Genomic DNA, 56,524 nt, shown 5'->3' with positions numbered 1-56,524 from the left:
GGGCAGAAGATCCGCGCCGGCGACAAGCTGGCGCTCTGGTATATCTCGGGCAACCGCGACGAGAGCGTGTTTCCCGATCCCGACCGGCTGATCGTCGACCGCGAAAATGCGCGGCGGCATCTGGCCTTTGGCTATGGCATCCATCGCTGCGTCGGCGCGCGCCTGGCCGAGCTGCAGATTTCGATCCTGCTGGAAGAAATGGCCAAAAGGCGGATGCGCGTCCATGTCGAGGGCGAGCCGTCGCGGGTGAAGGCCTGCTTCGTCCATGGCTATCGCCAGATGCCGGTGCAGATCGAAACCTATTGAGGCGACAGCCTGCAATCCGGGCGGTGCAACCGCTCCGCCCGGGCCTGCGTAACTTGCTCCGGGCCGGGCGCGAACCGGCGGAAGGAGAAAGTCGATGCCGGATCGCCGCACCCTGATCGGCCTTGGCGCGGGCGCGCTTGGCGCATGGCTGCTTGTGGGCGGCACCGGGCGGTCCGGCCCGGCACGGGCGGCGCGCGCCGGCGATCCGCGCTTTGCCCTGTCTCCCGCCCAGTGGCGCCAGCGCCTGTCTCCGGCCGCCTACCGCGTGCTGCGCGAAGAAGCGACCGAACGCCCCTTCACCAGCGCGCTGCTCGGCGAAAAACGGCGCGGCACCTTTGCCTGTGCCGGGTGCGGCCTGCCGCTGTTCGCCTCGACCGCCAAATATGACAGCGGCACCGGCTGGCCGAGCTTCACCGCCGCGCTGCCCGGCGCGATCGGCACGGCGACCGATTTCAAGCTCGGCTATCCGCGCACCGAAGAGCATTGCCGGCGCTGCGGCGGCCATCTCGGCCATATTTTCGACGACGGGCCGCCGCCGACCGGCCAGCGCCACTGCATCAACGGCGTGGCGCTGCGCTTCATCCCGGCCTGAATCCAGCCGGGCCGAAAGCGCGGGCGCGGGCGCGGGCGCGGGCGCGGATCAGTGCCGCCGTTCGCGCCTCAGCACATAGCGCCCGTCACGCAGACCGTCGAACAGACCGGAAATCGCCGGATGGCCGACCGGACCGGCCGCCGCATCGTCGAGCAGGTTCTGCTGGCTGACATAGGCGACATAGCTGCTCTCCGCATTCTCGGCGAGCAGATGGTAGAAGGGCTGGTCCTTGGCGGGCCGCACCTGCGCGGGAATCGCCTGATACCATTCCTCGCTATTGGCAAAGACCGGATCGACATCGAACACCACGCCGCGAAAATCGAACAGGCGGTGGCGGACAATGTCGCCGATGGCGAAACGGGCATGAACGATCGGCGGCGCGACGGGGTGCGCCCCGCCCGATTCGTGCAGCGCGGCGGCCGGGGCAAGGGTGGCCGCGACATCGCCCTTCTCGGTGCTGTCATTCTGGCTCATGCCTTCCTATTTAGGGCAGGACGGTGACGCTGCAAGCCGGGCTTGTGCAGCCCCGCCCTATCGGCTAGAGGCCCCGCTCTCGACCGGCGCTTCCCGCGCCTGGCGTCTCGCGGAGAGGTGGCTGAGAGGTCGAAAGCACCGCACTCGAAATGCGGCGTGCCGGCAACGGTACCGTGGGTTCGAATCCCACCCTCTCCGCCAGAAGGCCCTTTCAAGGCCGCTCACAGCGGCTCATTTCCCCGTGAATTCGGCCAAATAGCTGATTGTATTCCGTTCAGATTGCCTCATCCCGGATCACCCCAGCGCGGCGGCATCGGGGGCACGTTTGGGGCATCGAAGCGGATTGGTGGCGACATCGGGAAATTCGGACGACACGCTACCACATAGACCCGGCGCGGGTTAGCTGATCAGCTGGTTCTGTCGGTCGCCTGCCCCGCATCGTGATCCCGGATGTCGCGCATGATGTCACGCAGCAGATTTGCAGTGACAGTGCACTTCCCCACTGTCCCGCGTGGCCCACACCGGATTGCGCCCCACTTGCGGCCGCGTCACCGTCAGATGCGGCTCGTCCATTGCTACGCACCCGAAACGGCCCCTGCCAGAAACACCCGATCCACTTCCCGCGCACATGGATCCGTCCGCCCGCCTCCTCGGTCGAACCGACATGGACCGGCTTGATCACTCCACTGCCGATCGCGTCAGGGCCTGCCCCGGCGCGCGCAAGCCGAACCCGGGATGCGCCAGAGCCATTTCCTATCCATCTGCGCTGCCGATCAGCTGGCGCTTTACCGCCTGAAGCGCGCCATCCGCGGCCGAGGGGCAGCGGTCCGGCCCCGGCTGACCCTGCGCCCCCAGGCCGGCCAGCATCTCTTTTGCGACGCGGCTGCCGGGCCAGATCACGCGCCGACCTTCGATAACGGCGCTCTGCGCGGATCCGGCGAAGCGCAGGAACGCCGGCTGCGCCTCCGCGCAGCCCCCGGCGATCGCGTGCCAGCGCGCGCCCCGCCAGGCCAGCTGCCTGCGGTCGGGTGCGCCGCCCGGTCCAGCCCTGTCGTTCAGAGTGCCGAGGGGAATGACCTTGTCGTCACGCCCCGCCTCCGGGTCCGACACGCCGCCCGTCAAAGCAACCAGCGCCCCGAGCGCGAGAACGGACCCGACCGTGGCCCTTGTCGGCCGGGGGGTGCCTGCCGCGTCCCCCGCGCGGAACGACAGGATCATGGCCATCAACCCGTCAACGGCGTCGGCATTGGGCGCAAGCAGGATCAGCGCCCCCGGCACCGCAACCGGCTCGCCGGGCCGCCCGATTTGCACCATTGGCTCCGTTGAGATGACCGCCTTTACCGAGCCGGGCACCTGACCGGCGGCAATCAGTACGCGGTCCAGCCGGTCCTGAAGCCAATCCACCGGTTCGCGGTCGGGGCGGTGGCTGCCATCAGCAGCGGAAACAGCGTGACCAGACCAATCCACCGCATGGCGCTTTTCCTCCGGACCAGAGCTTCAGAAACGTATCGGCATACCCAGCATCAAGCCGTTGCGGCTCCCGTCGAGATGTTCAAACTCAAGGCGGACACCGACCGTCTTTGAGAGGGCCAGCTCCGCACCGCCGCGCAGGATGAAGCTCCGCGTCCGGTCAACGCCGCCCACAAGGTCTTCGGCCACGGCTCCGGCCGAAGCGCCGACATGCGCCCCGGCGAACAAGGCAGCATCGACCTGCGCCAAACAGGGCGATGACGTGACGGCAATGGCGACAGCGATGGCGGCTTTCAACATCATGTGCGCCCGCCCCTTCGCCTCACGACACATGTTGTTCAGCTGCATGTGAATCAGGCACCAGGGCGATCATAGCTGGACGGGATCACTCATTGACCGTCAGCCAGATGCAGGCCACCGCTGCATTCAGGTTCGTTTTGACGATTCATCATGTCCTGCAAGCGGATTCCTCGGTATTTTCTGAACGCCTCAATCCCAATAAAATCGACGCGGCTTTGATCTATGCCGAATCCAGATTTATCACAACTGAACTGATCTCCAACACAGCAACGGTCCTGTTCGGCTCTCTTGTGGAGATCAAGCCCGGACGCTTACGTGGATCCCACTGGCCAGCGCCGCATAATCCAGTATGTGCTGTCGCCGTCCGCGCAGACGAAGCGGGACGGGAGTGCTGATGGTATCCAGTGCTGTCCGATGTAGGCGGCATGAAGGACCAAAACTTAGCCGAAATACGCCCTCGGCCAGTAACAACGCGGCACGGGCGAGTCCTCAGGCCAGATTGGCGGCAGACCCCTTTGATTCATGTCGGTTCTATGCCGAGCAGGAGAGTTGACGCTCCTCGGGGACAGTGATTTACCCTAAACGCGTAATCAGGCAGTCGCGAACCGTTGCAGGTCAACGGTTCGACGGCCAGCCCGGATCGGGTCGGACGGGTGGCTTGGCGATGGGCTTTGCGCGTTCAGCATCGGAGAGAGGGAGCGGTTTCGGGCTGCGGCGTCGGCTTGATCCGGTCCGGCTGATGCTGATCGGGGCCCTGTTCGTCGCCTGCGACGCGTCCAGCGCCCCGGGGGCGGGCGCGCCAGCCGTCGATCGAACCACCATCGATGCGCGGCCAGTCGACAGCCGAAGCGATCAGACGCGGGGGATCGAGCCCCCGCTCGAATGGAACCGGCGCGGCCCCTATGCCGCCTATTACGGCGCACCGGACACTGAATGGGACATCGCGATCGTGTGCCGGCCCGGTCGCCGCGTGATCGAGCTGATCACCCTGGGCGTCGAGGCGCCGCCGCAGGTCGCCGCCCAAACCGTCACCGTCGATGGCGTAAGCGCCCGGGTGCCGATCCGCTTCGATCCGGACGGCATGGGCAGCGAGACGGGTGTGGTGCCGCTCGCTTCGCCGCTGGTCGCAGCGCTGGCGCGGGCGCGCGGATCGATCGCCTTTTCGGGCACACACGGCATCGCGACGGAGGTGCCGACCGGCGCCGCCGTCCGCGAAGTGGCCGCCGCCTGCCTGCGCAGCCGCCCCGGCGAGCCGGACCGCGCGCCGCACGAGCCGGAGGCGGAGCGCGGGCCCGACTCAGCCGGAGCAGGGCAGAGAGGTCGAGTGCAAGAAAAGTTTTTTGGACCTGTGGCCGGTCAGCTTTGGGCCAGTGAAGAGCAGGCCATGTTGCAGGCGCCTGTAAATTTGCCGATCTGACATGATGTTGGTGAGCTCATGACTGGATTTATTGTCATTATTTGCATGATTTTCTGCATGCTCATGGTTAGACTGTTTACAAAGGCTAATTCACGGTTTCAGCATGAAAATACTTTGCCCCTACATTGGATTTTTTCTGCATCACAGCCGCTTTCTAAAACCGTAACGCAGTCCGGACCCCGTTTTTTGGTCCTGGGCTTGGTGCCGGCTCTTGCGATCTGCACCATGACAGTTATTGCAGTCGGCGCGTTGACGCTGAAGCCGCGCCCTGGACAAGAGGGCATGATATTGCCGTCCGTGATTTTCATTGGTGGCCTATTTGTCGCTGTCTATGTCCTACACCTTTGGCTGATCGAGCAGGCTCTGCGCCAGGACAGAGGCTGAGGCACCCCGCACGAAGAAGGCGTTGATCCGATGACCGCGACCGACATGGCCTTGACCGGGGCTGATCGCGAATGCTGGTTTGACGCGTTTCTGTTTCTGGGATCAGTATCGGGGTACCTCTGTTCGATGATCAGGGCATGGTTTTGGTCAACGGACCGGTCGATGGGGCGATGCCTGTCCCGCATCCAAAGGGGGTGGAAATAATGCCGGGTGGTCTGCTCACCTTTTTATTCGCTGTCGCTCTGGGAGCGCAGGCCGTCGCGTCTGGTGCGGGCGATGGCACTGCGGCGGCCAAGTCGCGGGCTGACTGTGCCGAATGCCCGCCGATGGTGCGCGTGCCGGGCTTGCCAACCGGGGGCAGGCAGCCGGTTCGTCCGCTCTATGTCGCACGCCATGAAACGACATGGCGTGAGTATATGGCAGCGGTTCGGGAGGCGAACTGCCCGGCTCCGAAAATCGACGACGACAAACCGGTCGATCCGGCCGACCCTGGCCTGAACGACAACTATCCGGTTACAAAAGTTCCTGTTCGCGATTATGAGTGTTACCTGTCCTGGTTGTCCATGAAGACAGGCATTCGACATCGGCTGCCCACGGCCGAGGAGTGGGAACATTTCGCGCGCGCCGGCACGACGACCAATTATCCCTGGGGCGATAGCCTGGGGCAAAACAACGCGATCGTCCACCGTCATTACGACGCGTCACGGTTTCCGCCTAACCGGCCGGGCGAGCGGCGCCGCTCCGTCTTGTCTGGTAGGGTGCGGCCGGTTGAAAGCATGCCGCCCAACCCCTGGGGTTTGTACGACGTGATCGGCAACGCCAGAGAAGCGACCACCGAGATCGGCGCACCATGGCCCGAATGCCTGAAACTCAAAGATGCTGACTGGTGCCGTCTCGTCGCCGGCCGTGGGGGCAATGGCTTATGGACTGACTCGGACAAGCTCATGACAGAGAGAATCTTTCACTTCGCACACTTTGGGGACGCTTCCCTCGGCTATCGCCCAGTTCACGATTGATTTTGCAGGAGGTGTTCATGTCCGAACGCCTTCAGCAGGGGCGCTATGCTTGCTCCCCTGAACGAAGAAGGCGTTGATCCGATGACCGCGACCGACATGGCCTTGACCGGGGCTGATCGCGAATGCTGGTTTGACGCGTTTCTGTTTCTGGGATCAGTATCGGGGTACCTCTGTTCGATGATCAGGGCGTGGTTTTTGTCAACGGACCGGTCGATGGGGCGATGCCTGTCCCGCATCCTAAGGGGGTGGAAATAATGCCGGGTGGTCTGCTCACCTTTTTATTCGCTGTCGCTCTGGGAGCGCAGGCCGTCGCGTCTGATGCCGGCGATGGCACTGCGGAGGCCAAGTCGCGGGCTGATTGTGCCGAATGCCCGCCGATGGTGCGCGTGCCGGGCTTGCCAACCGGGGGCAGGCAGCCGGTTCGCCCGCTCTATGTCGCACGTCATGAAACGACATGGCGTGAGTATATGGCGGCGGTTCGGGAGGCGAACTGCCCGGCTCCGAAAATCGACGACGGCAAACCGGTCGATCCGGCCGACCCTGGCCTGAACGACAACTATCCCGTCACAAAAGTTCCTGTTCGCGATTATGAGTGTTACCTGTCCTGGTTGTCCATGAAGACAGGCATTCGACATCGGCTGCCCACGGACGAGGAGTGGGAACATTTTGCGCGCGCCGGCACGACGACCAATTATCCCTGGGGCGATAGCTTGGGGCAAAACAACGCGATCATCGATCGTCATTACGACGCGTCACGGTTTCCGCCTAACCGGCCGAATGAGCGGCGCGGCCCCGTCTGGTCTGGTAGGGTGCGGCCGGTGGAAAGCATGCCGCCCAATCCCTGGGGTTTGTACGACGTGATCGGCAACGCCAGAGAAGCGACCACCGAGATCAGCGCACCATGGCCCAAATGCCTGAAACTCAAAGATGCTGACTCGTGCCGTCTCGTCGCCGGCCGCGGGGGCAGTAGTTCCTGGACTGACTCGGACGAGCTCATGACAGAGGAAATCTTCCACTTCTCACACTTTGGGGACGCTTCCCTCGGTTATCGCCCAGTTCACGATTGATTTCGCAAGCGGTGATCATGTCCGAACGCCTTCAGCGGGGGCGCTATGCTTGCTCCCCTGAACGAAGAAGGCGTTGATCCGATGACCGGGCAGCGCCAGGCACGGATCAAGGCCCGCGCCGCCAAACTCCACCGCGAGGTTGAAGGCCTCAAGGCGTTGCGCAAGCCCGCCCAGCGCGGCCAGGAGCAGATCGTCCAGCGCCTGGGGATCACGTAGCCCTCGGTGCTCAAGGTCGAACGCCAGACCGACCTTGATCTCGCCACACTGCGCCGGTTCGTGGAAGCTGCGGGCGGCACGCTCGAACTGCGGGTCGAACTGCCCGGCACCGGCGTGTTCACGCTCACCGGCGTCGGCGAGATCGACGCCGCCAAGCACGCGGCCTGACACCGCTTCTCTCTCTCAGCCGCTTGGTATTACGGTGATGGCGCACTCAGTTGGCATTGCAGTGCCGCGATACATCCCGCGCCTATGGCTTGCCTCGCTCGCTTGTGGTGCACGGCACTGGCCGTCCACTGGGCGACAGCGGGTTCTTGATGTGGTCGGAGCGATATCAGGCCGCGCCCCGAAGTCCCGCGAACGCGGGCCGAGAGCGAGGTGGGAAGTGAGTTAGGTGCCCTGTCACCGTAATAGGATCGCCTAATTTGCAATCAGCAAGACGCTGCAGCATTAATATTAACCGCATTTCTTCAGCGGCCCGCATGACCATGCGCGCAACCCACTTTGTGTCACCTTGCTTTGGCCAGATGCCAAGATTTTTTTCAAAAATCGACGCATTTTTCCAGGCCAGAGATGCGTATACTAATGATATTTTCTCAATTCTGTCTCTAACCGACGTATCGACAATTTCAAAGTCCCACATTTTTGCATCTTGATTGCTATACACTATGGGGCAGTCGGATCTTGCCTTTGGCTTGCGCAACGAGGTCAGATATAGTGATTCCGGTAAAGTGGTGGCCTCGATAACATCGTTATAAAATCTTTCCCTAAGATCATAGTAACGGATTACGAGCAGCGAAGCTGAAGTCGCAGATAAGAAAATTGCTAAAAAGCATAAGATTCTACTTCTCAGTCGGATTGACATTGCCTCGATCTCCATCATTCCGCATTGGACAGAAATGACTACACCGCCGCAGGCGGGCCATCCGATCTCGATCCAACCCCAACAGCGCGCTCAGCCGGGCCGCCTCACGGAGTCCCGATCAGATCGCGAACCCCGCATCACCGCGTCCTGACCTCAGCTTCAGTCTCAACCTTTTGGCGTCCGCACGCACAATCACCGTCGCGGAAGCGGGAAGACGTCGCCCCCGGGCGTGCCGAGCCCCGGAAGCGGCCGCGGCACCAGCGCGGGCACCGGCTCGCGCTGGATCTTCGCTTCGAGCAGCGCAATGGCCGCGCGCAGCTGCGCGTCTTCGCCCCTAAAGCTTGCCGCCGGCGGATTGTCGACCTCGTGATCTGGCGACACACCATGCCCCTCGACGATCCAGCGCCCGTCGAGGCTGTACTGCGCGTTCTCGGCGATCCGCACCCCGCCATTGTCGGCAAGACGGTTGCGATCCGACAGCCATATGCCCGCACCTGCGGTCCGCTGACCGATCAGCGGGGCCAGCCCAAGCGCCTTGACAGCCCCCGCAAAGGTTTCGCCATCCGAATAGGTGCGCTCGTCGATCAGCACGGCGACATGGCCGCGATAGGCGTTCTGCATATTGGTGGTCGCAGTCCCGGTCCCGTCGGGCCTTGCCCAGAACGCCCAGGCGCGGCGCATCAGCATGGCGACGATGATGCTGTCGATGTTCCCACCATTGTTGTTGCGAACATCGATGATCAGGCCCGGCTTGTCGAGCTGCGGAAACCAGTCGCGGGCAAAGCTGGCAATGTCGCCCGATCCCATGGAACGCAGGCTGATATAGCCAACCTTCCCGCCCGACAGCGTGCTGGTCTGGGCGCGCTTGACCTCGACATGATCGAGATAGCTTGCCGCCTCTAGCCCCTGGATCGTCATTGGCTCCACGATCGCGCTGAGTTTCCCCCCGGCGCGGGTGAGATCGAGCCGCACCTGCTGCCCCGCCTTGCCCGCGAGCGCGAGCCGCAGGTCCGCCAGCGATGCGACCGCCCGGCCATCGACCAGGCGGATGACGTCGCCCTCGCGCACATCGACGCCGGGGCGGCGCAGCGGCGGTCGCAGCGACACCAGATCATCCTCCGACCGCAAAATGCGATCGATACGGAGCCCCTGCGCGACCGGGGTGTAGCTCGCGCCGAGAAAGGCCATGGCGGGGTTCTCGCTATCGCCCGGCAGATCCCCGGCGCGCACCTGGCTGTGGAGAATGCCGAGCTGCGAGGCCATCAGGCCCAGGATCGTGTTGAGTTCGGCGCGGTGGCCGATCCGCTCGAGCATCGGCTCGTGCGCTGCCCTGACGGCATTCCAGTCGACCCCGCGCAGCGCCGGATCATAGGCGAAGTCGCGGTGCATCCGCCACGCATCGACAAACATCTGCCGCCATTCGGCCCGGGGATCGACGATCAGCCGCCAATCGTCGAGCCGCAGCTGGAACGGCGCGGGCTTGTCCGGCATCTTCGCCTCGGCGGGGACCAGCGCCAGCACGGGCTTGGCCGCCGTGCCGGTGACGACCATTGCGGTCTTGCCGTCTGCCGCAAGCGCGAAGTCGAGCGCGCCCTTGGCGAAGACCTCCTCCTTGGGATCGCTCTTGTCGATGGTGATCGCGACCACGTCATCGTCACGCCGGGTGTAGAGGAACTTCTCATTGGCTAGGAGCTGCCCGCCGACCCCGGGCTTGGCGGGAACCTTGTAAAGGCGCTGTGCAAGACCGGCGAGAACCGCGCTGGCGGGCCTGTCTGCCTTTTTCACCCCGGCCGTGTCTTTGTCCTTGCCCTTCTCGCCCGCGGCGGCGACTGCCTCGGCCTCGCGCTTCTCGCGATCCTCCTTGCTCATCGTCAGCTCATTGTCCTCGCGGAAGCGGAACTTGGCCATGGGGTCGAGCTGAAGGGCGTAAATCTCACCGCGCTTGGGAAAGGCGACGCCCATGTTGCGGTCGCCCCACGGACTGCCGGGCGTCGGATCGAAGTTGCGATCGGACAGGAAGTAAAGCCATGCCCCGTCATGCGCGAAGGCGGGGGCATAGTCGTTATACTTGCCCGACGTCGCCTTGACCCGCTCGCCCGTGGCAAGAACCTGAACATAGAGATCGGAGGTGTTGCCGCCATTCGCCGGGGAGGTCTCCGCATAGGCGATCATCTTGCCGTCAGGCGAGAAGGCGAGGTCGCGGAACGGAGCATCCTCGCCGGTGGCGTTCTGGGCCAGCAGCGTGACCCGCCCGGTCGCGACATCGACCTTCTGGAGCCGCGCCTTCTTGTCCCAGACCACCAGTGTCTTGCCGTCGGGCGCCACGGCGAAGGACCAGATATGGGCATCATACCCGCGGGTCACAGCCGTCGGCGCGCCCGTCCCGTCGGCGGGCATCGCGAAGATGTCACCGCGATCCCCTGGTCGAGGATCATGAACGCCTTGCCGCCTGCTGCCCCAGCACCGCCTGCCGGGCGCGCGCCGCCACCGGCACCGCAAACTCGACGCGCCGCAGCTGCTTGGGCGCCGCGAGCGCGACCCGCCCACGCGCCGTGATCGCAACCGTCTCCCCCGAAGGCGAGATGCGCGCAGCCTCGAGCTGGCCAAGGGGTTCGCCGAGCGCGCGGATCCGGGTCTGTTCCCGATCGGTCACGAGATCGATGGACAGCTTGCGCAGCGCGCCGCTCGCCAGGGAGACGGCGTAAAGATCGGCTCCGTTCTGAAGGAATGCGGTATCGCCATCGATGCTCGCCTGGAGCACCGGAAAGGGCAGGTCAGGCGACACCTGGCGGACATCGCTCCCATCCTCCGCGACCGACCACAGCGCGTCCTTGCCGCTCTTGTCGGACAGAAACCAGATGCGACCGCCCGCGGACATCGGATGACGGATCGGCGCGCCGAAATCTGCGAGCAGGCGCACGGCCTCGGCGTCGGACCCCATCGTCCAGCGCCACAGCTGCTCCATCCCGCCGCCACGATAGAGCACGGCATTGTCGCGGGCGCGGGCGTAAAGGCCGCGCCGGGAGAAGAACAGCGTGCGCGCGTCACTGCCAAAGGTCGCATCGGTGGCGCGCCACAGCGGGATGGGGGTCGCCTCTCCGCCTTGTGGAGAGACAGTGTAGAGCACCTCGCCCTGACCGCCGCCCGCCAATCGCGAGGTGAACATCACACGGCCATCGGGCGTCCAGCCGATCATCTGGATGAAGCCGCCTTCGAAGGTCAGGCGGCGCGGCGTGCCGCCAGCGACCGGCATGACATACAGATCGCGCTCGCTGTCATAGCCGGCGCTGAATGCGACGAGCTTGCCGTCTGGAGAGATATGGGCTTCCCTCTCTTCGGCCGGATGGTTGGTGAGCCGCACCGCCATCCCACCCGCGCGTCCGGTGCGCCAAAGGTCGCCTTCGCTGGCAAACACCAGCACCTCACCGCGCACGCTCGGATATTGATAAAAGCCCTCTTCGGCTGCCGCCGGCGTCACGGCGAAAGCACAAACGCCCGCGATCAATCTGCCGAAAAGTCTCATGACATTCCCCCCTGGTCCCTCGCCATCGCTGACAGGCTGATAACATGATGTGCCGGCTTTGGCGGCATCGGGTTTTCGGGGCGGATGTGGAGGGCGGCAAGCGCGGGACAGCCGTTTTTCGGCAAATCCTCCATCGAGTCCGATGAATGTCACCCGATTGCGTAAAGCCCCCGGAACGACAGGACAGAGCCGCGAACTTGTGCAGGAGTGAGGCATATGACCGACGGCAATCCGAGGAACTCTCCGCCTGCGGAGGCTGGCGGAGGGCGATCTGTGGGGGAGACTGGACGTTGCCGGGCAACATCTCTCGTCAGCCAGACGGCAGACCCATTCACGTCGCCGCGGGCATGCGGTTGAACGTCAGCAGCTATGACGCGTCTTGCGTTTTGGGCGGGATACTGGGCAGGCGTGACTCCCCGAGATCGGGACGTACTGTTACAAGGCGCGCATCTACCTACCGATGCCTAGCCGCTACTTACAGAAGGGTCCGATCGGCTATGACGATCGGGTCAATCTCTAGGGTCAGGACTCATTGGTCATAGCCAGAAGATGACGGTGGCTGCGAGCGCGATGGCGGAGAGGAAGACTGTTGGGCAGCGGTCGTAGCGGGTAGCGACGCGCCGCCAGTCCTTGAGGCGGCCGAACATGATCTCGATGCGGCTGCGACGGCGATAGCAGCGCCTGTCGTATCTGACGGGCTCGTTACGCGATTTGCGGCCCGGACTGCAGGGCTGAATGCCGTTGGCCTGGAGAGCGTCCCTGAACCAGTCGGCGTCGTAGCCGCGGTCGCCGAGCAGCCATTGCGCCTTGGGCAGGTCGTCCAGCAGCGCCGCCGCGCCCGTGTAGTCGCTGACTTGCCTGGCGGCCATGAAGAAGCTCAAGGGGCGTCCGTTTGCATCGGCGATGGCATGGAGCTTGGTATTCATGCCGCCTTTGGTGCGGCCGATCAGCCGGCCGAGATCCCCTTTTCAACCCGCAGGCTCGATGCCGCGCGGTGCGCCTTGAGGTAGGTCGCGTCGATCATGATGGTCTGCAGCTCGGTGCCTACGGTCGCCCCCCATCATGCGCGCGAACACGCCGGCTGCCCCAGCGCTTCCACCGATTCTATAGCGTTTTGTGCGGGCCGTACTCGCTGGGTGCGTCTCGCCAGCGCAGCCCGTTGCGATTGACGAATACGATCCCGCTCAGCACCCGCCGGTCGTCCACCCGAGGCTTGCCATGGCTCTTGGGAAAAAACGGCCGCAGCCGCTCCATCTGCTCGTTCGTCAGCCAAAAACAGGTCGCTCATTCCGGTTTCCTCGCGGAGCCTGAATCAGATCGCGGCGCTCACATCAATGGGTCCTGACCCTAAGCTACGCCGCGAATTGCGCCAAATGTTCCGACGACGGAGACCCGCACAGCATATTCGAATCCCGATAATATCTGTTACGTCAAATGCCGTGATGTGACGGCTGCACGGGTGCGTCAGGGCTGTGATCCCAGACGGTTGTGCTGGAAACGCATCAATCGCTTTCCATCCGAGCGACCAAAAAGGCCACTTCGGCTTGGCGCTTTACACCCATCTTCGCGAAGATCGACTTCAGGTGGGACCGCACGGTCTCATACGAGATCCCCATCTCACTTGCGATCTCGCGGGGATTTTTTCCCTGGCCGGAGAGAATGGCGACGCGTGACTCTTTCTCGGTGAGCCCAAAGGCTTCGCGCAGGGACTCACTGACCCGATTGCTCCAGACGCGACATTCGCGGACGAACACGATTGCCCGGGCAAGGTTGAAGAGCACTGACACCTGCTGGTCGCGGATGGGTTTGGCGTGCAGCAGCGATACCAGGCCGGGACTGGTCTCCGCCAAGATCGGCGCCGACCGCATGCCGCGCACCGCGATCTTCACCACTTTGTCGAAAACCTTTTGCTTCGCGGGGTCGGCGAGCGAGAAACCGTTGTCTGGGGAAAGAAAGTCGGCAGCCGGCCTTGTGCCATCGTGGACAAAAAGCGGCTGTCCCCGTTGGTCGACAACGACGAGGCTGGCATCGCCCTGACCGCCAAGGCCAAGCAGATAGGCCCGTCGAACGTCGCTCAGATAGCCGAGATAGGCGAGCACATGCTCGGCAATCTCGCCAACTGCGTCGCAGATCCGGACGATGTCTGCCTTGCCATATGCGCCTTCGCTGGCCGGACGGTGGATCTGGAAGGATGCTCCAAGGTTTCCGAGCCGGACCAGGCACGCGACCTTGCGGCCGACGCCAAGCCGCTCGGCCAGCCAAGCTGCGACTTCGCTCGTCGCTGCATCGTCTTGCGCGCTGATATCGGCATCCGTGTACCCTCGAGGTGGCCAATCTTGCGCAAAAAGCGCGGATGCTTGTCTCTCGGTGCCAGCTCGTCATTGTACCGCGCCCAGATGTCGCTCTCGGCACGCTCGAAGCCCTCCAGCTCGGCGTGAAGAAACGTTCCCATTGCAAGATCGACGATCGCAAACGCGCTGCCTGTGCCTCCCACCCTCTCGCGAAGGATGGACAGCACAGGTCGCCACCCATGCCGCTCCTGTGCTGCCTGCACGGCATACTTCGCCAGCGTAGCTGTCTGATCGCCCCGGTCCGCCACTTTTGATGTCACGTGTGCTGCTGAGTTCCAGCCCGCGGATAGCGGACAGTGGAGACTTTCTAACATACCCCAGACGGGTGAAACGGCTTGGTCTTGCCCAAAAAGCGCGACCTCCGTGATAAACCCCAGAGACGCTCTATATGTGAACAGCCTTGCGCAGCGCGTGCCTCAGGCCACCGAATAACGGTTCGCCGTACCTCAGACAACATCCGTTTTGGACTTGTTGGACCTATTCGCGAGTTAAATAGAAACATTGCAAGTGCACCAAAATGGGTCATCTGCAGGCAGCCCGATACGACTTCACCCAAGCGGGTGATCGACTGTCCGGTGAGGCGACTCTAGTTCGTTGTCCGAACCTACTGGGACAGCGAAACGGATAGCGACATGGCATTGCACCTGATGATTCTGCGCCGCCCTCGCCGCAACAGGCTGTGGCCCACCCGGCTGCGCAGCACACAGATCACCACCGACTATTTCGTCGACATCGCACCGGGGCCGCGGTCGAACGGGGCGGTGATCCTCCCATTCCGAAATCGCTGACTGAACGCCGACGCCGACGCCAACGATGTCAGCGACGCAGTTTGTCTTTCACGCTCAAGCCGAGCGACCGCCAGCGCCCTCGCCTGAGAGGTCGTGGCCGCCCCGTGCGGATCCGACGAGCCAATGGTTTGACCATGATCCAGCCGCACGGATCATCACGGGCGCTCGCCTCTCTGTCGTTCGCGCAAATCGAGCCGCTATGCGGCTATTCGCTTGTGCAGGTGGCGCGCAGTTGATCGAAGGCCAGCCTGTTCCGCTCGACGGGGCGAGTGCCGAGCGTATCAGCGCATTCTTACTCGAGCCGGCATGCGAGGAGCTGACCGTACCGGGGCAGATCGTGGGTAGCCAGACCCTGATCCTGATCAGGGCTCTCCGGCTTGAGGGATGGGAAGCCCCCTGGGGCGCACTGGAGCTTCGGCAACCTGCGCCGGAGCGCATGCTCGCGACCGGACCGATCATCGAGATATTCGGTCTGACAGCCGCCGAAGCACGGGTCGCCGAGGCCCTGGCCAACGGGATGACAGCAACGGATATTGCCTTGAAGCTTGGGAAGTCCCTCGACACCGTGCGGTCGCACATCAAGTCGCTCTACACGAAGATCGGGGTCAACAGCCGGGAAGCGCTTCTGAGCCGGCTTCACACTTATGGGCGGTGAGGTAACCAGACGAACAACGGGACGTGCCCAAGTGGAGACGGCAGAGCCCCGCTGTTCGCCTGGCGCGAATGGGGATGGATCCCGTCCGCACACGCCGGACTAACCGGCACTGCTTTACAACTAGTCTTCGTGGGCAACCGGTGTCCACAAGCAGATGGATGCGGTCATGGGCGCCTCGCCGGCAGCGCTCGCCTTCGACAGCCGATAGCGGCGGTACACCTGCAGCACACGGCTATCGCGGCCGCGCGTACCACCGCGCAGATCAGCCAGCGCCACGGGGCCTTGGTCGGGAAACCCGGTGACGCTTAGGGTTGCGCCTCCTGGTCCTTACCTTCGAGGCTGTCCGCCATCTTCAGGATTTCCGGATCGTCCTGGTAGGTCTTCGCCAGACGGCGGAATGCTCTTCCCAGAGCCGCACGAGCAGCCGGCGAAGAGGGCTCCCGGCGATCATCATTCTGCTGGTCCATCAAAGTTCCTCCCCGCAGCGCCCAGCACATCGCCGGGGGACCGGCGGGCTGCGTGTCACCGAACAGGCCCGGCCGCTTTCCGTCGCGGCCACCCGCTCAACCTCGTCCCCGTCGAGGTCCAGCGCGCCCGCCAGCTTACTGCCAGCACGCGGCATCGTCATCCCTTCGTTGCTCAAGTGGCGCCGCGAAAAAGAACCGAAGAGATCTTCTCCGTGGGGTTGGGACCAAAGGCGTTCACCTTCGCGATGACCTCAACCGTGCCAAGCCCAGAATGTACCGTGCTGGTACGCAAGCCCGGAGTGCCCGCAATTTTTAATTCTCCGTTATCTATCCAAGTAGCTGATTTGAAGCGCTTGTCCGGCGCGTGCCCGGCAGACCGTTACAGGCCCATACCCAATCTTGGTGATGTGAGCTGCGAGCGAATCAACTAGCCAACACGCATCGCCTTGATGGCCACAACCAAAGGCCCCGAGGTCGATCATCGGTGCGAGCGCTGGAATGGAGACCCGGCTTCGCGCGGATGCCCACTCACCTGAATATCTTTGGGGATGGAACATCATGAAGAAGCTTCTGATTGCGGCCGCTGTGGCCGCCCTCGCGACCGGCTCGGCCTCGGCGCAGACCAGCGTGAACATCCCGCTTTCGGGTACGCTGGCCAAGTCGTGCACGATTTCCGCGTTCCTGAACGGCCCGTTCGATGCCCTCGATCTGACCTCGACCAACGTCCAGGGTGCCGAATCGCTCACCACGAGCTGCAACTATGACGGTGCGAACCAGGTCACCTTCACGTCGCAGAACAACGGCGTGCTGAAGTCGGGCAACAACACCCTCGCCTATGAGTTCGGCATTCCGTCGGCGAACATCCCGCTCGCCGGCCTGACTGCGCCGCGCTCGGTGACCTATGGCTCGGGTGCTCCGGCTGGCTCGAACTTCACCCGCTCGATGGTCGTTCGTCTGCCGGCGGCCGCCACGATCGCGGGCACCTACACCGACACGATCGTCGCCACGGTCACCCCCAACTGACCGGGCAGTCGGGGTCGGCAACAGCCGGCCCCGACTTTCCAGACATATCAAGGGGGGAAGAACGAGCGATGATTGCGCGGATCCGGACCAAGCTGGTCATACTGACAGCGCTAGTGATGATGCCGGCGATGGCTCTTGCCTTCGACGTCGTGCCGACGGTCACGGTCATGGAGCTTCCGCGCGATATCCGCGGCGCGACAATTGTCGTGAGCAATCCCCGCACTGTCCCGCTTCCGATTTCGGTCGAGATTGTCGAACGCGAGGTGAATGAGGACGGAACCGAGAAGCAAACGCCAGCTGACGAGCTTTTTCGTATCTTCCCGGCCCAGGCGATCATTGAGCCGGGCAAGAGACAGACGATCAGGGTCATCTGGCAGGGACCCGCGTTGCAAAAATCCCGTTCGTTCACACTGTACGCCGGTGAAGTGCCTGTCGACGTGACGAGCGGCACCGCGTCCGGGGTCCAGCGGATCCTGCGTATCGGGGCTTCCGTGCATGTGGCACCGGGGGGCACAACCGCAGCGCCCCGTGTCGCGCAGGCCGTTCCGGAGGGCAACGGTGTCCGGGTCACCCTGGCCAATGACGGGTCGCGTTTCATCTACATGAACGACATCAGCCTGGCCTTTGCCGGCAAAACGATCCCCGGTCCCGAACTGGCTCGCATTGCAGAGCGCACTCTTCTCACGCCAGGGTCCAGGCGCAGTTTCGTGATCCCTGACGTAGCGGGCACGCCTGAACTGCGTGTCGCAGACTGACGCTGGTCGCGGTGGATGACGGTGGTGCACGATGCGACTGTCCTCCCATCCTGCGCTTGTCTGCGCGCAAAACGAGTTCTCTGCCCCTTCCAAGCGGCGGCCTGGTTCCTCCCGCGCTAGTTGCGGGCAGCTCATGATCATGCTCGGCGCGTCAGCCTCGGCATTGGGTTGGCCGCTGCTCGGTGACGCAGCCTCGGCGGCTTCTGTCCAAACCGCAGATGCTGATCGCGGCGGGCGTTTCGAGATAAGCCTGCCTGTCGATCTTGGCGGCCGCGAACTCGGACAGATCGATGCTGAACTGGACGCGGCCGACCAGATTGCGGTGGATCGTCGGCAGCTTGCTGAGCTGCTTGGGCCCCGGCTTCCGGCCGAGATTCGCATGCGTCTTGTTTCGCCGGCCAATGGACAGTCTCGAGCAACCATTGCCGAACTGGCTGAGCTTGGGGTTCCTGCCCAGTTTGACGCAACGGCACTCCGGATCTCGATTGACATTCCAATCGACCGACAGGGCGCCGTTGCGTTGCGTGCGATTGACGATTCCGCCTCGGCGGTTGGCGGCGACTATCTTGAGGCGAGACCTTTCTCTGCCTCGCTCACCCTCTTTGGGTCCCAGAACCTGGAGTGGCAGGGCGAAGGCGCGACAGCGCGCCCGATTGGTCTGCTTGGACAGTTCGCATCCAACATGGGCGGGTTATCGGGGGTGTCCCTGTTTGGGGAGTTCGCCCGGGACGGCGAGGCAGGTGGACGGATCCGGCGCGGCAATGTGGTTCTGGTCCACGACGACGTAGATCGCGCGGTCCGGTTCAGTCTGGGCGATACGCCGGTCGCGGTAGCCGGGTTTCAAGCTGCCCCGGTGATTGGCGGGCTGTCGGTCGCGCGGTCTTATTCAGAGCTCCAACCGTTCCGCAACATCCGTCCCGGGGGGCAATTTCGGTTTCAGATCGATCGCCCTACCCTGGTCGATATCCGCGTGAATGGAGCGAGCATCCGGCAGATGCGGCTCGATCCCGGCCAATATGATGTGGGCGACTTCCCGTTTCTGACTGGTCAGAATGAGGTCGAGATTTATGCGTTTGACGACTTCAATCAGCGCCTGATCACGCGCTTTTCGCAATTCTTCAGCGCGAACCTGCTGCGCCCGGGACTAAGTGAATTCGCCTTTTCGATAGGCGTGCCACAGCAGCGGGATCGATCAGGAGGGATCAGCTACAGCAACGACGAGCCACTGGCGACAGGGTTCTTCAGGCGGGGCTTATCGGAGGCGCTGACGCTCGGGCTCAACGCACAAGCGAACCGCTTTGGATGGTTGACAGGCCTGGAGGGGAGCTGGGCAAGCCCGATCGGAAGCTTCCTCGCCAATCTCGCCATCTCGTCCAATCGTGAGAGCGGACGCGGCACCCAGGCGCTTCTTGCCTATGACCTGAATGTCCTTGATCTCGGGGCGGTCCGCAATCTGCGCGCAAATGCCGAAGTGCGGCTTATCAGCAGCGACTTCCGCCTCGTGGGGCCTCGCAATCTTGGGCGGCTGGAGAACACATATAAGCGTGAGGTGCGCGGGGCTCTCTCTGCATTGCTCCCGGGTGGCGTCTTCGTTGGCCTTAATGGGGCCTATCTCCAGCGTCGGGACAGCGGGGGAGCAGAGTACCGGGTGGGGGCAACAGCGAGCGCGGTGCTTGGTCGCTTCAATATGACAGCTGCGCTTGAGACGGCACGTATTGCGGGCCTCGGACGGGACACCCGGTTTGTCATCACCCTCCTCCGGACGCTCGGTGAGCGCTCGACGATGCGTGCGACATTCGACAGCCAACAGAACTCGGCCCAGCTGCAATATACGCGGTTCGAGGCCCCGGAGGTGGGCGAATACGGTCTGGACGTGCAGCTTGAACGCAATGACCGGCGCTGGACCGGCTCAGGCGGTGCGCGTTTCAATGCGAACCGCTTCCAGGCCGCTGTCCGTCATGACGTCATCCGCACGACAAGGGGCGAACCGACGACCACGCAGCGCTCGACTTACTCGATCGCCAGTCAGATCGCTTTTGATGGCAATCGACTTGCGCTGGGCCGACCGGTTGGGCCGAGCTTTGCTATTGTGAGTGGCCATCCATCACTCGAGAAGCGCGCGATCAGGGTCGGCCAAGGCTTTGGGCGCCGGAAACCCCAGGCGCAATCTGGCCTGCTTGGCCCTGCCCTCGCGCCGGTCGGCGCGCTCTACTCGCCTCAGATCATCAACATCGACGTCGAGGATCTTCCGATTGGCTACGACCCTGGGAAGGTCCGTTACGACGTGTTCCCTGGCGCTGCCACCGGCTACGGCATCTCGGTCGGCTCATCCGCATCCCGGATTGTCATCGGCCGGCTGGTCGACGACGCCGGCAGTCCTGTTGCCCTGCAAGTTGGCAAGCTGTCGACGATCGAGCTTGGCAGGGAAACCAGCGAAGCTTTGACCTTCTTCACCGACCGGTCCGGACGTTTCACGATCGAGGGCGTGCGCCCCGGTCGCTACCGGGCAGCATTCGGCACAAGCACCCCCTTGGTGATCGAGATCGAGGTCAGCCCAGACGGCATTGGCCTGCTGGATCTGGGGGCGGTGACAGCAACGCGCGGAGAAACGAGATGAGACAGGCACTCTATAAGCCTCTGCTTGGCCTCGCATTCGCCCTGGGGGCGGCAGCCCCAGGGGAAGCAAGCGCCGCTTGCGAGGGGTTGACGATCATCGCGCCCGGCAACGCCGTTTTGAACTATGACCCGTTCGACGAGCTGCGCGAGACCCTCGATATCGATCTCGTGGTTCGACAGAGGTCGAGCACTCCGTGCAGTCTTGCCCTGGCGGCGCAAAGCCTCATGCCGGGTGTCTACCGTGAGATGAGGGGACCGGTGCGCCCGGTCCGATATGAGCTCCGTCTGGGTCAGCAGCTGCTGCAAAATGACCTGACCAGCCCCGTGGCGGTGACAGGCCCCATTGCAGGGGCGGTAGAGACAGTCTTGTCCGACTGCGCTTTGAGTTTCCGCCGGGCGTGCTGTTGCCTGCGGGGCAATACACGGATGTGGTGACGCTAAGGGCGTTTGCGCTGGACGGTGGGACACCGGTTTCGCTTGGTGTCGACACGAGCTTTACAGCACGGTTGATTGTCCCTGCGAGCGTTCGGATTCTGATGGACGGAGCGGTGACCGCATCCAACGAACGCTTTGGGCTGAGCATGATTTTTCTTGGCGAGCTCTCGGATGGGGCGGAGGCAAATGCGAACCTGCAGATACGTGCTACTTCAGGTGTCCGTCTGTCCGTTGCGTCGCGGAACAAGGGCGTGTTGCAGCACGTGGCTGTCTCCGGGGATGGGGGTGCCATTCCCTATCGCCTGACGCTTGATGGGCGAGCGATCGATCTGCGCAGCGGTCCGGCCGCACTGCTGCGGCAGCTGCCCGGAGGGGCAGGTCGCGAAAATGTACGCATGCAGATCAACGTACCGCCGGCCGGGGCACGTCCGGCGGGCACCTATCGCGATGTTCTGACCGTTACTGCGGAGCCAAACTGATGCTGATGCTTATTGCGGCGAGCCTCTGGGCTGCAAGCCTTGCCCAGGAAGCACAATCAGCCGGTCGGCCGGTGCGCCCCGCCGGTCAGAGCATCCGCATTCCTCTTTCTGGGACGCTGCCGCTGCGATGTAATGCTCGTGTTTTGCGCGCCGAGGCGGCATCGGCGATTGGGCAGCGTATGGTTCTGGTCATCAGCCATGGCTGCAATGCGGAGCACATCATGCAGTTCTCGTCTCCTGTTCTGGACGAGGTTTTGAATGGGATTGGCGCACGGATTACTCTGGATGGTGCAGACGCCTATGACCGTGGGAGCAACAGCGTATCGTTCCTGCAATCGGCAGCCGGGGTAGGTGAGAGACGCCTTTTGATCAGCACACCGCAGCCGGTCGACTTCAGCCGCCTTGTCGTACCAGGTGCTGTCTCAATCACGTTGACCCCTCGCTGACAGGTGCTGAGCCAATGACGAGAATGGCCAAGCTCGATCGCCTTTTGTCGCTTGTCTACCTGCTCAGCGAGACATCGGACGGCGTGACGCTGGATGACATGGCGACCGCCCTAGGGGTCAACCGCCGAACGGCCGAGCGGATGCGTGACGTAATCGGCCTGCATTTTGACCTCGAAGAGCAGTCCGATGGGTCACGCAAGCGGTTCCGCATCCTCGGGTCGCTCAGGCGGGTTTACACGCGCCCGACGCCTGAGGAGTTGGCGGCGCTGCAGACGGAAGTGGATGCACGTCAACTTGAGCATTCGCCACGCGCGGCGTTGCTCCTGAGCCTGCTGGCCAAGATCAAGAGTGCGCTGGACGACCGAGAGCGACGCCGTCTTGCACCGGACCTTGAGCTCTTGGCCCGTGCGCATCGCATGATGGTCGCGGCCGGGCCGACAGCGGCCAGCGATCCGGCGACACTCACGACGGTCCAGCATGCGATCCTAGCCGGTACCTGCGTCGAGTTTGACTATGTTCGGGAAGAGGACGAGCCGCCACAGTGGCGTCGGGTAATCCCGTACGGTGTCGCTTTTGGCCCCCTCACCTACCTCGTCGGCAAGATGCCGCCACGTGAGGGGAAACCGGACAAGGAGCCGGTGCTGTTCCGGTTTGACCGGATGTCGGATGTGCGTCCGAGCAACACGCTTGGCACTGCTCCCGAGGATTTTGACCTTGAGGCTTGGCTCGCGGAGAGTTTCGGGATCTGGCGCGATGAAAAGCACGAGGTGTGTTTGCGCGTTCTTCCACATGCATCGGCGCGGGCCAAGGCATGGCGTTTTCATGGGTCACAGACCACAGAGCCGCTACCGGATGGCGGCATGCGGATCCGCTTTGCAGCGGGCGGGTTGCGGGAGATGGCGGAACATTTGTTCTCCTGGGCGGGCGATTTGGTGATCGAGTCGCCAGAAGAGCTCAAAGAGACGATGAGTGAACGGCTACGCCTCGCCGCGGCTATGGTAGTTCGGGACGAATAGGGCCGAGTCTTCGACCTCGCGACCGAATCTGTCGCTGTTGGGATGCTTATGGTCGGCATGGAAAACATGCCGAATCGAGTGTGCCATCTTGGTGCCGACACTGTGTCAAACCTTGTGATGACCTGGGCCGATCATGATCACCGGGCGCGCGCGCTGCTTGCGCCCAGGCGTCGACTTGTCTGGGCAAATCGGGCGGCGGCGGCAGAGTTGGCGCGAGGCATTGCACTCCGACTGGAAGGAGGGCGCATCGCCGCCAGTTGCCCACAGCTGACGGCGGAGCTCGACCGGATCACTGGGCCTGATGGCCCTGATCGGGCGCGACTGATCGTTCCGGTATGCGACGGCACAGATCATATGATCGTTGACGCGGCACGTTTTGCGACGGACGTCGACCACATCGCATTGCAGATCTGTCCTGGAACCCCGGCACTGTTCGACCCGGATGCAGCGCTGAGGTCCTTTGGACTGACGCGTGCGGAACGAGATGTAGCCAGCTTGCTCCTCGAGGGAGCTACTGCGCGCGAGGTTGCATCGGCTCGTCGCAGCGCACCCGACACCGTCCGGGCTCAGATCAGAAGCATCTACTCCAAGCTTGGAATCGGATCGCGCGCCGAGTTGCTCCGTCGACTGATCCCCTATTTCTGTTGATTATGGGGAAGCCGGCAGCGACCTCCAATCGCGAAACATGACGGCTTTGGCCATCGCGCTGCCGGCCATTTGACCTGCCCCCCGGCTTTCATCCAGCCGGAATCAGAGAGCGACGGTTGTTCTGACGCAAAGCAACGGCCCGGGCTAGCCCGGGCCGTTGCTTTTCGATCTCGGCGGCAAACGGCGCCGGCGTGGCGTCGCCGAGCGAGGAGTGGAACCGCTCGGTGTTGTAGTCGTGGACCCAGGCCGCGACTGTCGCGCGGGCATGGGCGAGGCTGGTGAACAGCGTCTCGTTCAACAACTCGTCGCGCATGCGGCCGTTGAAGCTCTCGACATAGCCGTTCTGCATCGGCTTGCCCGGAGAGATGTAGTGCCAGCCGATCCCTGCCTCGCCCGACCAGGCGAGGACGGCGTTGGAGGTCAGCTCGGTGCCGTTGTCGCTGACGATGGTGGTCGGCGCGCCGCGCTCGGCGACCAGCGCCGCCAGCTCGCGTACAATCCGGCGACCGGAGATCGAGGTGTCGACCAAGGCTGCCAGGTATTCCCGCGTGATGTCGTCGACGACGTTCAGCACCCGGAAGCGCCGCCCGGCCGCGAGCTGGTCATGGACGAAGTCCAGGCTCCAGCGCTGGTTGGGCGGCGCCAGCACCGGCGCGGGCGTCCGGATGCCGGTGGCGCGCTTTCGTCCTCGCCTGCGCCGGACGGTGAGGCCCTCCTCGCGATAGAGCGGTTTCCAGTCAGGTGGAATCACCTGACGGTTCGGAAAACGCGGCAAACCAACAAATCAGAGCGGTTGATCTGGCGCAGCCAGATCGAAAACCGCTCTAGAGTCGCTGGAGCTTCTTCCTGTTGACGCCTCGGCCCTCGCGCCGGAGCAGGATGTGAAGACGGCGGTAGCCGAAGCGCCGGCGCTCGCTCATGCCGAACGCGGTCCGAAGATGCGCGACCGCCTCGCGCTGGGCAGCCGCGCCTACCACTTTTTTGCGAGCAGGTCCTTCAGACCTGCATTGTCCAACATGGCGTCCGCCAGCAGCCGCTTCAGTCTGGCGTTCTCGTCTTCGAGCGGTCTGAGACGACGCGCCTTCGACACCTCAAGCCCGCCGCACTTCGCCTTCCAGGCGTAATACGCCGCACTCGACATACCGTGCCTGCGGCACAGCTCCGTCACCACCGCGCCCGCCTCGGCCTCCTTCAAGATGCCGATGATCTGCTCTTCCGAAAACTGCTTCCGCTTCATGTCCGTCCCTTCTCGTGGGTCGGACCCTAGCTCCAGGTGGAGGAAAAAACGGGGTCAGGTCAGAAGCGACAGGCTGCCAAGCGAGGCTATTACGCTGCGGGCTGCATCTCGCCGACATGCCAAGGCCCGGTGATCGCCAGCGTCATCGCCGGGCTGTAGAGATTGACGAACAGCACCTGCCCGCCGGGCGAGAAACAGGCCCCGGCCAGTTCGGTCTGCAGGCGGCACCGGCCGATGGTATAGACCTCGCCCGCCGGCGTGACGCCGCGCAGATGATTGTCGACGGGATCGGTATATTGATCCTCGCACACGATCAGATGGCCATTGGGCGCGACGGTCAGATTGTCGCCGAAGTTGAACATCATGGGGTCAGTGGATTCGACGAAGTTTTCCAGCTGGCCGGGCTGATCGCGCTCGCCCGGCTGGCCTTCATGCGGACTGGGCCGGTAGCGGAAGATCTGGCCCAGCTTCGCCGCGCCGCCCGATGTGCAGCAGAAATATAGTTCGCCGGTGCCGAAATATATGCCCTCGCCGCGCGCAAAACGGGCTGCGCCGGCGGCATGGCCGCGCATGCGCAGATCGTCGGCGGCGCTGTCGGCTCCGTCCAGATCGATCCAGCGCACCGGCCGGATCGCCCGCGCGGGAAAATCGATGCCGGCCCAGTTGCGGCTGTCATCCCCGGCGACCAGCGCCAGCGCCTGCAGCCGCCCTCCCTCGCTCAGCCGGCCTGGCCGGGCAGGCAGGAAACGGTAGAACAGCGAGTCGGGGCGGTCTTCGGTCAGATAGACGATGCCGGTGGCCGGATCGACGGCGGCCGCTTCATGGTTGAAGCGCCCCATCGCCCTGAGCGGCACCGGATCGACCAGCCCGCGTGCAGCAGCGGGCACTTCGAACACCCAGCCATGATCCCGGCCCACCCCGTTCCCGGCGCGGGTCACGTCTTCCTCGCAGGTCAGCCAGCTGCCCCAGGGCGTGGTGCCGCCCGCGCAGTTGCGGATCGTGCCGGCAAGGCTCTGGAACTGGGCTTCGACCCGGCCGCGCGCCACGTCGTAGATCAGCGTCGACGTGCCCCCGGGAAGCGCCGTGCCATCGGCCAGCCGGTCATAGCTGGTCGCCACATCCCGCCCCCGGAACGGCCCGGCATCCTGATGGCGCGGCCCCAGTTCATGGTTGCGGACCAGCGCGGCCCTGCCGCGCCCGGCCGGAAAACAGCCCATGCCATCGGCCCGGTCGCCGACCACATGGCCATCGTCCATCCGGTCCCCCAGCCGCGAGATCACCCGGTAGCGATAGCCCGGCGGCAGATCGAGAATGCCGTCCGGGTCCGGCACAAGCGCCGAGGGGCGGGATGCCGCCGCCGCGCGCGATCGGCCGGTGCAGCCGGCCAGCCCGGCAAAGGCCGCCATGGCAAGGGCGGTGGTGAAATCGCGCCGGTTCATGTCCCGTCTCCGCTGGGCAGGTGGTTGGGGGGAAGCTGTCACAGTCTTGCGCCCGGGCGGCGCAGCGCCGGGGCTGCCCGGCGCGGCATGCGGGCGCAAGGAAAAGCCACGCGCCGGTCACGTCAGGCGGCTGATCAGTTCGGCATCCGCGCCCGCGCCCGTCCAGTCGGCGAAAAAGGCGGCCAGCCGCGCCGGATCGATGTTGCGGGTGATGAAGACGAGGCGGCTGCGCCGGTCCGCACCCGGCCAGGCGTCGAGCCGGACCGGCGGTTCGATCAGATGCTGAACCATGTGAATGACGACCGGATGGTCGGGATAGTCGGTGATCGCCACCAGTCCCTTGACGCGCAGCAGATCGGGCCCCTGATGCGCGGCAAGCAGTTCGAGCGCGAACGCAAACGCTGCCGGATCGAGCGGCTGATCGAGCGTCAGGCAAAAGGCGCGGATATCATCGGAATGGCGGTTCACGTCATGGGCATGATCGTGATGATGCGCGTGATCATGGCCGTGACCATGTGAATGATCATGCTCATGCGCTGCGGCCTGGTGCGCGTTCTGCGCATAGGCTTCCGCGTTCAGCCACGCGACCACATCCGCCGGCCTTGTGCCCGCATCAAAGCCCGTCAGCCCGTCGACCGCCTGACGCAGATCGAAATCAGGCGCGCGCGTATCGGCGATGGTCGCGCCCGGCGCGCGCCGCGCAAGGTCCGCGCACAGCGCTGGCAGGGCGTCACGCCCGGCATCGAGATCGGTCTTGGTGATCAGCAGGCGATCGGCAATCGCCACCTGCCGCGCCGCTTCGCGATGCGCGGCGAGCGTCGCCTGCCCGTTCACCGCATCGACGATAGTGACCACCCCGGCCAGCGCAAACCGGGCGGCGACGCGCGGATCGGCGAGCAGCGTGTGAACGACAGGCGCCGGATCGGCCAGCCCCGTGGTCTCGATGATCAGGCGGGAGAAGAGCGGCAGTTCGCCAGCCTCCGACCGGTGGTGGAGCATCAGCAGCGCACGGCGCACATCTCCGCGCACCGTGCAGCACAGGCAGCCCGACGTCATTTCGACCACCGGCTCGTCGGGCAGATGCTCGACCAGCAGATGATCCAGCCCGACCTCCCCGAACTCGTTGATGATCACCGCCGTGTCCGAAAAACGCGGATCGCGCAGCAGGCGCGACAACAGGCTGGTCTTGCCCGCCCCCAGAAAGCCGGTGAGGAGGATGACGGGGATGCGCATGCCGCCGCTCATCGGCCGCTTGCCCGCGCAGCCTGGCAGGTGACGCACAGCCCCATGACCTCAAGCACCAGCCGCATCCGGGCAAAGCCGTGCGCGCGGCCGAGATCGAGCAGCCGCCCGGCCTCGAACGGGCTGGAAACCGGCTGGATCGCCCGACAGCCGGTGCACAGCAGCATCAGATCGCCCGCTGTTGCCGGATCGGCGCACATCCAGCCCCGCGAGGATTCCACCCGGCGCAGGCGTCCCTCGCCCTCAAGCGCGCGGATGATGCGATAGACGCTGTAGGGGGAGACTGACCGGCCCAGCCGCGCGATTAGCGCATCGCGCAGCGCATAGGCACCCATCGGGGCCTGCCGCTCCGCCAGCAGATCGAGCACCAGCGTGCGCGACAGCCTTTCGCTCCGCACCCGCGCTGCCGCCCTACCCTGATCCCGCTGCATCATGGCCGCAATGTTATGTAACAACATAACATTTGACAAGGGCGGCAGAGCGGCTGAATGTTCCCCGAATACGGCCACCGGATCGGCCGATCCGGGTTGCTGTTTTACCGCGTCTTCCAAGCCGCCGGCTCAGCCCACCCGGCTTGAAAACGCTCTATCCGCGACCGGTTCGCCGTGTAAAACTTTCCCGCGCGGCCCGGCCGGCCTGTCTCCGTTTTGTCAGCCAAAGGTTTCATTTTGCGTCTTTCCCTGATCGTGGCCCGCATGGCCTGTCTTGTCCCGCTGCTTGGCGCCGCCAGCCTCAGCCTGGCTGCGCCGTCGCAATCGGCCGTCCAGCCAGGCCCCTCCACATCCCAGCCTGCGCCCCTGCCCCCATTGCTGCCCTGGTCGGGTCGCAGCGAGGCGCTCGTGGTCGCGGCCAATGATCCGTGGATCACGCCGGCAGAGCGGACGGGCTTTGCCGAAACGCCCGATTATGCTGCAACGCGCGCCTGGCTCGACCGGCTGGTTAAGGCATCGCCGCTGCTGTCGATCGAAAGCTTCGGCCGCACCGCTGAGGGCCGCGAACTTTATGCGGTGCGGGCGCGCAAGGGCAGCGGCGCAAAGCCGGTCGTGCTTGTCCAGGCGGGCATCCATGCCGGAGAGATTGACGGCAAGGATGCCGGGCTGATGCTGCTGCGCGACATCGCGCTGCGCGGCAAGGACCGGCTGCTCGACGGTGTCGATCTGGTGTTCGTGCCGATCTTCAACGCCGACGGCCATGAACGATCATCGGCCTGGAGCCGCCCGAACCAGCGCGGCCCGGCCAGCCAGGGCTGGCGGACCACCGCCCAGAATCTGAACCTCAACCGCGATTATCTGAAGGCCGACAGCCCGGAAATGGGGGCGATGCTCGGCCTCATCCGCCGCCTCGATCCGGTCCTGTATCTCGATCTGCATGTGACCGACGGGACCGATTATCAATATGACATCACCTATGCCTTTGCCGGCTGGCGCGGCCTGTATGCGACCGCGCCGGCGATCGGCCGCTGGCTCGACCAGCGGCTGCGCCCGGCCGTCGATGCCGCGCTGGTGCGGCACGGCCATGTGCCCGGCTATTATGTCAGCGCGGTCGACAATCGCGATCCCGCGCGCGGGATCCTGCACGATCCCGAAAGCCCCCGCTATTCAACCGGCTATGGCGATTTCCGCCGGCTGCCGACCGTGCTGGTCGAGACCCATTCGCTCAAGCCCTATCGGCAGCGCGTGCTTGGCACCTATGTGCTGGTCGAAGAGGCGCTGCGGCTGGCGGGGACGGAATCGGCCGCGCTTCGCGACGCGATCGCCAGCGACCGGCAGCAGCGCCCGGCCGAACTGGTGGTCCGATGGCAAAGGCTGACCGACCCGATCTACACCGTCGATTTCAAGGGCATCGCCCATCAGATGTTCCCTTCGCCCATCTCGGGGCGCGATGAGGTCCGCTGGCTCGGCCGCCCGGTCAGCCTGAAAATGCCGGTGTTCGGCGAGGCGCCGGCGCAGAGCGTGCGGCTGCCGGCGGCATGGTGGGTGCCGGCCCATGCCGACAAGGTGATCGAGCGGCTGGACCTGCACGGCATCGCCTATGAACGGATCGCCGCGCCGCGCACGCTGCGGCTCGACATGGTCAGGCTGTCCGGCCCCAAATTCAGGTCCGCCAATGAGGGGCATGTCCCGCTCGATGCACGGCTGACGCATGAGCAGCGCGAGGAACGCTATCCGGCGGGATCGGTCCGCGTCCCGGCGGACCAGCCGCTCGGCCTGCTCGCGGCGGCGCTGCTCGAACCCGAAAGCCCGGACTCGCTGCTGGCGTGGAACTATTTCCCCGAAATCCTGCAACGCACCGAATATATGGAAGGCTATGTGATCGAACCGATGGCCGAACGGATGATGGCCGCAGACCCGGCACTGCGCGCAGCGTTCGAGACGCGGCTGCGCATGGACCCGGCGTTCGCCAGCGATCCCGAGGCGCGGCTGGGCTGGTTCTACGAACGCTCGCCCTATGCCGATGCACGCTACCTGCTCTACCCGGTCGGGCGCGAGCTGCTGCCCGACAGCCGGTGAGTGCGCCCGCGTGCCCAACCAAATGATAGCCGCAGAACCGCGATTGCCTATCGGGCGGCGCGGGCGCGCCACGCGGCGGCCTTGGCGGGGTTGCGGCGCACGCCCAGCCCCAGTTCGTAAAGCCTTGCCAGCCGCAGCATGGCTTCGCGCAAGCCGGGATGCTCCGGCCCGGCATGGACGGGCATCACCTGGGCCGGTGCACGGCCGACAGCGGGGGAATAGACATAGACAATGCCCGAAACCGGGGTCGCCGCCTGACGATAAAGCTGCGCCGCCCGGCGATGGTCCTGCGCCACGCCGACGCCGGTTTCATAGGCGACGCCCAACGCCAGCTGGGCGGCCTTTTCCCCCTGTTCGGCCCGGCATTGCAGCGTCACCACATCATGGCCCCGCCACAGTCGACAGCCGCCATCGTCATGCAGCCGGACAAGGTCAGCAGCGCGATCCACGGCATGGCATGCCGCAGGCGCGACGGGCGCATAGGTTCAGCTCTCCGCATCAACTCCGACCCTCATTGTGCCGCCGGCAAGACGCGCCTGTTCGGCTTTCAGGACCCGGCTCGCGACGGCACCCCATCCATCCCGCCACGCGTCGGCCCGATCGACCCGGCATCCCCGGCCGGAGCGGGACAGACAGCATGCGGCCCGCGCCATGCACAGGACTCGCTTGCGCCGGCCGACACAGGCAAGCCCGAAAATGCAGCAAGCTGCCGGATCGGATCATTTTGCGACGGGCGCGAACGCCCCTCCGTCACGGCCTGCGGGCGGACATCGCGCGGGCGGCCTCTGAGCGAACAACCAGGGTCCCAGACCGGGCCGGCGGTCGACTGCCAACCGGATCCTGCGCGCCAAGGGGTGTGGCGGGTCAGCAGCCTTTGCGCGTGCGGCCATGACCAGGGGGTGACATCCGTCATGCCTGCGGCCTGACACCGGGCACTGCCTGCCCGCCGCCGACGCCGGCTAGAGCGGTCTCCATCGTCCGGGAGACCGATCATGCCACCGACTGACCTGCCGACCGTCGCCGCGCTTGCGGGTGTTACCAAATCCTATTCGCCCCCCCCGTGGTCGAGGGGTTCGACTTTGCGCTTCGGGCCGGATCGGTCACGGCGCTGCTCGGCCCCAATGGCGCGGGCAAATCGACCGTTGCCGGGCTGATCACCGGGCGGCTGACGCCCGATGCGGGCAGGGTGCAGCTGTTCGGGCGCGATCCGCGCGATCAGCTTGCCCGGGCGCGCATGGGCATCATGCTGCAATCCGGCGGCCTGCCCGAAACGCTGACCGTGGCCGAGGCGATCACGCTGCAGGCCGGCTATTATGCCCGCCGCCTGCCGCTTGCCGATGTGCTGGAGCAGGCCGGGCTGACCGCGCTCGCCGGGCGGCGCTGCGACCGGCTGTCGGGCGGGGAGCAGCGCCGGGTGCAGTTCGCGCTCGCCATTGTCGGATCGCCCGACCTGCTGGTGCTGGACGAACCGACGACCGGTTTCGATCCCGATGCGCGGCGGGCGCTGTGGCAGGTGGTGCGCGCCAAGGCCGATGCCGGCGCGGCGGTGCTGCTCGCCACCCATTATATGGACGAGGCCGAGGCGCTGGCCGACCGCATCGTCGTGATCGCCAATGGCTGCATCATCGCCGATGGCCCGCCGGCCGCGATCAAGGCCCAGGTCGCCTCGACCGTGCTGAAGCTGCGCACCCGGCTGGCGGCGGACCGGTTCCAGCCCTTGCCCGGCGTCGTCAGGGTGGAGCAGGTCGGCGCCGATCTCGCCATCCTGACCACCCGTCCGCGCGCCGCGCTGGAGGCGGCGTTCGCGCTCGATCCGGCGCTCGCCGATTTCGAAGTGGCCGGCGCCTCGCTGGAAGATGCGCTGACCGATCTCGTCGCGGCCGCCCGCACCACCAAGGAGCCTGCCTGATGTCGACCCTCATCCCCCCGCACGCCAGGTCTATGTCCGCGAAGCCTGGGCCGAAATCGTCAAATCGGCGCGCCTGCCGCAGTTCATCATCCCGACCATCGCGCTGCCACCGGCCTTTTACGCGCTGTTCGCGCTGGCAATCGGCCAGGGCAGCGCAGAGGTTGCGACGCGCAACCTTGCGACCTTCGGAGTGTTTGCGGTGATGGGGCCGGCGCTGTTCGGCTTTGGTGCCAACATCGCCGCCGAGCGCGAGAGCGGCCAGCTGGAACTCAAGCGCCTGTCGCCAATGCCTGCGGGTGCACAGATTTCGGCACGGGTGGTCGCGACGACCGCGTTCAGCGCCCTCGCCTTCCTGCTGATCTACACGCTCGGCGTCATGGGCGGGGTCCGGCTCAGCGCCGGCCAATGGGCGATGCTGGCCATGGTGCACACATTGGCGGTCATCCCCTTTGCCCTGATCGGGCTTGGCATCGGCTATCGGCTTGGCCAGAAAGGGGCGATCGCGGTTGCCAACATCGTGTTCCTGGCGATGGCGGTGCTGGGGGGGCTGTGGATGCCGATTGCCGTTCTGCCACAGGCGATGCAGACCATGGCCTGGGCGCTGCCATCCTATCATCTGGGCGAGATTGCGCTGATGGCGACGGGGCGTGGCGACGGGGCGCAGCTGTGGCTCCATGCCGGTCCGCTGCTGCTGATCACGGCGGCGGCAGGGCTGTTCGCCTGGACCGGTGAGCGCGGGCAGGCCGCATGAGAGCGGCCCGCCCGATGGGGACGGGGACGGCTGAAGGGATGGCGACGGCGCGGCCCCGACTCTGGCAGTCCTTCGATCATCCGGCGATCTGGCTCGCCTATCTGCCGCTGTTCTTCATCCCGTGGTTCATCCGGCAGCCCAGCCCGGCGCAGATGCTCCTCGCCTGCGCCGGGCTGGGCCTGTTCCTGATCGTCTATTTCGCGGCGATCAATGCGACGGGCTGGCGGCTGGTGGCGCTGGCGACGACATGCCTGATGCTGTCCTTCGCACTCGCCTTTACCGGCAGCAACTGGACGGTGATTTCGATCTATGCCGCAGCGACGGTCGCATGGCTGCGCCCGGCCTGGCGGGCAGCTTTTGCGGTCGGCCTCTTTGCGGCAGCAAGCACTGGCCTTGCGCTCGCGACCGGGCAGCCGCCGCTTTACTGGGTGCTGGGCGTGCTGCTGATGCTCATGGTCGGCATCGGCAACATCTCGCGCGCGGCGGTGCAGGAGAAGAACCGCGAACTCGCCGCCGCGCAGGAGGAGGTGCGCCACTTTGCCGCCGCTGCCGAGCGCGAACGGATCGGGCGAGATCTGCACGATCTGCTGGGCCGCACACTGACGCTGATTGCCATCAAGGCCGATCTGGCGGCGCGCCTGTCCGCCGCCGCGCCCGACAAGGCGGCCGCCGAAATGCGCGACGTGGCCGCTGCGGCACGCGAAGGGCTGGTCGAAGTGCGGGCGGCCGTGAGCGGGATGACCGGTGCCTCGCTTGCCCATGAAATCGGCGCGTCGCAGGCGGCGCTGACCGCCGCCGGGATCGCCTGTCAGGTCGATGGCGATGCCGACCGCATCGATCCCGGCACCAGCGCGGTGCTGGCAATGGCGCTGCGCGAGGCGGTGACCAATGTCATCCGCCATTCGGGCGCGCGCACCTGCCGGATCGCGCTGGTCCAGCAGCCGGGCGGGCTGGAACTCAGGGTCAGCGACGATGGCGATGGCCAGGCGGTGCGCCCGGGCGGCGGCATTGCCGGCCTTACCGCGCGTCTCAGCGCTGCGGGCGGCGACCTTGCGGTTGAGGGCGATGCGCAGGGGACGCGGCTGACGGCGCGGCTGCCGTTGGGGCGCGCAGCATGATCCGGCTGGTGATCGCCGAGGATCAGGCGCTGGTGCTCGGCGCGCTCGCCGCGCTGCTCGCGCTTGAGGACGATATCGAGATCCTGGCCCGGGTGGGCGACGGGGCCGCCGCGCTCGATGCGGTGCGCCAGCTGCGGCCCGATATTCTGCTGTCGGATATCGAAATGCCGCAGCTGACCGGCCTCGACGTGGCCGAGGCGATCGCGCGGGCGGGCCTCGACACCCGCGTGCTGATCGTCACCACCTTCGGGCGGGCGGGCTATCTGCGCCGGGCGCTCGATGCCGGCGTTCGCGGCTATCTGCTCAAGGACACGCCGTCGGATGCGCTGGCGGCCGCGATCCGCAAGGTCGCCGCCGGCGGCCGGGCGATCGCGCCCGAACTGGCCGAGGCGGCATGGGACGCCCCCGCCAACCCGCTGACCGAGCGCGAACGCGATGTCCTGCGGCTGGCCGATGAAGGCCGCTCCAACAAGGAGATTGCCCGGCAGCTCGATCTTTCCCCCGGCACCGTGCGCAATTATCTGTCGGAAGCCTCCGCCAAGCTGTGCGCGTCGAGCCGGATCGAGGCGGGGCGCATCGCGCGCGAACGCGGCTGGCTGTGACCACCATGACGCTTGTCACCCCGGCCGGCTGACAGCCGGCACTGCACCCCCCGCGCCGGGCGCGCCACTCTCTACCCATCACGACAGGGGGCCGGCACGCCCCCAGGGCAGGAGGGCTTATGCCGATGAAGTGGAAGAACGGGGCGATGGTGGCAGCGGGCATCGCCGCCCTGCTGGGCGGTGCCGCGATGTTCCGCGCGCTTGCGCCCCAGCGCTACGGCCTGCCGGAGATCGAGGTGCTGGCGCCGGGCGCGACCGGCCAGCGGATCAGCCGGGACGGGCTGTTCGGCAATTATTTCCCCGCGCCCGGCCCCGGTCCGCACCCGGCGGTGCTGCTGCTGGGCGGGTCGGAAGGCGGGCTGGGCCGCGCCACCCTGCAAATGGCGCTGATGCTGCAGAAACAGGGCTTTGCGGTATTCCAGCTCGCCTATTTCGGCGCGCCCGGCCAGCCCGAGGCGCTTGAGCGCATTCCGCTTGAACTGTTCGACCGCGGGCTCGACTGGCTGAAGGCTCAGCCGGGCGTCGATCCCGAACGGCTGGCGGTGATGGGCGCGTCGAAAGGTGCGGAGGCGGCGCTGCTCGTCGCCAGCCGCAGGCCCGATCTGAGCGCGGTGGTGGCGGGGATGCCGACCAGCGTCGCGTGGAACGGGGTCAACTGGGCGCGGTCCGGGCAGAGCGCCCATTCGTCATGGACCGTCGGCGGGCGCGAGGTTGCGACCATGCCCTTTGCCGAATGGAACCAGGCCGACGGCATCATCAGCGTCTATCGCGCGGTCGAGGATCCGGCGCAGCGCCAGCTGGCCGAGCGCGCCGCCATCCCGGTCGAACGCGCGCGCGCGCGGCTGCTCCTCGTCTGCGGCGAGGCGGAAACCATGTGGCCCGCCTGCCCGATGTCACGCATGGTCGATGCGCGCAGCAGGCGGCAGGGCGGCCCACCGGTCACCCTGCTCGCCTACAAGGATGCCGGGCACTTCGTGTTCGGCCCGCCGGTCGCGCCCGGCGAGCCGTTTTACCGCCGGCTCGACGCCTATGGCGGCACGGTTGCGGGCAATGCTGCGGCACGCGCCGACAGCTGGCCAAAGGTGATCGCCTTCCTCAAACAGCCGGCATCGGCCGGAACGGCCGCCCGGCCGCACTGACACCGGCCGGGCAATGGGCCCGCGCTTATTCGGCGGGGTGCAGCGCCGGGGCAGCCCGGCGGCTCCAGAACGGGCGCACCACATGGCCGCGGCGCACCGCCAGCACGGCCAGCACAACCCCGGTGCCGGTGCACAACAGGCACGCGATCAGCGACGCTTCCAGCCCGAAACTGCCGCCGGTCAGCAGAACGGGGCCGTCGATCACCGTCCTGAACAGCCCCGGTTCCGACGGCCCGCCCGACACCACACCGGAGAAGACCGCCGACTGGGTGTAGTTCCATGACATGTGAAACCCGATGCCCAGCCACAGCCGCCGCGTCAGCATATAGGCGGCAGCGAGCAGCAGCCCCGCCTCCACACTGATGAAGATCGCGCCGGCCAGTGTCGCCGCAGGGTTGATCAGGTGCACGAAGCCGAACACCAGCGACGAGATGATCACCGCCGCCCAGCTGCCGATCCACGCCTCGACGATCCGGAACAGCGCACCGCGAAACAGCAACTCCTCGAGAAAGCCCGAGCTGAGCGCGAGGGCGATGCCCGGCACCATGAACGACGCCGGATTGACCCCATCGATGCGTATGACCCCGATCGCCATCAGGACGAGCACCGACAGCGTATAGAGCGTGGTGCCGGCCACCAGGCCCAGCCCCAGTTCGCGCGGCATCGGGCCAAGCGCCAGATCGGCAGGCCTGCGCCGCTCCACAAAGCGCGCAAAGCCGACATAGATCCACATCGCCAGTGCGATCATCCCGGCGGCCGCGATCGCCGCCGTGAACGGCTCGTCCTTGCTCTGGCCCATCAGATTGTTGCTGAAGCCGAGGCATTCGAGCAGCAGAAAGCCCAGCACCACCAGGCTGACCGGTGGAGACTGCAGCACCCGCAGCCAGAGCGGTGTCGGCGCGGTCTGTTCATGCATGTCGGCATCTCCCGGTCATATGGTCCCCGCTTACCCCCTGGCGCCGATGGTGATCGTGAAGCTGGTGGCTTCGTTGCGGCGCGCGGCGCTGCGCATCAGGAACAGGTCGATCCGGTAATCGCCGGAAGACGGCACGACGGCGGTGAAATCGGTGCCCGACACCGATCCGATGAACATCGCCTCCGCAGCACCTGGGGCGGTGACGTTGAAGTTGGCCGAGGCATTGGCCGATTGCAGCCGGACGGTCACCGTCTGCCCGGCGCGCAGATTGACCAGGAAGGTGCGCGACTGGTCGCCCTTCAGCATGCCCTTGATGGCCGCCGACGACGCCCCCCGGGCAAACTGGACGCGTTCGGGGCGCGCAGGCTGCGCCGGGGCGATGGCCGCAAAGGGCAGCGTGACCGCCACCGCCGCCGCGAGATGAAACAGGTGACGCATCAGGATCCTCTCCCCCTATTGGGCTGGGTTTGCCGCCCCGTCGTCGCGCCAGCCCGCGCGCACGCGTTCGTTCCGCACCAGCCACAGGCTGTAGAGAAACAGCGGACCGGTGAGCATCTGGCCGAACAGCAGCTGCGTCTTCCACAGGCCCGCCTCGGGCGCGGCGGGTGCCGATCCGCTGCCGGCCAGAAACACCGTGAAATCCCACAGCGCGTGGATCGCCATGATCGGGATGATCGAGCGGGTGCGGATACGGATCGCCAGATAGGCCGCGCCGCTCATGAACGCGTTGAGCGCCTGCACCCCGGCCGCGGCCAGTTCGCCGGTCAGGACCGCGTTCAGGACATGCACCGAACCGAACAGGGCGGAGACCAGCAGAAAGCCCGGCCAGAACGCCAGCGCCCGGCGCGCGCCGCCCCACAAAATGCCGCGAAACGCCAGTTCCTCGCTGAAGCCGACCAGGGCGGTGTTGATCAGCACCATCACCACCGCAAAGGGTTCGAGCCGGCCCGTGGTCCCCCCGAGAAACGCCAGCCCTGCCAGATAGAGCGCCGGCATCCACAACAGCCGCCACCAGCCGCGCGGTCGAGGGGCGCGGAAGCCGAGATCGCGCCAGCCCGCCAGCCTGACCGCGACGATCAGGAACAGCGCCGCCGCCGCCACCCCCCAGGCAACATCGCGGGTCACCAGTTCCTGCAGCGACATCTCGCCGGTGAGCTGGAAGCGCGGCACGCCGAGCGTGATCGCCAGCCAGGCCGCAACGATCGCGGCGGCCAGCGCCAGCCGGCGGCCCGCCGCCGTCATGCCGCTCGCCGCCCGGGCAAGGCCGCAACCGTCGCCGGCACGGCAGAATGACAGATGAAGACGCAGCGGAGGCAGGGTGCCGGGGCGCAGCACAGCATCGCCATGCCCCCATGGCGAAACGGGTCCAGCGACTTCAACACCCCCATGAAGTCCATCGGCTGCCTTCCGCTCAGGACCGTCCCGGACGGCACCGGGCCGGTTGAAGACTGGCTGATCCAGGTTATGCCACGACCGGCCTGCCGTCCAGCGGCTTGGCGCCGCTCCATGATTCCAATGAAAATCCTATGCCCCGGCCGGTCTTGCCCTGTCGTTTTCCTGCGCCGGGGCCGGCTAAAGCTGCCGCCACGTCGTCACGCGCATAGGCCGCATCGACGCGACACGAGGTGAGACATGGTGTTTGTTCGTTCGATCGGCGCGGTGCTTGCCACGACCGCCCTTGCCGCCTTTCCAGTGGCGGCATCTGCCCGGACGGCCCAGCCCATCGACAATGTGCCGACCAGTTCCGCGCCCGACGCGCCGATCTGCACCGACCGGCCGACCAAGTCGAACTTTGCCTGCACGGTGCCCAAGGGCAAATGGCAGGTGGAAAGCGACCTCTACAACTATAGCCGGCTGAGCGTCGGGGGCGTCACCACCGAGGCGGAATTGTTCACCAGCCCGGTGCTCAAATACGGCATCAGCGACAGCGCCGATGTCAACATCGCCTGGGTGCCCTATGCGCGCGTGACCACCGAGACCGGCGGCGTGCGCACCACGGCGGACGGGGTCGGCGATGTGGTTCTGCGCGTCAAGCAGCGCTTCACCCCGACCGATCGGGCGCTGCAATTCTCGCTTATCCCCTATGTGAAGCTGCCCACTGCCCCGCGCGGCATCGGCAATCGCGAAGCGGAAGGCGGCATCATCGCGCCGGCCAATCTGTCGTTGCCGGGCAGCATCACCCTGACGGTGGTGCCATCGCTCGACCTGCTGAGTGATGCAGACGGGCGCGGCCATCATGTCCAGCTGACCGGGCTGGTCAACATCGGCAAGCAGATCGGCCGGACCACCCTTTATGGCGAGCTGTGGACCGCGCAGAACTTCGACCCGGGTGGCACCATTCGCCAATATTCCGCCGATTTCGCCGTCGCGCATCTGCTCAACGACGAGCTGCAGCTCGATGTCGGCGGCAATTTCGGCCTGAACGCAGCCACGCCGGACGTCCAGCTCTACGCCGGCATCTCGGTGCGCTGGTAATCGGAGGTCTTGAATGGACGATCTGTTCTGGCTTGGCGTGCTCGCCGGCCTTTTGCTTCTCACGCTCGCCTTTGTGCGGCTGTGCGATCAGGCCTGAGGGGCGTGCCCATATGACCCTTGATCTCTGGCTCGCCGGGCTGACCGCGCTCGCCCTGCTCGTCTATCTCGTGGCCGTGCTGGTGCGGCCCGAACGCTTCTAGGACCACGCACATGACTATTCAGGGCTGGCTCCTGATCCTCGCCTTCATGGCTGTTCTGTTCGCACTGGCCAAGCCGGTCGGGCTGTGGCTGTTCGCGCTCTACGAGGGGCGGCGCACGCCGCTGCATGCGGTGCTGGGACCGCTCGAACGCGGTTGCTACAGGCTGGCCGGCATCGATCCGCACGCAGAACAGGACTGGCGCCGCTACGGCGTCAGCATGCTGGTGTTCAACCTCGTGCTGCTGCTGATGACCTATGCGGTGCTGAGGCTGCAGGCGGTGCTGCCGTTCAATCCCGGCGCAGCCGCCGGGCAGGATGCGCATCTGGCCTTCAACACCGCCATCAGCTTCACCACCAACACCAACTGGCAAAGCTATGCGGGCGAAAGCCTGTCGCCACTGGCCCAGATGCTCGGCCTTGCCGTCCACAACTTCGTATCGGCGGCGACCGGCATCGCGGTCGCGTTCGCGCTGTTTCGCGGCTTTGCCCGGCGGCAGTCGGCGACGCTCGGCAATTTCTGGGCCGATGTCACGCGGATCACGCTCTATCTGCTGCTGCCCGCCTGCATCGCCTATGCGCTGTTCCTGATGGCAAGCGGCGTGCCGCAGACGCTCGCCGCATCGGTCGATGTGACCACGCTTGAGGGCGCGGTGCAGACGATCGGCCTCGGCCCGGTCGCGTCGCAGGAAGCGATCAAGATGCTCGGCACCAATGGCGGCGGCTTTTTCAACGCCAACTCCGCGCATCCGTTCGAAAATCCGACGGCGCTGACCAACCTTCTGCAAATGCTGTCGATTTTCGTGATCGGTGTCGGGCTGACCTGGACGTTCGGCAAGGCGGTCGGCGACACCCGCCAGGGCTGGGCGATCCTGGCGGCGATGGCGCTGCTGTTCCTGGCCGGGGTGGGCGTCACCTATTGGCAGGAAGCCGCCGGCAACCCGAACCTCGCCGGGCTGGGCGTGGCGGGCGCGAACATGGAGGGCAAGGAAGTCCGCTTCGGCGCGGCGGCATCGGCGCTGTTCGCGGTCGTGACCACCGCCGCCTCGTGCGGGGCCGTCAACGCCATGCACGGCAGCTTCACCGCGCTGGGCGGGCTGGTGCCGATGCTCAACATGCAGCTGGGCGAAATCATCGTCGGCGGCGTCGGCGCGGGCATCTACGGTTTTCTGCTGTTCGGCATCTTGGCGGTGTTCGTGGCCGGGCTGATGGTCGGGCGCACGCCCGAATATGTCGGCAAGAAGATCGACGCGCGCGAGGTCAAGCTGGCGGTGCTGGCGATTGCGGTGCTGCCGCTGTCGATCCTCGGGCTGACGGCGCTGAGCGCGGTCACGCCGGCGGGGCTTGCCGGGCCGCTTGCCAAAGGGCCACACGGCTTCAGCGAGATGCTCTACGCCTTCAGCTCGGCGACGGGCAATAATGGCTCGGCCTTTGCCGGCCTGTCCGCCAACACGCCCTGGTATAACGGGCTGCTGGGCGTGGCGATGTGGATCGGACGCTTCTTCGTGATCCTGCCGGTGCTGGCGATCGCGGGCAGCCTGGCGGCGAAACGGCATGTGCCCGCGGGTCCGGGGTCGTTCCCGACCACCGGTCCGCTCTGGGTCGGCCTGCTTGTCGGCCTGATCCTGGTGCTTGGCGGCCTGACCTTCCTGCCCAGCCTCGCGCTCGGCCCTGTCGCCGATCATCTGGCGATGATCCGCGGCCAGCTGCTCTGATCCCACCCCTTCCCCATCGAGGACGGCCATCATGGCTCGCACACAGACCCTGTTCACCGCCGAACTGATCGGCCCCGCCCTTGGCGATGCGCTCCGCAAGCTCGACCCGCGCCAGCTGGTCCGCAACCCGGTGATGTTCGTCACCGCCGCGGTCGCGCTGCTGCTGACCGTGCTGCTGGCGATCGGGCAGGATCCGCTTGCGACCGGCTTCAAGCTCCAGCTTGTCATCTGGCTGTGGCTGACCGTCCTGTTCGGCACCTTTGCCGAGGCGCTGGCCGAGGGGCGCGGCAAGGCGCAGGCCGCCTCGCTGCGCGCGACCAAGGCCGAACTGACCGCCATGCGGGTGAAAAACGGCCGCACCGAACAGGTGCCGGCCAGCCAGCTGCGCGCGGGCGATCTGGTGCAGGTCCGGACCGGCGAGCTGATCCCGGCCGATGGCGAGGTGGTCGAAGGCGTCGCCTCGGTCAACGAAGCCGCGATCACCGGCGAATCCGCGCCCGTCATCCGCGAGGCGGGCGGCGACCGTTCCGCCGTCACCGCCGGCACGCGGGTGATTTCGGACGAGATCATGGTGCGGGTGACGGTCGATCCCGGCCAGGGCTTTCTCGACCGCATGATCGCGCTGGTCGAAGGCGCCGAACGGCAAAAGACCCCGAACGAGATCGCGCTCACCATCCTGCTCGTCGGCCTGACGATCATCTTCCTGATCGCGGTCGCGACCATCCCCAGCTTTGCGCATTATGCCGGCGGCGCGATCCCGGTCGCGATCCTGGCCGCGCTGCTCGTCACCCTCATTCCAACGACGATCGCCGCACTGCTGTCGGCAATCGGCATTGCGGGCATGGACAGGCTGGTGCGGTTCAACGTGCTCGCCAAATCGGGCCGCGCGGTCGAAGCGGCGGGGGATGTCGATGTGCTGCTGCTCGACAAGACCGGAACGATCACCATCGGCGACCGCCAGGCAAGCGCGTTCCGCCCGGTCACGGGCATTGCGGTGTCCGAACTGGCCGAGGCCGCGCTGCTCGCGAGCCTTGCCGACGACACGCCCGAGGGCCGCTCGATCGTCACGCTGGCGCGCGAACGCTTCGACATCGGCCATGCCCGGCTGCCGGACGGGGCGGAGGTGATCGCGTTCACCGCGCAGACCCGGATTTCGGGCGTCCGCGCCGATGGCAGCCTGATCCAGAAAGGCGCGGTCGATTCGGTGCTGCGGGCCAATCCCGGCCTCGCCGAGACGGCGGCCGCGACCGAGCTGCGCCGCATGACCGACGAGATCGCCCGTGCGGGGATGACGCCGCTTGCGGTGGCGCGCGATGGCCGGCTGCTCGGCGCGGTGGCGCTCAAGGATGTCGTCAAGGCCGGCGTCCGCGAGCGTTTTGCCGAGCTGCGGCGCATGGGCATCCGCACGGTGATGATCACCGGCGACAATCCGCTGACCGCCGCCTCGATCGCCGCCGAGGCCGGGGTCGACGATTTCCTGGCCGAGGCGACGCCCGAGGACAAGCTCGCCTATATCCGCCGCGAGCAGCAGCAGGGCCGGCTGGTGGCGATGTGCGGCGACGGCACCAACGATGCCCCCGCACTCGCCCAGGCCGATGTCGGCGTGGCGATGAACACCGGCACGCAGGCGGCGCGCGAGGCGGGCAACATGGTCGATCTCGACAGCGATCCCACCAAGCTCATCGAGATTGTGGGGCTGGGCAAGCAGCTGCTGATGACGCGCGGCGCGCTCACCACCTTTTCGGTCGCCAACGACGTGGCCAAATATTTCGCCATCATCCCGGCGATGTTCGTCGCGCTCTATCCGGCGCTCGGCCTGCTCAACGTCATGGGGCTGGCCAGCCCGGAAAGCGCGATCCTGTCGGCGATCATCTTCAACGCGCTGATCATCCCGCTGCTGGTGCCGCTGGCGCTGAACGGCGTCGCCTATCGGCCGATGGGCGCCGGCCCGCTGCTCGCCCGCAATCTCGCCATCTATGGGCTGGGCGGGCTGGTCGCCCCGTTCATCGGCATCAAGCTGATCGACCTGGCCGTATCCGGCCTGGGTCTTGCCTGAGGAGCATCGACAATGGGCAAGGATCTCGTCGCCGCGCTTCGCCCCGCGCTTGTGTTCACCCTGCTGTCCGCGCTGCTGCTCGGCCTCGCCTATCCGCTGGCGATGACCGGGATCGGCCAGCTGATCTTCCCGCATCAGGCGGGTGGCAGCCTTGTCGCGCGCGATGGCCGCCCGGTCGGATCGGCGCTGATCGGCCAGGCCTTTCAGGGTGCCGGCTATTTCCACCCGCGCCCGTCGGCGGCGGGCACGGGCTATGACGGCCGCGCGTCGGGCGGCTCCAATCTCGGCCCGGCGGCACGGGCGCTTGTCGACCGGGTGGGCGGCGATGTGCGGGCGCTGCGCGATCAGGGCGTGACCGGGCCGGTCCCCGCCGATCTGGTGACCGCGTCGGGCTCGGGGCTTGATCCCCATGTCTCGCCCGCCGCAGCACTGCTTCAGGTGCGCCGGGTCGCGGCGGCGCGCGGCCTGCCCGAACAGCAGGTGCGCGGCCTTGTCGAACGCGCTATCGAGCGGCCGGTCGGCTTCCTTGGGGAGGATCGGGTGAATGTGCTGATGCTCAATCTCAGTCTCGACCGCATCGGGCAGGAGCGCCGTTGACCGACATCGACCGTCCATCCCCCGACGCGCTGCTGCGCCAGGCGCGGCGCGAGGCGCGCGGCAGGCTGAAGATCTTCCTGGGTGCGGCACCGGGCGTCGGCAAGACGTTCGAAATGCTGTCCGACGCCCGCGCGCGGCGCGATGCGGGCGTCGATGTCGTGATCGGCGTCGTCGAGACGCACGGGCGCAAGGACACCCAGGCGATGGCCGACGGGTTCGAGCTGCTGCCCCGGTCGGAGATCGACTATCAGGGCCACCGCCTGCCCGAAATGGACATTGACGGGCTGCTGGCGCGCGCCCCGCAGCTGGCGCTGGTGGACGAGCTGGCGCACAGCAACGCGCCGGGCAGCCGCCACCCGAAACGCTATCAGGATGTCGAGGAGCTGCTGGCGGCGGGCATCGACGTCTATTCGACGCTCAACATCCAGCATGTCGAAAGCCTGAACGATGTCGTCGCCTCGTTCACCAAGGTCCGGGTGCGCGAGACGGTTCCGGACAGCATTCTGGAACAGGCGGAGATCGAGGTCGTCGACCTGCCCCCGACGAGCTGATCGAGCGGCTGCGCGACGGCAAGGTCTATCTGCCCGAGGAAGCGACCCGGGCGCTGTCGCACTTCTTCTCGAAATCGAACCTGTCGGCGCTGCGCGAGCTGGCGCTGCGCCGCGCCGCCCAGGCGGTCGATGCGCAGATGCTCGAACATGTGCGCGCCAATGCGCTGGGCGGCACCTGGGCCGGCAGCGAACGGATCGTCGTCGCCGTCAGCGAACTGCCCGGTGCCGACGGGCTGGTGCGGGCGGCCAAGCGCATGGCCGATGCGCAGCGCGCGCCCTGGACCGCCGCCTATATCGAAACCGCGCGGACCCGGACGCTCGATGCCGAGGCCCATCAGCGCACCGCCGCGACGCTGAACCTTGCCGCCCGGCTGGGCGGCAATGTGATGACCGTGCCGGCCGAAAATGTCGTCGACGGCCTGAAGGCGGTGACCAGCGAAGCGCGCGCGACGCAGCTGATCGTCGGCAAATCGGCGCGGTCGCGCTGGTTCGAGCTGCGCCACGGCTCGGTCGTCGACCGGCTGGTGCGCGAGACGCCGGGCGTCGCCGTCCATGTCCTGCCGATGGACCCAGCCGCGCAGCCACGCGGCCGGGCAGCGCGCACCGCCGGCACGCGCGACCAGGCCGACGGTCGGGGCACGGTCGCGACCGGCTATATCGTCGCCACATTGCTGGTCGGCATCGTGACGCTGCTCAGCCTTGCGCTCGCCAGCTATCTCAACATCGGCAATGTCGGGATGCTCTATCTGGTCCCGGTGATGGCCGCGGCCAGCCTCTACAGCCTGCGCACCGGCCTGTTCGCGGGTCTTGCCTCGGCGCTTGCCTACAACTTCTTCTTCATCCCGCCGACCGGCACGCTGACCATCGGCGATCCGGCCAATCTGGTGTCGGTGTTCGTGCTGCTGGGGGTGGCCAGCCTGACCAGCCAGCTGGCGTCGCGCGTGCGCAACCAGGCCGATCTGGCCGCATCGAGCGCGCGGACCAACGCGGCGCAGGCGGGCTTTCTGCGCATGCTGACCGCCGAAAGCGACCGGGGCAAGGTGCAGAAACTGATCTGCGGCGAGCTTGGCCGCTTCTTCGACGTGCGCACCGTCCTTCTCGAACCCGGCGAGGCCGGGCTGGTCGTGCAGGCGTCGAGCGATCCCGACATCCGGGTCGAGACGATGGAACTGGCGGCGGCGCGGTGGGTGCTCGACACCGGCCAGCCTGCCGGGCGGGGTTCGGCCACGCTCGCGGCCTCGGACTGGCTGTTCCATCCGCTCAAGGCCGGCGAGCGCGTGCTCGCGGTGATCGGCTTTGCCCGCGACGACGGCACCGGCCCGTTCCGGTCGGACCAGCTGCCGCAGCTGGTGGGGCAGCTTGATCAGGCGGCGCTGGCGCTGGAACGGCTGCGGCTGGAGGCGGAGATGCGCGATGTCGACACGGTGCGCGTGCGCGACCGGCTGCGCGGCGCGCTGTTGTCGTCGGTCAGCCATGATCTGCGCACGCCGCTCACCTCCGTGCTCGCCGCCGCCGCGCAGCTGCGCCGCGAGGTCACCCCGGAGCTGATCGACACGATCGAGACCGAGGCCAACCGGCTGAACCGGTTCGTCGCAAATCTGCTCGACATGGCGCGGGTCGAGGCGGGTGCCCTGCGGCTCAATGTCGAGGCGATCGACCTGACCGATGCGGTCGCCGCCGCCGTGCATGATGCGCGCCGCGTGCTGGACGGTCACCCGATCGACCTGCAGGTGCCGCCCAGCCTGCCGCTGGTCCGTGTCGATCCGCAGCTTTTCCATCACTGCCTGCTCAACCTGCTCGACAATGCCGGCCGTTACGGCGCGCCCGGCCGGCCGATCGCGATCCGGGGCGAACGGCGCTATGGCGGGCTGACGCTGGCGATCCTCGACGAGGGGCCGGGCCTGCCGCCGGGGCGCGAGGCGGAGGTGTTCGACACCTTCAAGCGGCTTGAGGGATCGGACCGTTCGGCGTCAGGCACGGGGCTGGGCCTTGCCATCGTCAAGGGCTTTGCCGAAGCGATGGGGCTGGATGTTGCGGCGTCGAACCGCGACGACCTGACCGGCGACCTGACCGGCGCCCGGTTTACGCTGCACTTCCCCGAAAGGCTGGTGGTCCGCGAAATGCCCGAGAGCGAGCCATGACCGGACAGCGCATCCTGATCGTCGATGACGAAGCGCCGATCCGCCGCCTGCTGCGCGGGGCGCTCGAACGCGCCGGCTACCGCGTCGTCGAAGCACAGACGGCGCGCGACGCGCTGGCGCTCGTCAATCATGAACGGCCAGAGGCGATCCTGCTTGATCTCGGCCTGCCGGACCGGGACGGGATCGAGCTTATCCCCCTGCTCAAGACCAGAAGCACCGCCGCGCTGCTGGTCGTCTCGGCGCGCGAGGGGACGGACGAAAAGGTCGCCGCGCTCGATCTGGGTGCCGATGATTATGTCACCAAGCCGTTCGACAGCGACGAGCTGCTGGCGCGGGTGCGCGCCGCGCTGCGCGGCCGCATGGCGGCGCAGGGCGCGCACGGGCCGGTCCAGGCCGGCGACGTGACCATCGATCTGGCCCGGCACATCGTCACCCGGGCGGGCGCGGAGGTGCATCTGACGCGCAAGGAATATGAGGTGCTGACCCAGCTGGCGCTCGCCCCCGGCCGTGTCGTCATCCACAAGCGCATCCTCGACGCCGCATGGCCGCACGAGCATGACAAGCGTGTCGAATATCTGCGCAGCGTCATCCGCCAGCTGCGCCAGAAGCTGGAAGAGGATCCCGCCCGCCCGGCGATCATCGTCAACGAAATGGGCATCGGCTATCGCCTGATGGGGCAGTAGGCGGCCGTCCGGAGACGGCGGGCAGCGCGTGGGGTCCAGCGCGTGGGGGGCCAGCGCGTGGGGCCAGCGACTGCCGCGTTCAGCCCGCCCCGCTGCCGGCCAGCAGCCGGCCGATCGCCGCCGACGCCTGCACGCGCAGCTCCGGCATGATCCGCGCGGCCATGTGCAGATGCCGGTCGAACGCGCGCTCTGCCGGGGCGCCGAGTTCGGCGAAGCGGACGAGCGTGGCGAACAGGATCGCGGCCAGCTCCACGCTCGCCGCATCGGCGATCTGCCGCTCGATCCGCTCCAGCTCGTCTTCGCCCACTGCCGCCGGCTCCTTCCGCGTGCGACCTTGCCGTCAAGCCCCGGGGGGCATCGGCACTATGCTCGGTCGGACGCGCGCGGCCGCGTCGGCCGGGCCGGCGTCATTGGCCGGCCTTACCGGCCAAGCTTACTGGAGTTTCGGCTCGGTCTGGATGTGCAGGGCTTGGCGGGCCCTGGTTGCGGCGCAGGAACAGACGCCGCGCACACGCGGGCTGCGAACCGCTGCCGTGGCACCGGCGACGATCGCCGGCGCGACAAGCGCGGCGACAAAGGGCTGGTTGAACAGCCGCGCCAGATTGCGGCCCGCGCGACGCCAGGGCTTTGGCACGTCGATGCCGCCAATCCGTTTGGGTACCCAGTTCCTGCTCATCGCCGGTTCCTTTCGCGGCGGCCCTGCATCCGGCCATCCCGGTCAGGCACCGCACCGCCGACCCCGCACGTCGACCGTGCTGCATGGACGCAGCTTAGAGGCCGGTGGCGGGCGGGCTCAATTGCGGAGTCTACGAACACGCCCCGCTCTCAGCGCAGCAACGCCGCGACCTCCATGCGGGACAGAATGGCGTCCCCGGCGCGCACCGACAGGCGCGCGCGGTAGCGCCCGGGCGGCCAGCCGCCGGCCGGCGCGCGCAGCCCCAGATGGGTAGCCCAGACGAGATAGGGCCGGTCGGGCCGGACGGTGCGGCGCGCCAGCAGCCTGTCACCGGGACCGATCAGTTCCAGCAGCACCTCCTGCCCGGGATCAGGTCCGATCAGCTCGGCCAGCCCGACCAGCGGCGCGGTGCGGGACGGCGGCGGCGCATCGTCGATCAGCGGCGGCTGTGCGGGCGCGGTCGTCAGCACGAAACGGACCGGCTGGCCGCGCACATAGCGAAAACCGGCCAGCACCGCCCCGGTCCAGAGCGGGCGGGCGGGGCCGGTGCCGCATGCGGCGGGCGCAGGGGTGCCGGCAAAGGGATCGACCGGCCGGCCATGGTGGCGCAGCGCGAAATGAAGATGCGGATATTCGGTCTCGCCCGACAGGCCAACCAGGCCGATCGCGTCCCCCGCCCGCACCGTGTCGCCGGGCCGGACCGACACGCTGCCCCGGCGCAAATGGCTGTACTGGCTTTCCCAGCCATCGCCATGATCGATGATGACGGCATTGCCGGCCGCCTGAGCCGTGGCGACGGACGGTCCGCCGACGCCCACCGGCCGGTCGGCGACGCCGTCGCGGATGCGCAGCACCGTGCCGGCGGCAACGGCGGTCACCGGCACGCCCTGCATCATCGCGGTCAGGCCGGGGATGCGGAAATCAACGCCGTCATGCCCGTCGGTCGTCACCGGGCCGCAGCGATAGTCGGTCCGCCCCGGTCCGGGATCGACATCGACATATTTCTGGATCCAGCAGGTCCGGCCCGGCTGGCAGTCGAGCGGCAGGGCGAGCGCGGGCAGCAGGGCGAACAGGGCGGCGATCATCGCGGATGGGCCTTTCGGGGCGTCCGGCTGCGCATGGTCAGAAAAAACCGATCACGTCATAATCGGCCAGACCGCGCGACCATTGGTTGATGTCCTCAACGCCGGTCGCGCCCAGATCTTCGAGCGCGCCGAAGCTGAAATCGGGCAAGGCGACGCTGCCCAGCCCGGCAATGTGCAGGATGATCAGCATCGCGACGGGATCATAGCTGACCGTGACCAGAGCGCGGTCAAAGGCGCGGGGATCGTCGACATCGAACAGGATGGTGTCGCGGTTGGGCGGGCTGATGCCGGTGATGACATCGTCGCCGAACGGCGCGCTGAGGTCGAACACGAAACGGTCCTTGCCGGTGCCGCCGGTCAGCACATCGTCCCCGGCCCCGCCATACAGCCAGTCATTGCCGTCGCCGCCGTGCAGGACATCATTCCCCCATCCGCCGAACAGCCGGTCATCGCCGCCCCCGCCGGACAGCCGGTCGTCCCCCTGCCCGCCGTCAAGCCAGTCCTGCCCCGCGCCGCCGTCGAGCATGTCATCACCGTCATCGCCGGCCAGATGATCGTCACCATCGCCGCCTTCGGCATGATCGGCCCCGGTGCCGCCGGCAATCGCATCGCGTCCCGCGCCGCCGGTCAGCCGGTCATCGCCGTCGCCGCCGCTGAGCGCGTCATCGCCCGCCCCGCCGCTCAGCACATCGTCGCCCGCGCCGCCGTCCAGATCGTCATCGCCGTCCTGCCCGGCGATCATGTCCGCACCGGTGCCGCCCGATGCGCGGTCGTCGCCGGTGCCGCCGGCCAGGCTGTCATCGCCGCTGCCGCCGTCCAGAACATCGTCGCCCGCGCCGCCAAACAGGCCGCCGGGCCAGATCAGCGGCCAGTCCGCGATGTCGTCGCCAAGCGCTTCAAGCTCCGCGAGGCTCAGCGATGCATGGTCGTGCCCCGCGCCGCCGACGAGCAGATCGGCCCCGGCCCCGCCCGCCAGCAGATCCCGGCCGCTGCCGCCATCGAGGCGGTCGTCCCCGTCCTCGCCGAACAGCAGGTCGGCACCCGCCCCGCCGCCAAGCAGATCATCACCGCTGCCGCCCCACAGCCAGTCCAGCCCCGCGCCGCCGTCCAGCGCGTCATCGCCATCGTCGCCGGTCAGCACATCGTCACCGGCCCCGCCGGCCAGCCGGTCGTCATCGGCCTGACCGCGCAGGAAATCGGCCCCGTCGCCGCCGTCGAGATGATCGGCCCCGTCATCGCCGAGCAGATAATCCGCACCGCCAAGGCCGGATATGCGGTCATCACCGCTGCCCCCGTCGATGCGGTCGTCAAAGCCCGATCCGGTCAGCAGATCGGCACCGCCGCGACCGAACAGCAGCACGGGCGCGGCGAAGCGGCCGGGATCATCGTCGCCGTCGCCGCCGACATGTTCGACCGGCTCGGGCTGGTCGACGACCGGATCCTCGGTCGGCGCATCCTCGGGCAGATCGGGGTCGGGAGGAGGAGGAGGTGGTGGTGGTGGTGGTGGTGGTGGTGGCGGTGGTGCGGGGGTCGGCCCCGGCACGGGATCGGGTGCCGGTGCCGGTGCCGGCGTCGGCGAGGGCGTCGGCAGCGGATCGGGAAGCTGCGGTGCGGGCGGCGGTGCAGGGTCGGGGATCGCAGGGACCGCCGGCACGGGGACGGGGCCGGACCGGGCACCGGGTCCGGCGCGTTCGGGGGATCGGTCGAGGGGAGCGGAGCCGGAGTTGGCCCTGGCGCTGGGCTGGGGGCTGGAACCGGTGCCGGGACGGGATCGGGCGCGGGTGGCGGCGCGGCCATGTCGGGCTCCGGTGGCAGGCCTGGCTCCGGCGGGTCCGGCAGCTGCGGAGCGGCGGGTGAGTCCGCATCCGGCGCAGCGGGCGGCGGGTCAGCCGGGTCGGGATCGGGATCGGGGTCACGGTCGCCCGGCGGCTGCGGCAGCCGCGCGGCGGGATCGAGGGCTGCGGGGCGCAGCATCGCGTTCCCCGCCCCGGCCAGCGGCGCCGCTGCGCCGCGCGGCGGCCGCGCCGGCGCGCCGCGATCGGCAAGGTCGGGGCCGATCAGCGGCGGCGTCACGTCCGCGAGCCCGGCGGGAGCCGGCACGGCATCGGCACTGGCGGTGCTGCCGGGCGGCCGCGCCATCGGCAGCTTCGGTTTGTCCGACAGCCCCACCAGTCTGACCAGGAGCACCGGACCAACCGACACGGGGTCGGTGACCATCTTGTGGCCTTCTCTCTGCATCCGGCCCGTGCGGGCCGGCTGTTATCCGCAATCTCGTCGTCGCGGTCGGCAGCAGAGTGGCGGCGATCACCGCCCGGCGATATCCCCAGCCGGGGACGCGCGCGGGCCTGAGACGGGCCGGCAAAAGACAGAAAAAGGGGAAGTGACGGCGGCCCGCCACTTCCCCAGTGCAGAGGTCCATCCGGTCATCCTGGTGCCCAAGGGGTCAGGGGCCTTTGTCTGGCCGGATGAACGCGAAAACAGCTGGAACCGATCAGGAAAACACGATCATGTCGTATCCTGCATTGCCCTGGCTGTAGCTGTTGATGGCATCCACCGAATCATAGAAGCCGGCAGCAGCAAGGCTCTGGTTGAAGGCATCCGCCTGCGCCCAGAAATCCTCGATGATGACGATGCCGTTGGGGCCGGCGATCAGCACGTCGAGCGCGTCGCCATCGCCGTCCCAGTCGTCGGTCAGCACGGTCAGGTCCGAGTCCGGATCGAAGCCGCTATCGACGTCATAGACGATCTGGTCGCGGTTCGAGAGGCTGAAGTCGCGGCCGCCCGTCGGCGAGACGATCAGGTCGAGCCCATAGCCGCTGCTCGACCCGGTCTCGTCGAAGTTGAACGCATCCTTGCCGGTCCCGCCGGAGAGGATGTCATCCCCCTCGCCGCCGGTCAGGCTGTCATTGCCATTCTCGCCTTCCAAATAGTCGTCGCCGTCGCCGCCACGCATGGTGTCGTTGCCATAGTCGCCATACATGGTGTCGTCGTCGTCACCGCCGTTCATGGTGTCGGCACCGCCGCCGCCCCACATCAGGTCGTTGCCGTCACCGCCGTCCATCGTGTCGGCGTTGCCGACGATGCCGACCGTGTCGAACAGATTGTCGCCATAGAGGGTGTCGTCGCCGGACCCGCCGGTCATGGTGTCGCTGCCCAGTTCGCCGGCCAGCAGATCGTCATTGTCCCCGCCCGCGATGACGTCATTGCCGGTCCCGCCGAGGATCCTGTCCTCGCCGTCGCCGCCGTTCAGCACGTCATTGCCGGCACCGCCGTCGATATCGTCGTCGCCGGTCCAGCCATCGATGTCATCGGCGCCGTTGCCGCCGAGCAGCGTGTCGTCGCCGGTGTCGCCGAAAATGTCATCATCGCCGTCGCCGCCTTCGACATAGTCGTTGCCGGCATCGCCATCGATCGTGTCGTCACCGGTCTCGCCATAAATGGTGTCGTTGCCGTTGCCGCCGTTGATCGTGTCATCGTCGCTGGTGCTGAGATCGGTCGGGTCGAAGAACGGATCGCCATTGCCGATGATCGTGTCGTCACCATCGCCGCCGTCGAGCACGTCATTGCCGACGCCGCCGGTGATCACGTCGTTGCCGGCCTCGCCCTGGACATTGTCCTCGCCATCGTCGCCGTTCAGCACATCGTCGCCGGTGCCGCCGAACACGGTGTCATTGTCGGCACCGCCCTGGACGAAGTCGTTGCCGGCACCGCCGCGGATCAGATCCTCGCCGGCATCGCCGTCCAGCTCGTCATTGCCGTCATCCCCGTCCATGACGTCATTGCCTTCGCCACCGTCGAGCTGATCGTCCTCGGTGCCGCCGGACATGGTGTCGTTGCCGTCATCGCCCCACAGCAGGTCGTTGCCGGCGCCGCCGCTGATCCGGTCATCGCCGCCCTGGCCAAACACCTGGTCGTCGCCATTGCCGCCATTGATGACATCGGCATTGCCCTGCGACGGGTCATATTCGCCGTCGGCATTATAGGCGAAGCCGTCGGGCTCGCGCCCGCCGACCGGGTTGGTGCCGTTGCCCGCGCCCATATTGGCGGTGGTGGTGACGCCGAAGCTGTGGCCATTGTCGCCGAAGATCACGTCATTGCCGTCGCCGCCATTCAGCGTGTCGACGCCCACGGCGTTCAGGCCGCCTTCGATATAGTCATCGCCGGCATCGCCGTTCAGCGTGTCGGCCCCGGCCTGACCGAACAGATCGTCATTGCCGGTTCCGCCATTGCCGGTGTCGTCGCCGTCGCCGCCGACGATCCGGTCGTCGCCCGACTGGCCGTGCAGCGTGTCGTTGCCGGCACCGCCATGGATGAAGTCATGGCCGCCGCCGCCCCAGGCGGTGTCGTTGCCAAGGCCGCCGAGCAGCGTGTCATTGCCGTCGCCGGGCTGGTCCAGCCCTGCCAGACGGCATTGCCCGGGCCGAGCACGACGAACGAGGCATTGTCGCCGACCAGCGTGTCGTTGCCGGCACCGCCTTCCACACGGTCATTGCCGTGGCGGCCGATCACGACGTCGTTGCCGCCATCGCCATACAGGTCGTTGTCCAGATTGTTGCCGAAAACCCGGTCGTCCCCGCCGCCGGCGCGGGCGTTATAGGGCAGCGCCGCCGTCGTGTTGCTGGTCATCAGGTCGATGGTTTCGGCAAGGGCGGTGCCGATCACCTGGGCGCGCGCGGTTGCCGCCTTGGGCGCAGTTGGAGCTACCATGTCGATCCTCCGTCTTTGGGCCGGAGCCGGCCGTTCAGGACCATCGCCCCGGATGAGAGCGGGACGCCCTCACACCGCTGAACTAGGATCGAACCGGACGCCCCGACATTCCTTGATGGGGACAATCCGCAATAGTTTTCAGTTGCTTGACTGTCCCCGAATGGGAGCAGCGGGCACCGTGTCGAGGCGCGCGCTGCCGCCAGCGGGGCGCTTCAGCGCCAGCCGTCCGGTCGCGGCCAGCACGGTGGCGCGCGCGACATATTCGTTGCGCACGGCGCGCTCCATCGCCGCGCGCGCCGCCAGCAGTTCATTGTCGGCATCGAGCACGTCGATCAGCGTGCGCGAACCGCCGCCAACGGCTTCCCGCCGCACCCCCTGCGCCGCCTGTTCCTGGGCCAGCACCGCCCGGTGCGCGGCGGCGATGGTGCCGGTTGCCGCCGTCCAGCGCGCCCAGGCGGTCTCAACGTCGCGCACCGTTTCGCGCAGCGAGGCGGCGATCTGCTGCTGGCGCTGCGCCCGCACCGCGCGCGCACGCGCCAGCTCGGCATATTCGCGCCCCTGCTGGAACAGCGGCACGCGCAGCTCGACGCCGCCATAAACCGCCGATCGGTCATTGGGCAGCCGCCCGATGAACAGATTGGCGACGCCGCCGGTCAGAAACTCATAGCCGCCGACCAGATCGACCTGCGGCGCAAACGCACCGCGGGCGACATCCACGGCCTTTTGCGCGGCGGCGGCAGTGCCGCGCGCGGCGCGCACCACCGGGCTCGATTCGGCCAGCTGCCGTGCTTCGTCGAGATTGGGCGGGATCGGCGGCAGGTCCGGCAGCGCCGGAACGACCAGCGCAGGGCGGCCGGCCACCGCCGCGAACGCCGCCGCGCTGGCGGCGACCGCCTCCTCGACCGCCAGCACATTGGCCTCGGACACCGCGAGTCGCGCCTGTGCCTGGCTCTGGTCGGTCACCGTCGCTTCGCGCAGCTCAAGCAGCCGCGATGTCGACTGGAGCCGGTCGGCAACCGCGCGCGCCTGCTCCTCGGCAAATGCGCGGATGCGACGGTCCCGGTGGGCGTCGGCGGCCGCGGTCAGCAGGTCGAGCAGCACCTGCTGGACCGTCGCCTCGAGCGCGGCGCGCCCCGATTCGAGTTCGGCCTGCGCCTGCCGCACGGCATTGGGCGTCCGGAACCCGTCGAACAGCGGCAGCCGCGCCTCGACATCCACCTGCCCGATGGTGAAGCTCTGGTCGCCCGCCCGCCATGAATGGTCAGCTGCCGCCGCTGCGACAGCGCATTGGCCTGCAATGACGGCAGATAGCCTGACTGCGCCGCCCGCAGCCGGGCGGCGAGCGCGTCGACGGCGGCGCGCTGGGCAAGCACCGTCGGATTGGTGGCCAGCATATCGTCGGCAAGCGCCGCCATGTCGGCGTCCTGTGCCCGCGCCGTCCCGGCACCGGCGGTTGCGACCAGAGCGGCTCCCGCCGCAGCGAACAGGCGCAGGCCATCCAGCATGTTCGATACCCCTTTCATCGCGGTCGGAAACCGGGCCGTTGCGCACCCTGCGACCCGCGCCGTGATCCGCACTCCGGCGGTTCGATCATGGTCACGGAAAAAGGCCCGAAATCCCTGAACGGGGACATAAAAGGCGCCGCCCGGCGCCTGTATTCGTATATTCCACAATAGAGCCGACAGACCTGCAAAACTAACAAAGCCCAAATCCCGGCCTTGGCAGCACTGTCATTTTCCGGAAATCATTATTTACATCGATATTCCAGACATACGGTCGCAGCAGCGAAACAATAACATAATATTTCAAATAAAATACTGAAACAGCAAGGGGTTCATGCACGGTGGATACTGCCTGCAACCTGCCATCGGCGGCCGCATCATGTCCGGACGGGATCCCTGACGGATTTCAGTCGACGCTGAACGCCCGGGCGGGCTGGCGCGATTTCCTGTCGGGTCTCGGCATCAAGGCGGCGGTCATCTCCTGCGAAACGAGCGGGGCCTGCGAACCGGGCGGGGCCTGTGCAGGGCGGTATCTTTACATCATCGGGCTGGACGAGCTTCAGCAGGACGCGCGCCGCGCCGCATCGCTGATCGGGCTGGCCGAGCGGATCTGGCACGAGTTTCCGGGCAGCCCGTTCACCAGCTTCACCCTGCCGCTGATCCAGATCGTGCGGCCCGAGGCGCGCCTGTGGCAGACCCCGTCGGTCCAGCCCGGCAGCGCGGAGACGAGCCAGCTGCTCGCCCGTTTCGCCTATGGCGCGGTCATCCGCGCGGCCGGGCCGGGCGGCGCGCTGGCCGGGCTGTTGCTGCGCACCGCCGATGCCGGTCCGTTCACCGCGGCGGTGGAACGGCAGGTGCTGGACGCGATCCCGCTGTTTCAGGACGCGGCGCTCGCCAGCGCCGAATCCAGCCATCGCGGCCGCCAGCTCGCCCGGCTGACCGCGATGTTCGATCAGGTCTCGGTCGCGATGATCCTGACCGACCAGGCCGGGACGGTGCTGTTCGCCAACGAAAGCGCGCGCGAGATGCTCGCCGGGCGCGGCTTTGTCGTGCAGGCGGCGAATGGCCGGATCGCCTGTCCGCGACAGGGGCAGACCAATGCGCTGCGCGAGGCGATCCGCCGCGCCTGCGGCACACCCGGCGGAGACGGGGCGCACAGCTGTTTCCGCATCGGCGATCCGGTCGATGACTGGCGACTGGCGGTCGTGGTTCCCGGCAGCCCGACGCTCGCGCCGGCGGCGGACGGCTGCGCGATGCTGCTGATCCTCGACCCGCACCGCCCGGACACGCCGGGCGAAATGCTCGGCGCGCTCGGCCTGCTGCCGTCCGAACAGCGTTTCCTGCAGGCGTTTCTGGCGACGGACAGCCTGTCGGATGCCGCCCGCCGGATCGGGCTGACCGAGGAAACCGCGCGGACCTATCTGAAACGGGTACGCAACAAGCTTGGCGTTCACCGCCAGCTCGAACTCGCCCGGCTGGTCTATGGCCTCGCGCCGCCGATCCGGTCCGCCGCCATCCTTGCAATGGAGCAGGGCCGATGATCCATCCCCGCCCCCGGCCGTCCCCGGAACGCCCCCTCGCCCCGCTGCTGCGGCCGTGCCGCGCCGCGCTGCGCCGGGTGATCGTGTTTTCGGGCATCATCAACCTGCTGACGCTCAGCACGTCGCTCTACATGATGCAGGTCTATGACCGCGTGCTGACCAGCCAGAGCCGGGACACGCTGATCTTCCTGACGCTTGCGGTGTCGCTGGCGATCCTGCTGAGCGCCGTTCTGGAAGGGGTGCGGCAGGCGGTGGCCAACAGCACCGCCGGCTGGTTCGCCGATCATCTGGGTTCGCGGCTGCTGGCGCGCGCGCTTGAACAGCGGCTGGTGATCGCCGGCCGCCAGCTCGACGTGCTGCGCGAACTGAACACGGTCAAGGGCTTCGCCGCCACGCCGACGGTGTTCCACCTGATCGACATGCTGTG

Annotated in this window: 55 protein-coding genes, 1 tRNA gene and 5 pseudogenes (2 of these 61 cut by a window edge); 36 read left to right on the top strand and 25 right to left on the bottom strand. The window is 66.8% G+C overall.

Annotation, left to right across the window (positions count from 1 at the left end; genetic code table 11):
• Both GVO57_RS06380 and msrB read left to right on the top strand, forming a co-directional pair.
• Positions 1-306 carry the 3' portion of a cytochrome P450 gene (locus GVO57_RS06380; protein WP_160593861.1) on the top strand. 960 nt of this gene lie to the left of the window's left edge, so the window shows 306 of its 1,266 coding nt (coding positions 961-1,266); its start codon lies off the left edge, out of view; it ends in the stop codon at positions 304-306.
• Between the two features lie 94 nt (positions 307-400).
• Complete coding sequence (msrB, locus tag GVO57_RS06375; protein ID WP_160592464.1) at positions 401-898, top strand: peptide-methionine (R)-S-oxide reductase MsrB; 498 nt, start codon at positions 401-403, stop codon at positions 896-898.
• A 48-nt stretch (positions 899-946) separates the two neighbouring features.
• Here msrB and hspQ read toward each other — a convergent pair whose 3' ends face one another.
• On the bottom strand, positions 947-1,372 hold the full coding sequence (gene hspQ / locus GVO57_RS06370) for a heat shock protein HspQ (protein WP_160592463.1): 426 nt from the start codon (positions 1,370-1,372) through the stop codon (positions 947-949).
• 111 nt (positions 1,373-1,483) lie between these two features.
• Here hspQ and GVO57_RS06365 point away from each other — a divergent pair.
• Positions 1,484-1,573: transfer RNA gene (locus GVO57_RS06365), tRNA-Ser, on the top strand.
• A 552-nt stretch (positions 1,574-2,125) separates the two neighbouring features.
• Here GVO57_RS06365 and GVO57_RS06360 read toward each other — a convergent pair.
• Complete coding sequence (locus GVO57_RS06360) at positions 2,126-2,776, bottom strand: hypothetical protein (RefSeq protein WP_160592462.1); 651 nt, start codon at positions 2,774-2,776, stop codon at positions 2,126-2,128.
• 93 nt (positions 2,777-2,869) lie between these two features.
• Entirely contained in the window at positions 2,870-3,190 is a 321-nt protein-coding gene (locus tag GVO57_RS06355) for a hypothetical protein (RefSeq protein WP_160592461.1), read from the bottom strand.
• Between the two features lie 44 nt (positions 3,191-3,234).
• On the opposite strand from GVO57_RS06355, the gene GVO57_RS06350 reads away from it, so the two are divergent.
• The 7 genes from GVO57_RS06350 to GVO57_RS14580 all read left to right on the top strand — a co-directional run bounded on the left by GVO57_RS06350 (position 3,235) and on the right by GVO57_RS14580 (position 7,410).
• Positions 3,235-3,537 (top strand): hypothetical protein, encoded by a 303-nt coding sequence (locus tag GVO57_RS06350; protein WP_160592460.1) that lies wholly within the window; start codon positions 3,235-3,237, stop codon positions 3,535-3,537.
• A 344-nt stretch (positions 3,538-3,881) separates the two neighbouring features.
• Positions 3,882-4,559, top strand: coding sequence for a hypothetical protein (locus GVO57_RS06345; RefSeq protein ID WP_160592459.1), 678 nt, complete (start codon positions 3,882-3,884; stop codon positions 4,557-4,559).
• Between the two features lie 18 nt (positions 4,560-4,577).
• Entirely contained in the window at positions 4,578-4,943 is a 366-nt protein-coding gene (locus GVO57_RS06340) for a hypothetical protein (RefSeq protein WP_160592458.1), read from the top strand.
• Between the two features lie 137 nt (positions 4,944-5,080).
• Complete coding sequence (locus GVO57_RS06335; protein WP_160592457.1) at positions 5,081-5,959, top strand: formylglycine-generating enzyme family protein; 879 nt, start codon at positions 5,081-5,083, stop codon at positions 5,957-5,959.
• Positions 5,960-6,147: 188 nt separating this feature from the next.
• Positions 6,148-7,026, top strand: a complete 879-nt coding sequence (locus GVO57_RS06330) for a formylglycine-generating enzyme family protein (RefSeq protein WP_160592456.1) — start codon at positions 6,148-6,150, stop codon at positions 7,024-7,026.
• 45 nt (positions 7,027-7,071) lie between these two features.
• Positions 7,072-7,242, top strand: coding sequence for a hypothetical protein (locus GVO57_RS14585; protein WP_201752701.1), 171 nt, complete (start codon positions 7,072-7,074; stop codon positions 7,240-7,242).
• 6 nt (positions 7,243-7,248) lie between these two features.
• On the top strand, positions 7,249-7,410 hold the full coding sequence (locus GVO57_RS14580) for a hypothetical protein (protein ID WP_201752700.1): 162 nt from the start codon (positions 7,249-7,251) through the stop codon (positions 7,408-7,410).
• Between the two features lie 166 nt (positions 7,411-7,576).
• Here GVO57_RS14580 and GVO57_RS06320 read toward each other — a convergent pair whose 3' ends face one another.
• From GVO57_RS06320 to GVO57_RS06300, 5 genes and pseudogenes are all read right to left on the bottom strand, one after another.
• Positions 7,577-8,125, bottom strand: coding sequence for a hypothetical protein (locus GVO57_RS06320; protein WP_160592455.1), 549 nt, complete (start codon positions 8,123-8,125; stop codon positions 7,577-7,579).
• 174 nt (positions 8,126-8,299) lie between these two features.
• Complete coding sequence (locus GVO57_RS06315) at positions 8,300-10,471, bottom strand: S41 family peptidase (RefSeq protein ID WP_160592454.1); 2,172 nt, start codon at positions 10,469-10,471, stop codon at positions 8,300-8,302.
• Positions 10,472-10,538: 67 nt separating this feature from the next.
• Entirely contained in the window at positions 10,539-11,585 is a 1,047-nt protein-coding gene (locus GVO57_RS06310; RefSeq protein ID WP_160592453.1) for a PD40 domain-containing protein, read from the bottom strand.
• A 581-nt stretch (positions 11,586-12,166) separates the two neighbouring features.
• Positions 12,167-12,918 (bottom strand): annotated as a pseudogene (locus tag GVO57_RS06305) (IS5 family transposase).
• A 214-nt stretch (positions 12,919-13,132) separates the two neighbouring features.
• Positions 13,133-13,729: a helix-turn-helix transcriptional regulator gene (locus tag GVO57_RS06300; RefSeq protein ID WP_160592452.1), complete on the bottom strand. Its 597-nt coding sequence runs from the start codon at positions 13,727-13,729 to the stop codon at positions 13,133-13,135.
• Here GVO57_RS06300 and GVO57_RS06295 point away from each other — a divergent pair, their 5' ends adjacent.
• The 3 genes from GVO57_RS06295 (at position 13,730) to GVO57_RS06285 (ending at position 15,424) form a co-directional block, all read left to right on the top strand.
• The gene (locus tag GVO57_RS06295; protein ID WP_160592451.1) at positions 13,730-14,068 is read left to right on the top strand and encodes a hypothetical protein; all 339 of its coding nucleotides are present in this window, start codon (positions 13,730-13,732) and stop codon (positions 14,066-14,068) included.
• Positions 14,069-14,613: 545 nt separating this feature from the next.
• Positions 14,614-14,769, top strand: coding sequence for a hypothetical protein (locus GVO57_RS06290; RefSeq protein WP_160592450.1), 156 nt, complete (start codon positions 14,614-14,616; stop codon positions 14,767-14,769).
• Between the two features lie 232 nt (positions 14,770-15,001).
• The gene (locus tag GVO57_RS06285; protein ID WP_160592449.1) at positions 15,002-15,424 is read left to right on the top strand and encodes a helix-turn-helix transcriptional regulator; all 423 of its coding nucleotides are present in this window, start codon (positions 15,002-15,004) and stop codon (positions 15,422-15,424) included.
• Between the two features lie 305 nt (positions 15,425-15,729).
• Here the strand turns inward: GVO57_RS06285 and GVO57_RS06280 are convergent, their stop codons facing one another.
• Entirely contained in the window at positions 15,730-15,891 is a 162-nt protein-coding gene (locus GVO57_RS06280; RefSeq protein WP_160592448.1) for a hypothetical protein, read from the bottom strand.
• A gap of 558 nt (positions 15,892-16,449) precedes the next feature.
• On the opposite strand from GVO57_RS06280, the gene GVO57_RS06275 reads away from it, so the two are divergent.
• The 8 genes from GVO57_RS06275 to GVO57_RS06245 all read left to right on the top strand — a co-directional run bounded on the left by GVO57_RS06275 (position 16,450) and on the right by GVO57_RS06245 (position 23,309).
• On the top strand, positions 16,450-16,914 hold the full coding sequence (locus GVO57_RS06275) for a spore coat protein U domain-containing protein (RefSeq protein ID WP_160592447.1): 465 nt from the start codon (positions 16,450-16,452) through the stop codon (positions 16,912-16,914).
• A gap of 68 nt (positions 16,915-16,982) precedes the next feature.
• The gene (locus GVO57_RS06270; protein ID WP_160592446.1) at positions 16,983-17,669 is read left to right on the top strand and encodes a fimbrial biogenesis chaperone; all 687 of its coding nucleotides are present in this window, start codon (positions 16,983-16,985) and stop codon (positions 17,667-17,669) included.
• Positions 17,670-17,802: 133 nt separating this feature from the next.
• Entirely contained in the window at positions 17,803-20,286 is a 2,484-nt protein-coding gene (locus GVO57_RS06265; protein WP_160592445.1) for a fimbria/pilus outer membrane usher protein, read from the top strand.
• 86 nt (positions 20,287-20,372) lie between these two features.
• Positions 20,373-20,720 carry a hypothetical protein gene (locus GVO57_RS14885; RefSeq protein WP_233281506.1) on the top strand — a complete coding sequence of 116 codons (348 nt, stop codon included), beginning with the start codon at positions 20,373-20,375 and terminating at the stop codon, positions 20,718-20,720.
• Complete coding sequence (locus GVO57_RS06260) at positions 20,684-21,199, top strand: Csu type fimbrial protein (protein WP_160592444.1); 516 nt, start codon at positions 20,684-20,686, stop codon at positions 21,197-21,199. The genes GVO57_RS14885 and GVO57_RS06260 overlap by 37 nt, the downstream gene beginning before the upstream one ends.
• Positions 21,199-21,645, top strand: a complete 447-nt coding sequence (locus GVO57_RS06255; protein ID WP_160592443.1) for a hypothetical protein — start codon at positions 21,199-21,201, stop codon at positions 21,643-21,645. The genes GVO57_RS06260 and GVO57_RS06255 overlap by 1 nt, the downstream gene beginning before the upstream one ends.
• A 23-nt stretch (positions 21,646-21,668) precedes the next feature.
• A complete protein-coding gene (locus tag GVO57_RS06250; protein ID WP_233281505.1) occupies positions 21,669-22,661 on the top strand; it encodes a helix-turn-helix transcriptional regulator in 993 nt (330 codons plus the stop codon).
• A gap of 57 nt (positions 22,662-22,718) precedes the next feature.
• On the top strand, positions 22,719-23,309 hold the full coding sequence (locus tag GVO57_RS06245) for a helix-turn-helix transcriptional regulator (protein ID WP_233281504.1): 591 nt from the start codon (positions 22,719-22,721) through the stop codon (positions 23,307-23,309).
• A 91-nt stretch (positions 23,310-23,400) separates the two neighbouring features.
• Here the strand turns inward: GVO57_RS06245 and GVO57_RS06240 are convergent.
• The 4 genes and pseudogenes from GVO57_RS06240 to GVO57_RS06225 form a co-directional block, all read right to left on the bottom strand.
• Positions 23,401-24,546 (bottom strand): annotated as a pseudogene (locus tag GVO57_RS06240) (transposase); the annotation flags it as partial.
• A gap of 89 nt (positions 24,547-24,635) precedes the next feature.
• Positions 24,636-25,985, bottom strand: a complete 1,350-nt coding sequence (locus tag GVO57_RS06235) for an alkaline phosphatase PhoX (protein ID WP_160592440.1) — start codon at positions 25,983-25,985, stop codon at positions 24,636-24,638.
• Positions 25,986-26,102: 117 nt separating this feature from the next.
• On the bottom strand, positions 26,103-27,218 hold the full coding sequence (locus GVO57_RS06230) for a CobW family GTP-binding protein (protein WP_160592439.1): 1,116 nt from the start codon (positions 27,216-27,218) through the stop codon (positions 26,103-26,105).
• Between the two features lie 8 nt (positions 27,219-27,226).
• Positions 27,227-27,661: a Fur family transcriptional regulator gene (locus GVO57_RS06225; protein ID WP_160592438.1), complete on the bottom strand. Its 435-nt coding sequence runs from the start codon at positions 27,659-27,661 to the stop codon at positions 27,227-27,229.
• 372 nt (positions 27,662-28,033) lie between these two features.
• Between GVO57_RS06225 and GVO57_RS06220 the strand changes: the two genes are divergently transcribed.
• Positions 28,034-29,737 (top strand): M14 family metallopeptidase, encoded by a 1,704-nt coding sequence (locus GVO57_RS06220; protein ID WP_327785548.1) that lies wholly within the window; start codon positions 28,034-28,036, stop codon positions 29,735-29,737.
• Positions 29,738-29,784: 47 nt separating this feature from the next.
• Here GVO57_RS06220 and GVO57_RS06215 read toward each other — a convergent pair whose 3' ends face one another.
• Entirely contained in the window at positions 29,785-30,186 is a 402-nt protein-coding gene (locus GVO57_RS06215; protein WP_160592436.1) for an SEL1-like repeat protein, read from the bottom strand.
• 611 nt (positions 30,187-30,797) lie between these two features.
• Here GVO57_RS06215 and GVO57_RS06210 point away from each other — a divergent pair.
• The 5 genes from GVO57_RS06210 (at position 30,798) to GVO57_RS06190 (ending at position 35,256) form a co-directional block, all read left to right on the top strand.
• The gene (locus tag GVO57_RS06210) at positions 30,798-31,646 is read left to right on the top strand and encodes an ABC transporter ATP-binding protein (RefSeq protein ID WP_160592435.1); all 849 of its coding nucleotides are present in this window, start codon (positions 30,798-30,800) and stop codon (positions 31,644-31,646) included.
• On the top strand, positions 31,606-32,397 hold the full coding sequence (locus tag GVO57_RS06205; protein ID WP_327785556.1) for an ABC transporter permease: 792 nt from the start codon (positions 31,606-31,608) through the stop codon (positions 32,395-32,397). The genes GVO57_RS06210 and GVO57_RS06205 overlap by 41 nt, the downstream gene beginning before the upstream one ends.
• A 38-nt stretch (positions 32,398-32,435) precedes the next feature.
• Positions 32,436-33,515, top strand: coding sequence for a sensor histidine kinase (locus GVO57_RS06200; RefSeq protein WP_160592434.1), 1,080 nt, complete (start codon positions 32,436-32,438; stop codon positions 33,513-33,515).
• Positions 33,512-34,117: a response regulator transcription factor gene (locus tag GVO57_RS06195; RefSeq protein WP_160592433.1), complete on the top strand. Its 606-nt coding sequence runs from the start codon at positions 33,512-33,514 to the stop codon at positions 34,115-34,117. The genes GVO57_RS06200 and GVO57_RS06195 overlap by 4 nt, the downstream gene beginning before the upstream one ends.
• 125 nt (positions 34,118-34,242) lie before the next feature.
• Positions 34,243-35,256: an acyl-CoA thioester hydrolase/BAAT C-terminal domain-containing protein gene (locus tag GVO57_RS06190; protein WP_160592432.1), complete on the top strand. Its 1,014-nt coding sequence runs from the start codon at positions 34,243-34,245 to the stop codon at positions 35,254-35,256.
• Between the two features lie 25 nt (positions 35,257-35,281).
• Here the strand turns inward: GVO57_RS06190 and GVO57_RS06185 are convergent, their stop codons facing one another.
• Genes GVO57_RS06185 through GVO57_RS06175 form a run of 3 tightly spaced genes read right to left on the bottom strand, consistent with a single transcriptional unit; the run spans position 35,282 to position 37,414 of the window.
• Entirely contained in the window at positions 35,282-36,172 is an 891-nt protein-coding gene (locus GVO57_RS06185) for a CPBP family intramembrane glutamic endopeptidase (protein ID WP_160592431.1), read from the bottom strand.
• Positions 36,173-36,202: 30 nt separating this feature from the next.
• Positions 36,203-36,610 carry a DNA breaking-rejoining protein gene (locus GVO57_RS06180; protein ID WP_160592430.1) on the bottom strand — a complete coding sequence of 136 codons (408 nt, stop codon included), beginning with the start codon at positions 36,608-36,610 and terminating at the stop codon, positions 36,203-36,205.
• A 15-nt stretch (positions 36,611-36,625) separates the two neighbouring features.
• Complete coding sequence (locus GVO57_RS06175) at positions 36,626-37,414, bottom strand: CPBP family intramembrane glutamic endopeptidase (protein WP_160592429.1); 789 nt, start codon at positions 37,412-37,414, stop codon at positions 36,626-36,628.
• A 390-nt stretch (positions 37,415-37,804) separates the two neighbouring features.
• Here GVO57_RS06175 and GVO57_RS06170 point away from each other — a divergent pair, with 390 nt between their 5' ends.
• From GVO57_RS06170 to GVO57_RS06140, 7 genes and pseudogenes are all read left to right on the top strand, one after another.
• Positions 37,805-38,647, top strand: a complete 843-nt coding sequence (locus GVO57_RS06170; RefSeq protein ID WP_160592428.1) for a transporter — start codon at positions 37,805-37,807, stop codon at positions 38,645-38,647.
• A 110-nt stretch (positions 38,648-38,757) separates the two neighbouring features.
• The gene (gene kdpF / locus GVO57_RS06165; RefSeq protein WP_160592427.1) at positions 38,758-38,847 is read left to right on the top strand and encodes a K(+)-transporting ATPase subunit F; all 90 of its coding nucleotides are present in this window, start codon (positions 38,758-38,760) and stop codon (positions 38,845-38,847) included.
• Positions 38,848-38,857: 10 nt separating this feature from the next.
• Positions 38,858-40,558: a potassium-transporting ATPase subunit KdpA gene (kdpA, locus tag GVO57_RS06160; RefSeq protein WP_160592426.1), complete on the top strand. Its 1,701-nt coding sequence runs from the start codon at positions 38,858-38,860 to the stop codon at positions 40,556-40,558.
• Positions 40,559-40,589: 31 nt separating this feature from the next.
• Positions 40,590-42,614 (top strand): potassium-transporting ATPase subunit KdpB, encoded by a 2,025-nt coding sequence (gene kdpB, locus GVO57_RS06155; protein ID WP_160592425.1) that lies wholly within the window; start codon positions 40,590-40,592, stop codon positions 42,612-42,614.
• Between the two features lie 12 nt (positions 42,615-42,626).
• Positions 42,627-43,211, top strand: coding sequence for a potassium-transporting ATPase subunit KdpC (gene kdpC, locus GVO57_RS06150; protein ID WP_160592424.1), 585 nt, complete (start codon positions 42,627-42,629; stop codon positions 43,209-43,211).
• Positions 43,208-45,903, top strand: a pseudogene (locus GVO57_RS06145) (DUF4118 domain-containing protein). The gene kdpC and the pseudogene GVO57_RS06145 overlap by 4 nt, the downstream one beginning before the upstream one ends.
• On the top strand, positions 45,900-46,586 hold the full coding sequence (locus GVO57_RS06140) for a response regulator (protein ID WP_160592423.1): 687 nt from the start codon (positions 45,900-45,902) through the stop codon (positions 46,584-46,586). The pseudogene GVO57_RS06145 and the gene GVO57_RS06140 overlap by 4 nt, the downstream one beginning before the upstream one ends.
• Positions 46,587-46,665: 79 nt before the next feature.
• On the opposite strand, the gene GVO57_RS06135 is transcribed toward GVO57_RS06140, so the two are convergent.
• From GVO57_RS06135 to GVO57_RS15250, 8 genes and pseudogenes are all read right to left on the bottom strand, one after another.
• Positions 46,666-46,893 (bottom strand): hypothetical protein, encoded by a 228-nt coding sequence (locus tag GVO57_RS06135; protein ID WP_160592422.1) that lies wholly within the window; start codon positions 46,891-46,893, stop codon positions 46,666-46,668.
• Between the two features lie 126 nt (positions 46,894-47,019).
• Complete coding sequence (locus GVO57_RS06130; RefSeq protein ID WP_160592421.1) at positions 47,020-47,262, bottom strand: hypothetical protein; 243 nt, start codon at positions 47,260-47,262, stop codon at positions 47,020-47,022.
• A 149-nt stretch (positions 47,263-47,411) separates the two neighbouring features.
• Positions 47,412-48,347, bottom strand: a complete 936-nt coding sequence (locus tag GVO57_RS06125; protein WP_160592420.1) for a M23 family metallopeptidase — start codon at positions 48,345-48,347, stop codon at positions 47,412-47,414.
• A gap of 37 nt (positions 48,348-48,384) precedes the next feature.
• On the bottom strand, positions 48,385-50,001 hold the full coding sequence (locus GVO57_RS06120; protein WP_160592419.1) for a calcium-binding protein: 1,617 nt from the start codon (positions 49,999-50,001) through the stop codon (positions 48,385-48,387).
• Positions 50,002-50,838: 837 nt separating this feature from the next.
• Complete coding sequence (locus tag GVO57_RS06115; RefSeq protein ID WP_160592418.1) at positions 50,839-52,476, bottom strand: calcium-binding protein; 1,638 nt, start codon at positions 52,474-52,476, stop codon at positions 50,839-50,841.
• A 48-nt stretch (positions 52,477-52,524) separates the two neighbouring features.
• Positions 52,525-52,713: pseudogene (locus GVO57_RS15595) on the bottom strand (calcium-binding protein); the annotation flags it as partial.
• Positions 52,714-52,850: 137 nt separating this feature from the next.
• Positions 52,851-52,973 (bottom strand): annotated as a pseudogene (locus tag GVO57_RS15590) (hypothetical protein); the annotation flags it as partial.
• Between the two features lie 219 nt (positions 52,974-53,192).
• Positions 53,193-54,272 (bottom strand): TolC family protein, encoded by a 1,080-nt coding sequence (locus GVO57_RS15250; RefSeq protein ID WP_160592416.1) that lies wholly within the window; start codon positions 54,270-54,272, stop codon positions 53,193-53,195.
• Positions 54,273-54,897: 625 nt separating this feature from the next.
• Here GVO57_RS15250 and GVO57_RS06095 point away from each other — a divergent pair.
• Positions 54,898-56,097 carry a helix-turn-helix transcriptional regulator gene (locus GVO57_RS06095; protein WP_160592414.1) on the top strand — a complete coding sequence of 400 codons (1,200 nt, stop codon included), beginning with the start codon at positions 54,898-54,900 and terminating at the stop codon, positions 56,095-56,097.
• A protein-coding gene (locus GVO57_RS06090) for a type I secretion system permease/ATPase (RefSeq protein WP_160592413.1) crosses the window boundary here: on the top strand, positions 56,094-56,524 show its start. The gene runs 1,348 nt beyond the window's last position; only the first 431 of its 1,779 coding nucleotides appear in the window; it begins with the start codon at positions 56,094-56,096; its stop codon lies off the right edge, out of view. The genes GVO57_RS06095 and GVO57_RS06090 overlap by 4 nt, the downstream gene beginning before the upstream one ends.

The organism is Sphingomonas changnyeongensis (genome assembly GCF_009913435.1).
GTDB lineage: Bacteria > Pseudomonadota > Alphaproteobacteria > Sphingomonadales > Sphingomonadaceae > Sphingomonas_B > Sphingomonas_B changnyeongensis.
The sequence above is the reverse complement of the archived record's forward strand: the minus strand, read 5'-3'. Positions and strand labels throughout refer to the sequence as shown.

Coding starts and splice junctions, on each gene's coding strand:
- msrB (WP_160592464.1), top strand. CDS start 401: ATGCCGGATCGCCGCACCCTGATCGGCCTTGGCGCGGGCGCGCTTGGC.
- hspQ (WP_160592463.1), bottom strand. CDS start 1,372: ATGAGCCAGAATGACAGCACCGAGAAGGGCGATGTCGCGGCCACCCTT.
- GVO57_RS06355 (WP_160592461.1), bottom strand. CDS start 3,190: ATGCAGCTGAACAACATGTGTCGTGAGGCGAAGGGGCGGGCGCACATG.
- GVO57_RS06345 (WP_160592459.1), top strand. CDS start 3,882: ATGCTGATCGGGGCCCTGTTCGTCGCCTGCGACGCGTCCAGCGCCCCG.
- GVO57_RS06340 (WP_160592458.1), top strand. CDS start 4,578: ATGACTGGATTTATTGTCATTATTTGCATGATTTTCTGCATGCTCATG.
- GVO57_RS06335 (WP_160592457.1), top strand. CDS start 5,081: ATGGTTTTGGTCAACGGACCGGTCGATGGGGCGATGCCTGTCCCGCAT.
- GVO57_RS14585 (WP_201752701.1), top strand. CDS start 7,072: ATGCTTGCTCCCCTGAACGAAGAAGGCGTTGATCCGATGACCGGGCAG.
- GVO57_RS06320 (WP_160592455.1), bottom strand. CDS start 8,125: ATGATGGAGATCGAGGCAATGTCAATCCGACTGAGAAGTAGAATCTTA.
- GVO57_RS06295 (WP_160592451.1), top strand. CDS start 13,730: ATGCTCGGCAATCTCGCCAACTGCGTCGCAGATCCGGACGATGTCTGC.
- GVO57_RS06290 (WP_160592450.1), top strand. CDS start 14,614: ATGGCATTGCACCTGATGATTCTGCGCCGCCCTCGCCGCAACAGGCTG.
- GVO57_RS06280 (WP_160592448.1), bottom strand. CDS start 15,891: ATGGACCAGCAGAATGATGATCGCCGGGAGCCCTCTTCGCCGGCTGCT.
- GVO57_RS06275 (WP_160592447.1), top strand. CDS start 16,450: ATGAAGAAGCTTCTGATTGCGGCCGCTGTGGCCGCCCTCGCGACCGGC.
- GVO57_RS06270 (WP_160592446.1), top strand. CDS start 16,983: ATGATTGCGCGGATCCGGACCAAGCTGGTCATACTGACAGCGCTAGTG.
- GVO57_RS06265 (WP_160592445.1), top strand. CDS start 17,803: ATGATCATGCTCGGCGCGTCAGCCTCGGCATTGGGTTGGCCGCTGCTC.
- GVO57_RS06255 (WP_160592443.1), top strand. CDS start 21,199: ATGCTGATGCTTATTGCGGCGAGCCTCTGGGCTGCAAGCCTTGCCCAG.
- GVO57_RS06250 (WP_233281505.1), top strand. CDS start 21,669: ATGGCCAAGCTCGATCGCCTTTTGTCGCTTGTCTACCTGCTCAGCGAG.
- GVO57_RS06245 (WP_233281504.1), top strand. CDS start 22,719: ATGGAAAACATGCCGAATCGAGTGTGCCATCTTGGTGCCGACACTGTG.
- GVO57_RS06235 (WP_160592440.1), bottom strand. CDS start 25,985: ATGAACCGGCGCGATTTCACCACCGCCCTTGCCATGGCGGCCTTTGCC.
- GVO57_RS06230 (WP_160592439.1), bottom strand. CDS start 27,218: ATGCGCATCCCCGTCATCCTCCTCACCGGCTTTCTGGGGGCGGGCAAG.
- GVO57_RS06225 (WP_160592438.1), bottom strand. CDS start 27,661: ATGATGCAGCGGGATCAGGGTAGGGCGGCAGCGCGGGTGCGGAGCGAA.
- GVO57_RS06200 (WP_160592434.1), top strand. CDS start 32,436: ATGGCGACGGCGCGGCCCCGACTCTGGCAGTCCTTCGATCATCCGGCG.
- GVO57_RS06195 (WP_160592433.1), top strand. CDS start 33,512: ATGATCCGGCTGGTGATCGCCGAGGATCAGGCGCTGGTGCTCGGCGCG.
- GVO57_RS06190 (WP_160592432.1), top strand. CDS start 34,243: ATGAAGTGGAAGAACGGGGCGATGGTGGCAGCGGGCATCGCCGCCCTG.
- GVO57_RS06185 (WP_160592431.1), bottom strand. CDS start 36,172: ATGCATGAACAGACCGCGCCGACACCGCTCTGGCTGCGGGTGCTGCAG.
- GVO57_RS06180 (WP_160592430.1), bottom strand. CDS start 36,610: ATGCGTCACCTGTTTCATCTCGCGGCGGCGGTGGCGGTCACGCTGCCC.
- GVO57_RS06175 (WP_160592429.1), bottom strand. CDS start 37,414: ATGACGGCGGCGGGCCGCCGGCTGGCGCTGGCCGCCGCGATCGTTGCG.
- GVO57_RS06170 (WP_160592428.1), top strand. CDS start 37,805: ATGGTGTTTGTTCGTTCGATCGGCGCGGTGCTTGCCACGACCGCCCTT.
- kdpF (WP_160592427.1), top strand. CDS start 38,758: ATGACCCTTGATCTCTGGCTCGCCGGGCTGACCGCGCTCGCCCTGCTC.
- kdpA (WP_160592426.1), top strand. CDS start 38,858: ATGACTATTCAGGGCTGGCTCCTGATCCTCGCCTTCATGGCTGTTCTG.
- kdpB (WP_160592425.1), top strand. CDS start 40,590: ATGGCTCGCACACAGACCCTGTTCACCGCCGAACTGATCGGCCCCGCC.
- kdpC (WP_160592424.1), top strand. CDS start 42,627: ATGGGCAAGGATCTCGTCGCCGCGCTTCGCCCCGCGCTTGTGTTCACC.
- GVO57_RS06140 (WP_160592423.1), top strand. CDS start 45,900: ATGACCGGACAGCGCATCCTGATCGTCGATGACGAAGCGCCGATCCGC.
- GVO57_RS06130 (WP_160592421.1), bottom strand. CDS start 47,262: ATGAGCAGGAACTGGGTACCCAAACGGATTGGCGGCATCGACGTGCCA.
- GVO57_RS06125 (WP_160592420.1), bottom strand. CDS start 48,347: ATGATCGCCGCCCTGTTCGCCCTGCTGCCCGCGCTCGCCCTGCCGCTC.